General features: G+C 66.9%; 44 protein-coding genes and 2 pseudogenes. 26 read left to right on the top strand and 20 right to left on the bottom strand.

Annotated features, from left to right (window positions below; genetic code table 11):
• Positions 1 to 7 precede the first annotated feature (7 nt).
• Both ACFXKA_RS38115 and ACFXKA_RS38110 read left to right on the top strand, forming a co-directional pair.
• Positions 8 to 127 (top strand): SPW repeat protein, encoded by a 120-nt coding sequence (locus ACFXKA_RS38115; RefSeq protein ID WP_379431129.1) that lies wholly within the window; start codon positions 8 to 10, stop codon positions 125 to 127.
• A 374-nt stretch (positions 128 to 501) separates the two neighbouring features.
• The gene (locus tag ACFXKA_RS38110; protein ID WP_379431125.1) at positions 502 to 1,974 is read left to right on the top strand and encodes a lipase maturation factor family protein; all 1,473 of its coding nucleotides are present in this window, start codon (positions 502 to 504) and stop codon (positions 1,972 to 1,974) included.
• A 302-nt stretch (positions 1,975 to 2,276) separates the two neighbouring features.
• Here the strand turns inward: ACFXKA_RS38110 and ACFXKA_RS38105 are convergent, their stop codons facing one another.
• The 3 genes from ACFXKA_RS38105 to ACFXKA_RS38095 all read right to left on the bottom strand — a co-directional run bounded on the left by ACFXKA_RS38105 (position 2,277) and on the right by ACFXKA_RS38095 (position 4,960).
• Positions 2,277 to 2,591, bottom strand: coding sequence for a hypothetical protein (locus tag ACFXKA_RS38105; protein WP_379431124.1), 315 nt, complete (start codon positions 2,589 to 2,591; stop codon positions 2,277 to 2,279).
• Between the two features lie 256 nt (positions 2,592 to 2,847).
• The gene (locus ACFXKA_RS38100; protein WP_379431123.1) at positions 2,848 to 3,879 is read right to left on the bottom strand and encodes a DNA topoisomerase IB; all 1,032 of its coding nucleotides are present in this window, start codon (positions 3,877 to 3,879) and stop codon (positions 2,848 to 2,850) included.
• Complete coding sequence (locus tag ACFXKA_RS38095; RefSeq protein ID WP_379431122.1) at positions 3,860 to 4,960, bottom strand: NAD-dependent epimerase/dehydratase family protein; 1,101 nt, start codon at positions 4,958 to 4,960, stop codon at positions 3,860 to 3,862. Before ACFXKA_RS38095 ends, ACFXKA_RS38100 begins: the two co-directional genes overlap by 20 nt.
• A gap of 312 nt (positions 4,961 to 5,272) precedes the next feature.
• Between ACFXKA_RS38095 and ACFXKA_RS38090 the strand changes: the two genes are divergently transcribed.
• The 3 genes from ACFXKA_RS38090 (at position 5,273) to ACFXKA_RS38080 (ending at position 7,342) form a co-directional block, all read left to right on the top strand.
• Positions 5,273 to 6,013 carry a hemerythrin domain-containing protein gene (locus ACFXKA_RS38090; RefSeq protein ID WP_379431121.1) on the top strand — a complete coding sequence of 247 codons (741 nt, stop codon included), beginning with the start codon at positions 5,273 to 5,275 and terminating at the stop codon, positions 6,011 to 6,013.
• Between the two features lie 161 nt (positions 6,014 to 6,174).
• On the top strand, positions 6,175 to 6,561 hold the full coding sequence (locus ACFXKA_RS38085; protein ID WP_379431120.1) for a hypothetical protein: 387 nt from the start codon (positions 6,175 to 6,177) through the stop codon (positions 6,559 to 6,561).
• 394 nt (positions 6,562 to 6,955) lie between these two features.
• Positions 6,956 to 7,342, top strand: a complete 387-nt coding sequence (locus ACFXKA_RS38080) for a hypothetical protein (protein ID WP_379431119.1) — start codon at positions 6,956 to 6,958, stop codon at positions 7,340 to 7,342.
• Between the two features lie 480 nt (positions 7,343 to 7,822).
• Here ACFXKA_RS38080 and ACFXKA_RS38075 read toward each other — a convergent pair whose 3' ends face one another.
• The 5 genes from ACFXKA_RS38075 to ACFXKA_RS38055 form a co-directional block, all read right to left on the bottom strand.
• Positions 7,823 to 8,482 carry a hypothetical protein gene (locus ACFXKA_RS38075; RefSeq protein WP_379431118.1) on the bottom strand — a complete coding sequence of 220 codons (660 nt, stop codon included), beginning with the start codon at positions 8,480 to 8,482 and terminating at the stop codon, positions 7,823 to 7,825.
• 129 nt (positions 8,483 to 8,611) lie between these two features.
• Positions 8,612 to 8,785: a hypothetical protein gene (locus ACFXKA_RS38070; RefSeq protein WP_379431117.1), complete on the bottom strand. Its 174-nt coding sequence runs from the start codon at positions 8,783 to 8,785 to the stop codon at positions 8,612 to 8,614.
• 89 nt (positions 8,786 to 8,874) lie between these two features.
• Entirely contained in the window at positions 8,875 to 9,819 is a 945-nt protein-coding gene (locus ACFXKA_RS38065) for an NADP-dependent oxidoreductase (RefSeq protein WP_379431116.1), read from the bottom strand.
• 277 nt (positions 9,820 to 10,096) lie between these two features.
• The gene (locus ACFXKA_RS38060) at positions 10,097 to 10,306 is read right to left on the bottom strand and encodes a hypothetical protein (protein WP_379431115.1); all 210 of its coding nucleotides are present in this window, start codon (positions 10,304 to 10,306) and stop codon (positions 10,097 to 10,099) included.
• 242 nt (positions 10,307 to 10,548) lie between these two features.
• On the bottom strand, positions 10,549 to 11,670 hold the full coding sequence (locus tag ACFXKA_RS38055) for a helix-turn-helix domain-containing protein (protein WP_379431128.1): 1,122 nt from the start codon (positions 11,668 to 11,670) through the stop codon (positions 10,549 to 10,551).
• A gap of 550 nt (positions 11,671 to 12,220) precedes the next feature.
• On the opposite strand from ACFXKA_RS38055, the gene ACFXKA_RS38050 reads away from it, so the two are divergent.
• The gene (locus ACFXKA_RS38050) at positions 12,221 to 12,598 is read left to right on the top strand and encodes a nuclear transport factor 2 family protein (RefSeq protein WP_379431114.1); all 378 of its coding nucleotides are present in this window, start codon (positions 12,221 to 12,223) and stop codon (positions 12,596 to 12,598) included.
• 581 nt (positions 12,599 to 13,179) lie between these two features.
• Here the strand turns inward: ACFXKA_RS38050 and ACFXKA_RS38045 are convergent.
• The 3 genes from ACFXKA_RS38045 to ACFXKA_RS38035 all read right to left on the bottom strand — a co-directional run bounded on the left by ACFXKA_RS38045 (position 13,180) and on the right by ACFXKA_RS38035 (position 17,773).
• Complete coding sequence (locus ACFXKA_RS38045; RefSeq protein ID WP_379431113.1) at positions 13,180 to 14,739, bottom strand: alpha/beta hydrolase; 1,560 nt, start codon at positions 14,737 to 14,739, stop codon at positions 13,180 to 13,182.
• Positions 14,740 to 15,738: 999 nt separating this feature from the next.
• Positions 15,739 to 16,395: a TetR/AcrR family transcriptional regulator gene (locus tag ACFXKA_RS38040; RefSeq protein WP_379431112.1), complete on the bottom strand. Its 657-nt coding sequence runs from the start codon at positions 16,393 to 16,395 to the stop codon at positions 15,739 to 15,741.
• A 19-nt stretch (positions 16,396 to 16,414) separates the two neighbouring features.
• The gene (locus ACFXKA_RS38035) at positions 16,415 to 17,773 is read right to left on the bottom strand and encodes a wax ester/triacylglycerol synthase family O-acyltransferase (protein ID WP_379431111.1); all 1,359 of its coding nucleotides are present in this window, start codon (positions 17,771 to 17,773) and stop codon (positions 16,415 to 16,417) included.
• Positions 17,774 to 18,180: 407 nt separating this feature from the next.
• On the opposite strand from ACFXKA_RS38035, the gene ACFXKA_RS38030 reads away from it, so the two are divergent.
• Both ACFXKA_RS38030 and ACFXKA_RS38025 read left to right on the top strand, forming a co-directional pair.
• Complete coding sequence (locus ACFXKA_RS38030) at positions 18,181 to 18,486, top strand: transposase (protein WP_379431110.1); 306 nt, start codon at positions 18,181 to 18,183, stop codon at positions 18,484 to 18,486.
• Positions 18,487 to 18,723: 237 nt separating this feature from the next.
• A complete protein-coding gene (locus tag ACFXKA_RS38025) occupies positions 18,724 to 19,053 on the top strand; it encodes a DDE-type integrase/transposase/recombinase (protein ID WP_379431109.1) in 330 nt (109 codons plus the stop codon).
• A 400-nt stretch (positions 19,054 to 19,453) separates the two neighbouring features.
• Here the strand turns inward: ACFXKA_RS38025 and ACFXKA_RS38020 are convergent, their stop codons facing one another.
• Both ACFXKA_RS38020 and ACFXKA_RS38015 read right to left on the bottom strand, forming a co-directional pair.
• Positions 19,454 to 20,209 (bottom strand): hypothetical protein, encoded by a 756-nt coding sequence (locus ACFXKA_RS38020; protein WP_379431108.1) that lies wholly within the window; start codon positions 20,207 to 20,209, stop codon positions 19,454 to 19,456.
• A gap of 27 nt (positions 20,210 to 20,236) precedes the next feature.
• Positions 20,237 to 21,010 carry a hypothetical protein gene (locus ACFXKA_RS38015; RefSeq protein WP_379431107.1) on the bottom strand — a complete coding sequence of 258 codons (774 nt, stop codon included), beginning with the start codon at positions 21,008 to 21,010 and terminating at the stop codon, positions 20,237 to 20,239.
• Between the two features lie 849 nt (positions 21,011 to 21,859).
• Here ACFXKA_RS38015 and ACFXKA_RS38010 point away from each other — a divergent pair.
• From ACFXKA_RS38010 to ACFXKA_RS37965, 10 genes and pseudogenes are all read left to right on the top strand, one after another.
• The gene (locus tag ACFXKA_RS38010; RefSeq protein ID WP_379431127.1) at positions 21,860 to 22,468 is read left to right on the top strand and encodes a TetR/AcrR family transcriptional regulator; all 609 of its coding nucleotides are present in this window, start codon (positions 21,860 to 21,862) and stop codon (positions 22,466 to 22,468) included.
• 959 nt (positions 22,469 to 23,427) lie between these two features.
• Positions 23,428 to 23,799, top strand: coding sequence for a YidH family protein (locus ACFXKA_RS38005; RefSeq protein ID WP_379431126.1), 372 nt, complete (start codon positions 23,428 to 23,430; stop codon positions 23,797 to 23,799).
• Complete coding sequence (locus ACFXKA_RS38000) at positions 23,796 to 24,113, top strand: DUF202 domain-containing protein (protein WP_379431106.1); 318 nt, start codon at positions 23,796 to 23,798, stop codon at positions 24,111 to 24,113. The genes ACFXKA_RS38005 and ACFXKA_RS38000 overlap by 4 nt, the downstream gene beginning before the upstream one ends.
• A gap of 29 nt (positions 24,114 to 24,142) precedes the next feature.
• Entirely contained in the window at positions 24,143 to 25,114 is a 972-nt protein-coding gene (locus ACFXKA_RS37995) for a formylglycine-generating enzyme family protein (protein ID WP_379431105.1), read from the top strand.
• Between the two features lie 63 nt (positions 25,115 to 25,177).
• The gene (locus ACFXKA_RS37990; protein ID WP_379431104.1) at positions 25,178 to 26,626 is read left to right on the top strand and encodes a sulfatase-like hydrolase/transferase; all 1,449 of its coding nucleotides are present in this window, start codon (positions 25,178 to 25,180) and stop codon (positions 26,624 to 26,626) included.
• 254 nt (positions 26,627 to 26,880) lie between these two features.
• Entirely contained in the window at positions 26,881 to 27,462 is a 582-nt protein-coding gene (locus ACFXKA_RS37985; RefSeq protein WP_379431103.1) for a DUF3159 domain-containing protein, read from the top strand.
• Positions 27,463 to 27,587: 125 nt separating this feature from the next.
• Positions 27,588 to 28,460, top strand: a pseudogene (locus tag ACFXKA_RS37980) (DUF3533 domain-containing protein); the annotation flags it as partial.
• A 125-nt stretch (positions 28,461 to 28,585) separates the two neighbouring features.
• A complete protein-coding gene (locus ACFXKA_RS37975) occupies positions 28,586 to 29,488 on the top strand; it encodes an alpha/beta fold hydrolase (RefSeq protein ID WP_379431102.1) in 903 nt (300 codons plus the stop codon).
• A gap of 89 nt (positions 29,489 to 29,577) precedes the next feature.
• Entirely contained in the window at positions 29,578 to 30,717 is a 1,140-nt protein-coding gene (locus ACFXKA_RS37970) for a lipase family protein (RefSeq protein WP_379431101.1), read from the top strand.
• Positions 30,718 to 30,994: 277 nt separating this feature from the next.
• Positions 30,995 to 31,510: pseudogene (locus ACFXKA_RS37965) on the top strand (LysR family transcriptional regulator); the annotation flags it as partial.
• Between the two features lie 298 nt (positions 31,511 to 31,808).
• On the opposite strand, the gene ACFXKA_RS37960 reads toward ACFXKA_RS37965, so the two are convergent.
• On the bottom strand, positions 31,809 to 33,671 hold the full coding sequence (locus ACFXKA_RS37960; RefSeq protein ID WP_379431100.1) for a glycoside hydrolase family 5 protein: 1,863 nt from the start codon (positions 33,669 to 33,671) through the stop codon (positions 31,809 to 31,811).
• A gap of 312 nt (positions 33,672 to 33,983) precedes the next feature.
• On the opposite strand from ACFXKA_RS37960, the gene ACFXKA_RS37955 reads away from it, so the two are divergent.
• The 3 genes from ACFXKA_RS37955 to ACFXKA_RS37945 are packed head-to-tail and all read left to right on the top strand — an operon-like array spanning position 33,984 to position 34,950.
• Positions 33,984 to 34,262 carry a hypothetical protein gene (locus ACFXKA_RS37955; protein WP_379431099.1) on the top strand — a complete coding sequence of 93 codons (279 nt, stop codon included), beginning with the start codon at positions 33,984 to 33,986 and terminating at the stop codon, positions 34,260 to 34,262.
• A 5-nt stretch (positions 34,263 to 34,267) separates the two neighbouring features.
• A complete protein-coding gene (locus tag ACFXKA_RS37950; RefSeq protein WP_379431098.1) occupies positions 34,268 to 34,720 on the top strand; it encodes a TetR/AcrR family transcriptional regulator in 453 nt (150 codons plus the stop codon).
• Positions 34,721 to 34,743: 23 nt separating this feature from the next.
• A complete protein-coding gene (locus ACFXKA_RS37945; protein ID WP_379431097.1) occupies positions 34,744 to 34,950 on the top strand; it encodes a hypothetical protein in 207 nt (68 codons plus the stop codon).
• Between the two features lie 250 nt (positions 34,951 to 35,200).
• On the opposite strand, the gene ACFXKA_RS37940 is transcribed toward ACFXKA_RS37945, so the two are convergent.
• Positions 35,201 to 35,704 carry a MarR family winged helix-turn-helix transcriptional regulator gene (locus tag ACFXKA_RS37940; RefSeq protein WP_379431096.1) on the bottom strand — a complete coding sequence of 168 codons (504 nt, stop codon included), beginning with the start codon at positions 35,702 to 35,704 and terminating at the stop codon, positions 35,201 to 35,203.
• Positions 35,701 to 37,056: a DUF3533 domain-containing protein gene (locus tag ACFXKA_RS37935; RefSeq protein WP_379431095.1), complete on the bottom strand. Its 1,356-nt coding sequence runs from the start codon at positions 37,054 to 37,056 to the stop codon at positions 35,701 to 35,703. The genes ACFXKA_RS37940 and ACFXKA_RS37935 overlap by 4 nt, the downstream gene beginning before the upstream one ends.
• A 266-nt stretch (positions 37,057 to 37,322) precedes the next feature.
• Between ACFXKA_RS37935 and ACFXKA_RS37930 the strand changes: the two genes are divergently transcribed.
• The 3 genes from ACFXKA_RS37930 (at position 37,323) to ACFXKA_RS37920 (ending at position 39,391) form a co-directional block, all read left to right on the top strand.
• Positions 37,323 to 37,985, top strand: coding sequence for a MerR family transcriptional regulator (locus ACFXKA_RS37930; RefSeq protein WP_379431094.1), 663 nt, complete (start codon positions 37,323 to 37,325; stop codon positions 37,983 to 37,985).
• 365 nt (positions 37,986 to 38,350) lie between these two features.
• Positions 38,351 to 38,686 carry a hypothetical protein gene (locus ACFXKA_RS37925; protein ID WP_379431093.1) on the top strand — a complete coding sequence of 112 codons (336 nt, stop codon included), beginning with the start codon at positions 38,351 to 38,353 and terminating at the stop codon, positions 38,684 to 38,686.
• 60 nt (positions 38,687 to 38,746) lie between these two features.
• Positions 38,747 to 39,391, top strand: a complete 645-nt coding sequence (locus tag ACFXKA_RS37920; protein WP_379431092.1) for a hypothetical protein — start codon at positions 38,747 to 38,749, stop codon at positions 39,389 to 39,391.
• Between the two features lie 220 nt (positions 39,392 to 39,611).
• Here the strand turns inward: ACFXKA_RS37920 and ACFXKA_RS37915 are convergent, their stop codons facing one another.
• Genes ACFXKA_RS37915 through ACFXKA_RS37905 form a run of 3 tightly spaced genes read right to left on the bottom strand, consistent with a single transcriptional unit; the run spans position 39,612 to position 40,925 of the window.
• Positions 39,612 to 40,055 (bottom strand): SRPBCC domain-containing protein, encoded by a 444-nt coding sequence (locus ACFXKA_RS37915; protein ID WP_379431091.1) that lies wholly within the window; start codon positions 40,053 to 40,055, stop codon positions 39,612 to 39,614.
• Positions 40,056 to 40,089: 34 nt separating this feature from the next.
• A complete protein-coding gene (locus ACFXKA_RS37910; RefSeq protein WP_379431090.1) occupies positions 40,090 to 40,593 on the bottom strand; it encodes a pyridoxamine 5'-phosphate oxidase family protein in 504 nt (167 codons plus the stop codon).
• Positions 40,590 to 40,925, bottom strand: a complete 336-nt coding sequence (locus ACFXKA_RS37905) for a metalloregulator ArsR/SmtB family transcription factor (protein ID WP_364611996.1) — start codon at positions 40,923 to 40,925, stop codon at positions 40,590 to 40,592. The genes ACFXKA_RS37910 and ACFXKA_RS37905 overlap by 4 nt, the downstream gene beginning before the upstream one ends.
• A gap of 1,163 nt (positions 40,926 to 42,088) precedes the next feature.
• On the opposite strand from ACFXKA_RS37905, the gene ACFXKA_RS37900 reads away from it, so the two are divergent.
• Positions 42,089 to 42,262 (top strand): hypothetical protein, encoded by a 174-nt coding sequence (locus ACFXKA_RS37900; RefSeq protein ID WP_379431089.1) that lies wholly within the window; start codon positions 42,089 to 42,091, stop codon positions 42,260 to 42,262.
• A gap of 129 nt (positions 42,263 to 42,391) precedes the next feature.
• Here the strand turns inward: ACFXKA_RS37900 and ACFXKA_RS37895 are convergent, their stop codons facing one another.
• Positions 42,392 to 42,769, bottom strand: coding sequence for a hypothetical protein (locus ACFXKA_RS37895; protein WP_379431088.1), 378 nt, complete (start codon positions 42,767 to 42,769; stop codon positions 42,392 to 42,394).
• Between the two features lie 311 nt (positions 42,770 to 43,080).
• On the opposite strand from ACFXKA_RS37895, the gene ACFXKA_RS37890 reads away from it, so the two are divergent.
• Entirely contained in the window at positions 43,081 to 43,971 is an 891-nt protein-coding gene (locus ACFXKA_RS37890; protein WP_379431087.1) for a tetratricopeptide repeat protein, read from the top strand.
• The last annotated feature ends 354 nt before the right edge of the window (positions 43,972 to 44,325 follow it).

Raw genomic sequence — 44,325 nt, 5'->3', positions numbered from 1 at the left:
TCCCTGGGTGATCAGCGGCGACGTCGCCCATACCGCGACCATCTGGAGCAACGTGGTGACCGGCACGATCGCCCTGGTACTCGGCCTGGCCTCGATGGCGCTGACGACGATGCCCCGGACCAGATAACCGGGACCGAATGACCGGAGGGTACGGCGCCCGCCGCAGCATCCCGCCGGTCTGAGAGGTGAGCGCACTTTCCTGTGGGAAGCGTGCGCCCACGATGATCACGTCGGTGTCCGTCCGGGAATGACCGCCTTCGTCGACATCTTCGGCGTGGGCCAGCGCCATTGGATGGCACGGGGCCGCGATCCAGTCATCCTGCGAGCGTTTCAATATCGGATCATCCGTGTGGTGAGGGTGGTGGTCGTCCCCAGGAGGGGATATCGACCATTGCTCGGCAATCCCGTGTTGCGGCGCCGTCACCGCAACACGGGATGGAATGCGGTCGAATCGAGCGTTCTTCCCATGAGGAGGAAGCCAGCTACCAACGGTGACCAGCGATGTTCGGGTTCTACGACTCCGGTTACCTACTCGCCCGGCTGATCTTCGAGCGGCTGCTGGGCCTGGTATACCTGATCGCGTTCTTGTCGACCTTCACCCAATTCCGTGCCCTGTGCGGTGAACGAGGTCTGTTGCCGACGCCGCGGTATCTTCGTTTCGCCGGTTTTCGGGCAGCACCCAGTGTCTTCTGCTTCCACTACAGTGACCGTTTCGCCCGCGGGCTGGCGGCGCTGGGCGCGGTGGGCTCAGCCGGAGTCGTCCTCGGTGTGGCCGATGTCGTGCCGCTGCCGGTGGCGATGATGGTGTGGATGGCGCTGTGGGCGCTGTACTTGTCGTTCGTCAACGCCGGGCAGGCCTTCTACGGCTTCGTCTGGGAGATGCTGTTGCTCGAGGCCGGCTTCCTGACGGCCTTCCTGGGGAATGCGGCAACGGCCCCACCGATCGCGGTGGTGTTGCTGATGCGTTGGCTGCTGGTCCGGCTCGAAGTGGGAGCGGGCCTGATCAAGCTCCGCAACGATCCGGCGTGGCGTGACTTCACCGCACTGTGCTACCACCACGAGACCCAGCCGCTGCCGAACCGGTTCAGCTGGTACTTCCATCATCTGCCTTCACCGATTCATCGCCTGGAGGCGCTGGGAAACCATGTCGCGCAGCTGATCGTGCCGTTCGGGCTGCTGTTCCCGCAGCCGATCGCCACGGTATCGGCCGCGATCATCATCGCGACGCAGTTGTGGCTGATGGTCAGCGGGAATTTCGCGTGGCTGAACCTGCTCACGATCGCACTGGCCACCCTCGCGCTGGACGGCCGCCTGCTCGCGGCGGCACTACCGGTCCGGCTGCCGCACCCCGTGCCCGGTCCGGGGTGGTTCACGATCATGGTGACGATCCTGACGCTGGTCATGGTGGTTCTGAGCTGGGCGCCGGTGCGCAATATGGCCTCCCGGCACCAGATGATGAACGCCGCGTTCAACCGGCTGTATCTGGGCAACACCTACGGGCTGTTCGGTCGCATCACTCGTCACCGGTTCGAACTGGTCATCGAGGGCACCGATGACGAACCGGGCCCGGAGGCGACATGGAGGGCCTATGAATTCAAGGCCAAACCCGGGACCGTGTCCCGCCGTCCACGGCAGGTCGCCCCCTATCACCTCCGGCTGGACTGGCTGATGTGGTTCGCGGCGATATCGCCGCGCCGCGCCCAAGCCTGGTTCGTGGCGCTTGTTGTCAAGCTGCTCCGCGGCGACGCGCCGACGCTGCGCCTGCTGGCGAGCAATCCGTTCCCGGGCCGTCCGCCGAAGTACGTGCGAGCCCTGCTCTACGTCTACCGCTTCACGACCAGGGACGAGCGCCGCGGCACCGGGGCCTGGTGGACCCGCCGCTACCTGGGCGAATACCTGCCTCCGGCCAGATTGTCCCCGACCACCGGAGCTCCCTCTGAACCCACCGACGGTGAGGATTCCTCAACCGCGTGACGCGGGCTACTGGCGACCGCGGGCCAGTGGCCGGTCATACGAGAGCCCGGGCGCTCAGACGGGACGCGGCGCCGGCAACGGCCGGTGTACTGACTTCCGTTGTTGCTCAACCCTTCCGAGGGCACCTCGTAGCGGCGCACAGCGGCAGTGAACGTCTCCATGGACGCATGCGAAACGTCAAGCGTCTCAAAGAACTGGCAAGGATGCCCAGAGACCTCGTAGCCGAACATTGATAGTTTCTGAAGTCCCACTTGTGGGAGGTGCATCAGCAGGTCGGATGACGGGATTTTGACCGCTGGGTCCTATTCGGTTCGCGGGTGCAGTCGCGCGCTTGCCGCGTTGTGCGGCGCCTGCCAGGCTGTGCAGATCTGGTCGAACTGGGCCCGCAGGGTTTCCGAGATCTGTCCGTCGGGTGTTTGCCTGATCAGTGTGGTGGCCAGGTGAACGAGTTCGCGTTCCAGCGGGGCTGGCAGCGCGCCCAGCAGATCGCGATCTTGTTGCGCGGCGGTCTGTTCGGCGGGTGCGGTGTCGCGGCCGCGGCCTTGCAGGACGTCGGCGCGGGCCCGGGCGACGGTGAGCTGGGTGGGGTCCAATGCTTGTTCGATTGGTCCGGTCATGAGCGCTTCCGACGCCGCGAGCAGAACGCGGTCCGATTGCCGTGAAAGATATTCACCGCGTACCCGAATCACTGATCTTGAACCGCGACCCAGGCTGGCCGGCTGCGAGGGCTGGAAGCCTGGTTGATCCACGGCGACTTCTGCTCGGCGGTGCGCGGCCGTTGCTTCGACGAATGATCTCCAACCCGCCGTATGTGCCGTGCGCGACGAATGGTCCGCCGCGGGTAGCCGGAAACGTCACGCCCGCACCGAACAACTAACCAGCGCTTCGAATGCCGCGCTCTGCTCGGTGTATCAGGCGAGCCACTGCGGCATCGATGATGGTCCGCTGCCCGGTAGCGGACTCGCTGCGCTGGGCTTTGCGCATCGCGGCGGCAACGGTTGCGCCGTGTTCGAAGGCGTGGACGACACGAGGGTCGACGTATGACTCACGTGCGACCGCGGCGGTGTTGCCGAGCACCTGCGAGACATCGGTCATCACTCGTCTGACGACAGCTCGCCGCGCACGAGCCGATTCGGGGCATTCGCAGGTGACGAAATCGACCGCTGCGAGGACGGTCGCCTGCCAAGTGCGCAGGTCCTTGACGCTGAATTCCGGACCTGTCAGTTCCCGGAATCGGACGTTGATGTCCTCGGCCCGGATCGGGCGGAAACCGCCGACCTCGCGGCACACGAGGAGACGAGCGGCCGGGGCGGAGCTACGCCGTAAGCCCTGAATGGCTTTGGCGAGCAACATATCTTCGATGGTTGCCTGCCGCTGGGCACCGCCTTTCGCGGGAAATGCGAAGCTGATCTGCTCGCCGGAGACCTGGACGTGATCGCGCAGCAGGGTCGCGACGCCATAGGTGCCGTTCGTGTCGGCGTATTCCTCGTTCCCGACGCGGAAGGCGCCGGAGTCGAGCAGCGCGATCGCCACCGCGAGTACACGATGCTCGGAGAATCCCCGCTGTGCGAGATCGGCACGGACGGCGTCGCGCATGCGCGGTAGGTGGCCGGCCAGGTCGAGGACCCGGTCGAACTTCTCTTCGTCGCGTTCTGTGCGCCACTGGTCGTGGTAGAGGTATTGGCGACGTCCGGCACTGTCGCGGCCTGTGGCCTGAATGTGTCCGTTGGGATGCGGACAGATCCAGACCTTCCGCCACGCCGGTGGAATGGCCAACGCCCGGATTCGTTCCAAGGTCGAGCCGTCGATGACGGGCTTTCCCTGGGCGGTGGTATAGGAGAATCCACGTCCGCAGCGTCGTCTGACGATTCCCGGTGCGTGAATATCACTGCGTCGCAACCGCATTGCTGATCCTCGGGGCGGGCGTGCGATCGACCGGGTCGGATGCGCCGATGCCGGAGGTGAATTCGTGAATCCGTAGTGGTCCGCCCGCGGTTCGCGACAGTGGCGGAGTGTCGATGTCGGCGGCGGTGCGTATTCCGTCGAGCACTTCGAGCAATGCTTCTACGGAGCTGTAGCGGGGGCTCCATCCCAGCACGTCGTGGGCACGAGTGGCGTCCATGACGGGTAGCCGCAGGAAGGCATCCACGAGTTGGGGCTGGACCGGTATGAGGCGCAGATGCCAGGCCATGGCCGCCGCGGTCCGCAAAAGCTGGGCCGGCATCCGGATCTTCCGGGCATCGAGCAGTTCCGCGAGGCCCTGGGAGTCGAGAACGGGGTCGGCGGCGAGGTTGAACGGGCCAGAGACGTCTCGGGAGACGGCGAGCCGATACGCCTCGGCCACGTCGGTGGCGTGCACGGCCTGCAGCAGGAGTTCCGGTGTGTCGGGAACGACCGGGATCAGTCCGGGACGCATCAACTTGTTCGGCAGCAGCGGACCCGCGAAGAGGCGTCGTTGCTCGCTGGCGGCGCCACGCTGGAAGATGAATGCCGGTCGCATGCGGACTACCCGGCAGCGTGGATTGGTGCTCACGAACTCGTCGAGCATCCGTTCGGCGTAGGCCTTCTCCCGGGTGTAGCCGGCCTCCGGCCAGCCGTCGGTCGGCCAGTCCTCGGATACCGGCCGCTCATCGCGCCGTGGCGAGTACGCGCCGACCGACGAGGCGTAGATCAGGGCCGGAACCTCGGCCGCTGCAACGGCATCGAGGATTCGCGACATTCCGGTGATATTGGAACGCCAGGTCTCGGCCGCCCGTCGCATCGGCTGGATCGACCACGCCAGATGAACGACCGCGTCCGCGCCACGGAACAGCGGCACCAGGTCGTGGAGACGGATATCGACTCCGGCCCAGTCCGTCTTCTCGATTCGAAGATGTGGTTGCCTGCGTGCCAATCCCAAGATGGAGGCCACGGCGGGGTCGGCCGAGAGGGCTTGGACCACCGAGATCCCGACATTGCCGGTTGCGCCGACCACGACGACGTGCATGGGGGACTCCTCTCCGTGGTGATCTTCGTTCCGTTCGTGCCATACCCGGTCTTTCCGCGATCACACGGCCATGCGGTGAAGACCTGATCATGCGGGATAGACGAGTGGATGTGTCGCCAGGTTTGCGAATTCGCGGTTCTCCGGGCCGATTCTGGCCGAGTTGACAGACATTGGGATGAGCCTGATGACGAGCTGGCAGAGATCTGGTTCGGTCGCGTGCTCGGGAACCGATTGCGGCAGGGCAACTCGGGTAGGCGAGGGATGTGGGCGGCGACAGGACCGCCCGCAATATGAGTCGAAGGAGGAATCGCGATGCCAGATCCCAATAATCCCGGTCAGTTCGGCAACCGCCCCGATACCGAGCAGCAAGCGAGCAAGGGTGGCAGAGCCAGCAGCGGCAGTTTCGGTGAAGCCAATGCCGCCGACCCCCATGAGGCCGGTCGAATGGGCGCGCAGGCCCGGTCAGCCGCGGAATCGGAGAAGGGCCACATGTCGACTGAGCAGGGCGATGTCATCACGCTGCTGGAGGGACAGCATACGCAGATCAAGGATCTGTTGCGGCGGGTGGAGACGGCCTCGGGGGAGGCCAAGCGGCAGCCTTTCGAGGATCTGGTGCGGTTGCTGGCCGTGCACGAGAGCGCTGAGGAACAGGTCGTGCATCCGGCGTCGCGGCGCGCCGAGGTCGCCGGGGAGGTCATCGATGATCGGCTCCATGAGGAGGATGAGGCCAAGCATGTGCTGGCCGAACTCTATGAGCTCGGTGTCACCCATGACCAGTTCGCGGGCAAGTTCCGCGACTTCGCCGGGTCGGTGATCGAGCACGCCGAGATGGAGGAGAAGGAGGAATTCGATCAGTTGCGCAGGAGTCTCTCCGAGCGCGACAGCGCGCGTCTGGCGACCGCGGTGCGGGTCGCCGAGGCCGTTGCGCCGACTCGTCCGCATCCGCAGGCGGGGGAGTCCGCGACAGCCAACGTGGTGTTCGGGCCGCCGTTGGCATTGTTCGATCGGATTCGTGATGCCGTGCGTGATTGGCGGACAAAATCCGAGGGATGACCGATATCGGCAGGGAATCGGACACCCAACCTCCGCTGATCGGTCGGGTTTGATCGATGTCCTGCGGACTTCGGGGAAGAACCACCCCGTGAAGATCATAAAGAGTTGTGCCACAACGTGCTCGGCGCCGGCTGCCCGTCCGCCAAGGCGACTTGATCGGCATGACCAGCCTCGGCGTCGTGGGCACCGCTCCGGACGGCATCAGCGGCGACGGCGCGAGCGGGTGGGAGGTGGCCACTTCCATCGCGGGTACGGCCCCGGACGGGCAAGTGGTCACCGATCCGGTGGAACCGGCCTCGAACGATCGTGGTGCTCCGCCGCCGGGAACGGTGGTACTCGCGACCGGTATCAACCCCCCGGGCTGCGGTGCCGACATGGTTGCCTACATCCATGACCCCGGCGGCGGGCTGGTTTTCTCGGCAAGCTCGGTCAGCTTCGGCGGTAGCCTGCTCAACGATGCAGCGCTGCAACAGATCCTGCGCAATGTCCTTGATGAAGGCATGGGAAGGGGGTTGAAGACGGCCACTGATAGGGAAGCTGGTCGTTAGATCACCACGTCCGGTGTTGCGTCGCAGCGGGCCGGACATCCACCCGAATCCGGGATACCTAGGCCCATGGAATTCGGGGCTCTCGGGTGCGCGGAATCCGGCAGATGTTTTGAAATGGAGATGATTGACTCTTCGGCAAGCGGGTCGAGAGATTCGGCCGCACGCTCGATCGAAGGGTTTTCCCGCATGCGCACTCTCATTGCGGCAGTTGGCATTGCCACGGCATTGACCGTCGGAGCCGGACAGGCGGTGGCCGCGCCGCTCCCCGTCCTCGACGCACCAGCGACCCCGGTCGCGCAGACCGGCTCCTCCACGGGGTCGGCCGGGATGGACTCGGCCCTGCAGTTCATCGGCAATCTCCTCGCGTGCATCCTCCCGCCTTCTCCTGGTTGCCATGCGGGAGGACATGAGTCCGAAATCTCGTAGCGCCGCTGCGCCGGGCCATCGTTTTCCGAACACCTCGGTTCGGCTCGCCGCGTCCGCACGTCGGGCTCGAGCCCCCGGAAGCGCTGCCAAAGAAACAGGGGGCGCTCAATCTCGTTTAAAGCAAATGCATTTCACCAATTACGTCGTCACCGTCGAACTCAGCCTGGCCGCCGGCGACCAGCACATCGTCGCCTCGCAGAAGAATGCCGATGGCACGACGAGCCAGCAGTCCACCGACTTCAGGTCCAACGGCACCACCGGAAGCTCCGTCATCCCGAACCCGATCGAAACGATCCTGAACGGTCTTCAGACCGGCAGCACCGGCGGCCGCGTGGTGTCGTTCGGAGTGCAGTAGCTAGGTGATGGCCTCGCGGCCGAATCGTCCGGATTCTGGCGCGCGGCCCGCCGGACCTGTGTCGCCGCGGCATCGTCCATGGCCGCTCGACGCTCGTACACGCCAGGTGGGCCGCGATATCGGTTGCCATCCAAAGGATTAGGTCATATCAGCGCGATCTCCGGCGAAAACTCCTGGTAGTCCGGGTAGTCGGCACGATCGGTCAGGACCACGCCCCATGCGTCACCATCCGGGCCCCGCCGGGGAGCCGAATACCTGGCAGCTCCATCACTTGTGGGGTCGATGCGCCTGCTCGCGCCCATCCTTCGGGCACCGCAATCCGGACATGCGTGCAGGCGCATCGCAACGTCGGCGTCGGTGCGGGAGTGGCGGGGTCGGCTCCAACCCCTGCGGGGTGATACCCCGACCAGCAGAGGGCCCCTGCTGTGGAGCAGGGGCCCTCTGGGTTCGACAGGGTGGGCGGTCGGGCCGCCCAGGCGGTCAGGGCAGTCGTTCGAGTAGCCAGTTGCCCTCTTCCTCGTTGACCAGCGAGGTTTTCGAGGCCGGGCCGGATGCGTAGAGGGCATCGTCGAACTGGGAACTGGCCGGATCGTCGCGGGGGCCGAGGCCTTCGAGGTCGCGGGTCCCCGCGCTGGTGATCTTCCCCAACCGCGGCAGCTGGGGCATGGCTCCGACAGTGTTGAGCGCGTCCTGCTCGGCCGCGGTCGGTGTCGTGCTGTCGAGGCTGAAGAAGGCACCCACCTCATGAGACATCCGCTTGTCCTCGAGACGGGCCAGGGCGTAGCGGGCCAGCAGCGCGGCCCGGCCGGCACCGACGACGGCCATGGGCTTGCTGCCGAAGCGCATCGCACACGTGCGAAGCGCAGCCTCTTCGATCACCTGCTCGGCGGTGTCCCAGTCGGATTTGTCGTCGTAGCCCACCAGGATCACGTCCTTGCCGCGTTGGGCCAGTTTCGTCCGCAGCGGGTAGTCCGGGCCGTCCACCCGGTCCGCGAACGCGTCGAGGTCGGTGGGTCCTGGGCCCGGTTCGGCGACCACGATCACCGGATCGACGACCCGCGCCACACCGTTGGCCGGATACACCCAGGCGGTGCCGCCTCGGAGTTTCCACTGATCTGAGGGAATGTTGTTGCCAGCCATGATCGAACTCCTCTCACGTCGGAAAACGAAGAAGGAATCTCCCATCACGCACCCGTGACAGCGTGCAACATCGCCCGGTCACAGGCTGCCGAACCGCCGGTCACCAGGTGATCTTGATTCTAGGAGAGGTCACACCACCGCGAGCTTCGGGCCCGCAGTGCGCGAGCTGGAACGGGTCGACCCTGGCCTTCGGTCGTACCAGGGGGAGGCCTCTTCAAGGACCTCCAGCACGACGACGTTGTCTGCGAGGTGAGCAGCGTCCAGTACGGGTTCGTCGGTCTGCCGGATCTCGGTATCGACCACGGCTCCTGCCGGCCCGCGCATCGTTTTCGAACGCGGGGGCACCCGCGGACGCTTCTCCTCACAGAAGGCTGTAGGTAGTTATCGCTTCCTCACGGACGAACGCGGATGACCGTCTTCCCCTTGCGTCGCTGGGTCGGGTTGAAGACGGCGACGGCGTCGTCGAGGGTCGCGATTGTGCCGATGTTCGTCCGCACTCGTCCGTCGCGCACCCGCTGGGCGATCTCACCGAGTTGGGCGCGATCGGATACGACGACGAAGTCGATCGCCAGTCCGTGGGCGGGCCGAGCCTCGGGCGGCCCGGTGACGGTCACCAGCGTTCCTCCGGCTCGAACGAGATCCGCGGACCGCTTCTGGATGTCTCCGCCGATGACATCGAAGACCAGATCGACTCCGCCGATGTCTTCCAGAGAGTCGTTCTGAAGGTCGACGAACTCGTGCGCCCCGAAGTCGAGCGCGGTCTGCCGGCCGGCCGTGCGCCCGGTGCCGATGACATAGGCGCCGGCCTCACGTGCGAGCTGGGTTGCCATCGACCCGACTACTCCGGCCGCACCGTGCACGAGGACGCTCTGCCCCGCCTGAAGACGGCCGTGCTCGACCAGCCCCTGCCAGGCGGTCAAGCCCGCCATCGTGACGCCCGCGCCCACCGTGAAGTCGATGTCGCCCGGCAGCGGCGCGAGATTGCGTGCCTCGACGACTACGTACTCCGCCAGCGTTCCGTCGCGAGTCCAGTCGGTGAGCCCGAACACCCGCTGCCCCACCGACAGGCCGGTTGTGCCATAGCCGAGAGCCCTGACCACCCCGGCCAGCTCGTGCCCGGGGATCGACGGCGTCCGGTCCCGGCCGAGCCGATCGATCCAGGTCGAGGGCCACTCCAACTCATCCCCGGTGAATCCCGACGCATGAACCTCGACGATGACATCGCCGTAGCTCGCGCCCGAGAGGCTAGTGAACCTCGCCATATCCGGATCGGGCCGCTCCACCAACGTCATTCCGGCCGTTCCGGCGGCCTGGTCTGTCACCACGATCGCCTTCATGTGAATACCTCCCTGTATCCAGGCCGTGCGGCCACACTCTGCGGGGGCGGAGCCGACCATGGCGATCCCGACGCTGAGCCAGAACATTCGGCCCTGCAGCGAATCACGATGGGAGCCAGGACCCGGCTGTCGGTTCACGCCAGCCGACTCGGTCATCGTCTTGTTCGTCCAGGCACACACGAGGCTATAGCGCTGAACTGCGGATACCGGGGTATTTCATCGGGACACGCTGCACGCCATGAGCGGGTCGCTGCGGCCCGATTCCGGGTATCGGGTTTCAGAGGTATCTGTCGATGCCGGGGCTGGTGTCGATGCGGGTGACATCGATGTCACCCGCGGTTTCGATCGGGTCGATCGGGGTGATCCAGCGCAGGAATCGGTGGGCGGCGAACGCGACGACCAGTCCGCCGCACGGTGCTGGGAAGACCGCGTGGAACAAGCCGATTCGTCCGGCGAAGCGACCAATTGCCTTGTTGCGCTTCCTCACACACACGAGCACCGCTCGATTGTGCTCGACACTATGCCCCACCGCTCGCGATTCGTCGGCCCGCTTTCCCGGTTGATGAACAGGCTTCCGAACCCACTTCATGCGGAGGCACAGGCGGATCGAGGATCACCCGCGTACACCAACCATCGTTTTCCGAACGGGCCTCGGCCCTGGTTGAGGAGCCGATGACGGGGCACTGAACAAGGGCCCACGTTTTTCCCTACGGCCGCGTGGGGCCGGGATCATTCGGGGGTGGCGGGAGCCTGGAGCAGCCGTGTCTGCAGTGCCAAATACAGCACCGCCGCGTCTGCTGGCGCTGCGAAGGCTGAACCGGTGAGGTGTTCTATGCGCTTGAGACGGTGCAACACCGTATTGCGGTGCAGATGAAGCCGCTCTCCGATCGCCGAGGTCGAGCCGCGCAGTTCATACCAAGCCAGGGCTGTCTGTGCGAGAGCGTCGGCGTCGTCGGGGTGGAGCTGGTCGAACGCGGCGAGCGCATCGGAGAGGACGTCCGCGGCGAGTTCGGGGTGGGCCGCGATCAAGGCACGGGCCGGCGACGAGGCATAGGTGTGGACTCCGGTGTCGGCCGGGCTGAGACACCGGAACGCGAGCCGCGCCTGCTCGAGCGCGGCAGGAGCGGACACGAGGTCGGTGAAGGGTTTGCTGGCCCCGGCCCGCGCCGTTGCGGCGCGTAGTGCCTGCTCGAGTGCCCCCGGGGAGCCCGCTGCGGCGAGGGTCACCCGATCGTCGGCGAGAACGGTTCGGACCGTGGTCACTCCGGCCGCGGCGAGGCGGAGATCGCCGACCAGGACGACGAAAATGCCGGGGAGGGGCAAGCGCATCCTGCTGCACAAGTCCGCGCGCTGCGCCGGCGGGAGGTCGGGATCGAACAGTGCCCGCAACGACCGTTGACCGGGCTGTTCACCCCCGGCGAAGACTATGCGCCGGTACGTGTCGGCCGCCGCGACCGAATACGCGTCGATGGTGGACCACACCAGCGTGGACAGCTGGGGCAGCGCGGGTCGGTCGTCCTGTTCCGCGCGTTCGACGACGACCTCCCAGAACGCCAATCCCGCGACGCGGAATGCGTGCAGCAAACTCTCCAGCGGGATGCCCCGCTCGGCCTTGAGGCGTCCGGCTCTGCGCGCGGGCTCGAGCGAGTACGGAGTGCCGGAGATGGCCTCCAGCAATGCGGCGAGGCTGTCGGAGACCAGAGTGCTCAATTCGTGGTGACCGAGTGCGGCTTCGTCGTAGTCCGTCTCGTCCTGTTCGATCTTGGCGGTCACGGCCTCGGAGATCGCAGCCAGATCCGCCCGCAGTTCTCGCAGGAGGTGCGGGCGCCCGATGTAGGTGTCCTGGGTCACCGTCGCCAACTTAGCGTTCCTTGTGCGTGCGCACAACGGAGGTGTCCGAAGTGGCGGCGTGCGCCCGTCGCCACGGTGAATGCCCTTCCGCGACACTGAATTTCCCTGATCGATGCGGAGGGAGCACGCCGTGGCCACAGCCCCACACCACAACCACCCCGACGAGGTTCTGGGCGATGCCGAGCTCGCCGTGCTGGACCGCGCAGTCGAGCGGTTGCGGCGCGGTGCCCAACGTTGGGCGCGACTCGGGCTCTCCGACCGATCGCCAACGGAGAGTTCGCACTCTCGCCGAAACCATCCTGGTTCGTCACCGCCGAAAGCGCTGCACGAACCTCCCAGCGGCTGACTGACTATGCGGGCCAACCCAGTTGGCTGCGGCTGCCCGGCATCATCGCCTCCGCGTTCGGTGCTCGACGGCCCGGATGGCGGCCACACACCAGCGAAAGGAGACGACCAACGACGCGGTTATCTCACTCGAAGTGATTCTGGCAGAACACTTCCCAAGTCACATCGACGACAACCACTTGTACAACGATCGGAGTTTTCCATCATGACCACTGCCGCTGGCGAACTGTTCGAGCGCTACCACGCGTGCTGGGTGGACCGCGACCCAGGCCGAATCGTCGAGCTCCACACCGACGACTCGGTGTTCCACATGCACTCGGGCCAGGAACCCGCCCGAGGCCGGGCCGCCATCCGCGAGGTCGCCGCAGGGACGTTCGCCCTGGTTCCCGACCTGACATTCCACCTGATCTCGCTGCGCGCCGGAGAGGATTTCTGGGTGGCCCAAATGCAGATGACCGGGACCACGGCAACCGGCAATCGCATGTGCGTCGACCTCGCGGATTATGTCCTGGTCGAAGACGGCGCAGTCAAGGAGAAACACTCCTACGTCGACGGGGTCGCCATGCAGGCCGCCCTGGCCTGAACGCGCGCGGTCGCCGACACAGCAGCCGCCGTGAGCCATGCCGTCAAATGCTGAAGGAACCGAACCGGGTTCGGGGCGGCCGGTCGCCCTGTCCTGCGACGTCTGCCGGTGATCACGCCACAGACGGCCGGGCGGCCGGTTTGCGGGTGCATCGCAGTAGACCTGTGCCCCAGCGGGATTCGGCAGCGCTGTCGATCTCGGCGCGCGATCGAGAAGGTCATGAGCATGGAGCTGCGACAGTTGAGGTCGCGGCTAACCGTTGCTGAGCAGAGGTAATGCGCTCGTGCCCGCGCGTCTCCTGCAGCTTTCACCGGCGGCTGTCGCTACCCACTTGGCCAAGTGGCAAAAACCCCTTCCGACCCAGGTCGGAAGGGGTTTTCTTGGTTGGGCTGACAGGACTTGAACCTGCGACCACTTGACCCCCAGATTCGCATCCGGACGCACGCCGTGCGGCCACCCGGATGGCCACCCGGATGGCCACCCGGATGGCCACCCGGATGGCCACCCGGATGGCCACCGCCGCGATTGTGATCGGCGCCGTTGGTCGCCAGCCTGTCGGGGTGGATCGTCTGGAGGTGGTGTCAAGTGAATGGTGGGACGTCCTGCTGGCAGACCGTGCCGGGTGGGGGCAGCGCGCCACGGATGACGTAGTCGCTCTCGTAGGCTTTCGCGCAGCTGCTCGGGTTGAACAGCGTGGTGTGCCCGTATCCAGCGACGGTAAGCAGTCTGGCGTTGTGCAGTTGGGCGGTCATGGCCAGGGCGTTGTGGTACGGGGTGGCGGGATCGTAGATGGCGTTGACGGTGAGGATCGGTGTCGCGGAGCGGCCCCACGGGCCGGTGTAGCGATGGGCGGCCTTGGCGGGCCAGGTGGAGCACGCCTCGGTCACCCACGCCCAGAAGGGCCCGACCGTACCGGCTCGAACGGTACTGAACTTCGCCATGACGCCGTAGCTGTGCGGATCGCGCGGGTTGGGACTCTCGCCGCATATGATCGCCAAGGGCTGCTCGACGCCCGTGTACTTTTGCTGCTGGGCCGAACCTTCCCGGGAGGAGTCGCTCAGCGCTGTCGAGGACCAGTCCACCAGGCGATTCTCGCCCGGGTCGGGCATCTGCGGCGTTGCGCCCAGCCACAGCTGCTGCAGCAGCTCGGCCAGCGCCGTCCAGTTCGCTGGGGAACCGGCGGTGTCATGGACGGTATACAGATTGGCGCGCACGGCGTTGGCGGTGGCGGCGTAGGTGAACCCGTCCTGCGGGTGGATGAGCAGGCGGTGCAGCAGTGCCTCGTACTTCGCTCGGGTCGCCACCGCACTGCCGGCCGAGAACGGGCAGCGGATCGGGCCTGCTTGGCTGCACAGGTTCAAGAACTGTTCCAGCGTCTTGGCCGTTCCCAGGTCGGATGCCTGCCGGAGGAAGGTCGACAACGCCGGGTTCCAGTCGTACCACGCAGATGGATCGATATTGCCGTCCAGCACCATCGCCCGGACCCGGTCGGGGAAAAGGTTGGCGTAGGTGGCGCCCAGCAGCGTCCCGTAGGAGACCCCGAAGTAGGTCACCAGCTGTTCGCCGAGGACTCTGCGCAGCAGATCAATGTCGTAGGCCGAGTCGGTGGTGGAGACGAACCGCAACAGGGCCGGGTCGCGCCGCTCGCAACCCCGGCCGAGCTCGGCGTACAGGTCGATCCACCGCTGCTCCTGCTCGTGGCCGACCGGAAACCCCACAGGCAACTGCGCGAACCAGGCATCGTACTCCGCCTGATCGTCGAAGCATTGGACGGACGTCGATTCACCGACCCCGCGCGGATCCCAGCTGACGATGTCGAACCGTTCCTGGATCTGGAGTGGGAGGAGCGGATATGCGATTGGGAGGACTGTGGTGCCTGCTCCTGCCGGCCCGCCTGGGTTGAACAGCAGGCTGCCGATCCGATGCGCGGGGTCGGTTGCCCGGTGCCGGATGACCGCCAGCTCGATCGTGCGACTCCCGGGATGCTGGTAGTCCAATGGTGCCGGCACGGTGGTGCATTCGAAATCCGGGTGGTCGGGGCACGGGGTCCAGACCGCGGCAGGTGTTCCCCCGGTCGCCTCATCCGACGGCTGAGCCGTGGCGGGCGCGGCGCCGCAGGCGACAGCCGCGGCCACCATCATGGATGCCACTATGCATCGGGTGAAACGAGCGCGGTTCGTCACAGATCCTCGCTATCGTCACGGTGAAAATGCGTGGCTGTCTTACAAGGAACCCTCGACGCCGAACCGTAGCCGATCACGCGGCAAATGCCCGGTTAGGTCGATTCACCGGCGTGGTCCGATCGATAGCGCACACAAGCCGGTGACTAACCAAATGAGCCGTCTCAGGTCCGAGGCTTGCGGCGTGTACCCCGACATCGGGCTCGCCCGTCCTACGGCCGGACTCGGCAACTCTCTGGACGCCACGACCTGCGGCGAGAACCCCGACGCGCACCGTTGACCAGGCCGAACGCGGCTTCATGTACCGCTGCGGACGGAGCCTCTCGTCGAGGGGCCGATGATCGTAGAGACCGCGCCCGACCTGCGGTGGGTGTGGGATTTGAATCCACGGTGGCGTGAACCACGACGGTTTTCAAGGTCGCTGATCTCGACGTTTGCGTGCCAATCCTGATCGTTGTTCCAAGCGCTGCAACATCTTTCGATACCCTTGGGACACTGCCGATTGTGTGTGGTAGCCATCCGTCCAGCGAGTCGGCAGGTTTCTGGTTCGAGTTGCCGAACTTGCCTCTCGAGATCATCGCTCAGGTCCTGCAACTCGCCTTGGACCTCTTCCATTGCCCGTACCCCCGCAAGCCCGAGAAGCTCTTCAGAGCGGAGGTGGCCATAGCACTCGTTGCTCGCTCGAACTGATGGCCAGTCAGGCCACGCAGCGCCCTCAGCAAAGTCCCACAGAATTGCCTGCTCGATCTCCACAAGGTCCCAAACGTTCATTGTCGCGGTTAGAGCCTCCACCAGAGCATCGACGGCCTCCTTGCGATTACGGTCACGAAGGGCCGACCACTCTTCAGGTTGTGTCCAGGCGGTTATGGGGTGTGGCTTTACGGTCTCTGCGGCGCGCGAGTGCGCGCTCGCGCGGCGAGATCGCCATGCCCGTCGGCGTAGCGCTTTGCAGGCGCGGAGTCACTGGGTCGACTGCAGTGGTACGGACGACAGTCCGCCCCAGCACAGGGTGATCACCGCCGCGATGGCGTCGGCCTTCGGGACTGCGCGGCCGGTGTCGAGCCAGTGCTGCGCGGCGAATTGGCTGGCGCCGACCAGCCCGGCGGCGAGCATGCGAGATCGGTTCGGGCTCAATCCGGAATCGTGGGCGACGGCGGTGGAGACGGCTGTCACGCAGTCGTCTGTTGCGCGTCCGACTCGCCATCGTATCGAGGGCTCGCTCGGTACGTTGGCATCGAAGACCAGCCGAAACCCTTGTGTCTCATGGTCGACAAAGTCGAAGTAGGCCTGGATCGCGGCGCGGACCCGGTCCCGATTCGCGGTGGTCGAGTGCAGTGCCCGCCGCACCCCGTCGGTCAATGCGTCGATGTGGTGCTGCAACACCGCCAGATAAAGCTCGAGCTTTCCCGAGAATTCCTTGTACAGAATCGGTTTGCTCCAGCCCGCGCGATGCGCGATCTCATCCATCGTGGCCGCGTGAAAGCCGCGTGCGACGAAGACCTCGGTCGCTGCTGCCAGGGCGCGCCGTCGCCGCAGCGCACGCCTGGCACGCACGACGAATTTGGCGGACGGCCGCGACGGTATCGTCGGTTCGTATTCGATGGGTTCGGCGGTCATTCCTGCTCCGTTTGGTCGGTCAGGCCTGGAGTTCGGCCAGTGCGTCCTCGAGATTGCGGGCGATGTCCCAGACGTCGGGAACGGTGTCGGGGCAGGCGAGAATTCCGACGTCGAGGTGTCCGTCGTAGGACATGACGGTGATGTTCAGGCAGCCTGACAGCTCGGTGAGCACTGAGACTGGGTGGCTCGAGAGCACGCGAATTCCCGCGAGGTACAACGGTATCTGGGGCCCGGGCACGTTCGAGACGAGCAGGTTGACCAGAGGGAGAGTGGACGCGGCCGCTCGCATCGCAGCTCGGGTGGGCATGCCGTGCAGCAGTGGTGTCAGCAGTGTGGTGACCTCGTGCAGCAGGTTCGATGATTGGGTGCGGAATCGTTGTTTGGCGACAAGCAGATTGTCCCGCAGGAGTTTCACTCGATGGCGGGGGTCGGTTTCGGAGATCGGCAGCGTGGTGAGCATGAGTGAGAACTGGTTTCCCGCGGTACCGAACTGTTCGGGCGTGCGCACCGATACGGGTATGGCGGCCAGCAGCGGTCGGTCGGTGGCGAAGCCCCGGTCGTGCATCCAGGTCCGCAACGCGGTGGTGCACAAGGCCATCACGACATCGTTGACCGTCCCGCCGACGTTGTTCTTGATGGTTTTCACCGCGTCGAGGGGCAGCGATGTGTAGGCGACGCTGCGGGCGCTGGTGAGGGGACCGTTGAACGGTACGTCGGGGTGTTTGGTGCGTAGATCATCGGCGGAAGCCAGCAGCGTCGGCACGGCGCGCAGGGCGGCGCGGAATCGGGTTGCCGGTCGAGTGATCGCGTTGGGGAGGCTGCGCGCGAGCATTTCGACGGTCGACGGTGTCCGGCCGCGACGTACCTCCGGAGTCGACGATAGTGTGGCGGAGGGTGTTTGGCAGATATCCATTATGGCGGCCATGATCTCGGCGGCGGATACGCCGTCGATCACCGCGTGGTGCACTTTCGTGTAGACGGCCTGCCGCCCGCCCGAGAGTCCGGACAAGAGGTGGCATTCCCACAGCGGACGCGACCTGTCGAGCGGCTGACCGTGGCGGCGCGCGACGTAGTCGGCGAGTTCTCGATCATCGGCGCCGTCGGGCAGCCGGATATCGCGGACGTGGTATTTCAGGTCGATCTCGGCACAGTCCTCCCAGTAGGGCAGGTCCAATCCGAACGGGACCGTGCGCACCCGGCGGCGTAGCGGCGCGAGGAGGGGCAGCCGCTGTGCGAAAAGCCGTCGCAGTGCTTCGGAATCGAGCGGTCCATTCGGCGCTGACGCGGAGTCGAGCAGCGTGATCGCGCCGATGTGCAGTGGCGTAGTGGACGTTTCGGTATCGAGCAGGTGCAGATCGAGCGAATCAAGCTGTCTCACAGTGCCAATGGCGCGTGCGGTCGAGATGTCGTTAGGGGTGTGCTGCTGGCCCACGGATTCCTCCCGGGTCGTGTCGGTGCCGGACGCGGCCGCTGGCGGGTAGGGGGATGCCAACAGCTCGGGGCGTCGGTCCCGGACGTCTGGTGATTTCCGTGCATCGCGGCACGGAGCGCGACACCGTGTTGGCGCTGACAGGCTCGAACGGTGAAACCCTCGATCTGGAGGGGTGAAAGCGAGTGTAGTGTCAGCTGACACGTCATGGTCTTGATCGACCGTTACGTCTCGTTAATTGTGTGCGAACAATAAACACTGGTCGCACGTCCAAGTGGCTGGAGCCCTTTGAGCAGGTCCAGCGGTTGTGAGAGTTCTGATGCACCAGAATGGGTGCAGGAGGACGAGGTCACGACATGGCGCGACGACGACACACCCCCGAGCAGATCATCCGCAAGCTCCGCGAGGGCGAGAAGCTGCTCGGTGAGAAGTTCTCGATCGGGGAGGTGTGCAAACACCTCGAGATCTCCGAGGCCTCTTGGCATCGCTGGCAGTCCCAGTACGGCGGCATGAAGTCCGACGACGCCAAACGGCTCAAAGAGCTCGAGCGCGAGAATGCCCGACTGAAGAAGATGGTCGCCGAGCAGGCCCACGACATCGACATGCTCGAGGAGCTGAACCGGGGAAACTACTGGACCCGGATCGTCGCCGCAGGGCCGTAGTTGTTCTGCAGCAACGGTTTCGGGTGTCACAGCGGCGTGCATGCCGGGTGGCTGAACAGTCGCGGTCGGTGCAACGCCGCCCGCCGGCGGTCGCCGAGATCGAACGAACGCTGCGTGCTCGCCTGCGCGTGATCTCGCGCAAGCATCCGCGGTTGGCGCAAAGCACACGCGCTGTGGCGCGGCGAAGGGCTGGTCACCAACCATGAACGGACGCGACGACTCTGGCGCGAGGAGGGTTTGAAGAGGCCGAGCCGGGCGCGCAAGAAGCGGCGCGTCGGGACCGGCCGCAACCAGCGCATGAGGGCGTCGTTTCCGGATCAGATGTGGGCGTTGGACTTCCAAGTCGACGTCACCTTCGATGGCCGGCAGCTGCGGTTGCTCAATATCGTCGACGAGTTCACCCGAGAGGCCCTGGCTACCAGAGCATTTCGTTCGTGCACCGCCGACCGTCTGGTGGAGGTGCTCGACGAGGTTATCGCGGCTACCGGCCGGAGACCGGTGCACATTCGGATGGACAACGGCACCGAGATGACGGCGCACGCGATGACCGACTGGTCGGCGAAGTAGTCGAAATCCTTTGTTGCTTCGGACCAGAGCGCTCTCGCAGTCTCCGCATCGCTGTTGCTTCGCGCGTCGAGCATCCGAAAGGCCCATCCGCTGGGACAGGGTCATGGCCGCCGGCCAGATATCCAGGAGCGGAATAGGATTGGCGCCCTTCGGTGACGGAGACGTTTCGATCAGGCTGTCGAGCCACAACGGCAACGCGAGGGTAATTCCCCTCGCTGCCAACCGCATCGTCTTTGATGAGCGTGTGCTCCGATTCGGCAGGTTCTTCCGGATTCTCATCGATGGAGTAGGGGACAGGATGGGAGCCCTCGACCACGCTGCGATCGATGAGGAGAGAAGGTCACGCATCACGGCGGCCAGCCGATCGGCTGGCCCCGCGGGGATCGGTGTTTTGCCGGGTTCAGTGGTGGGAGGAGCCGCCGGAGGATCCGGATTTGAGGCCGGAGGCCGATCCGCTGGGTAGGCGCAGGTGGGCGTCGGGGATGCCGGTGCCGTTGGGGTCGTTGAGATCGCCATTGGCGTAGGGGCTTTGGCCGGGAGCGGCGTTGCGGGTGGTGATGTATTTCCACAGTCCGCTGGCCGCGGCGGTGCCGCCGCCCAAGATGGTGCCGGTGATGCCGCCGCCGGCGGCGAAGGCGGTGACGGCGGCGGGCACGGTTGCCAGGCAGCCGGGTCCGACGACGACGCAGGAGGCCAGGCCGATGGCGCCGCCGACGAGGGCTCCGGCGACGGTGCCGATGACCAGCCCGGCGAGGGTGTTGCGGGTCAGGCCGCTGGCGAGGTCATCGAGGGCGTGTTGTTCTTCCAGCGGGGACGCGATCTCGGTGGCGGTGGCCGGGCGCAGGCTGGCCAAATCGGGGGTGAGGGTCACGGTGCGCGCGTCAGTGGAGAGGGTGTAGCCGAGCTCGCCATGCTGGTCGTCGAGCAGGAATTCCAGGGGCAGGGCGGCCAGCGGGGTGCCGGAGCGGTCGCTGATCTGCAGGGTCCGGTCGTGGCCGAGGGTGATGGTGGCCTGGTCGACGGTGAAGATGACCGCGCCGTCGGCGATGGTGGCGTTGTAGGTCGGTTCGGTGGGCTGGGCGTGGGCGGTGGCGGTGCTGGTCAGCACGAGGGAGGCGACGGCGGTGCCGGCGAGGCCGAGAGGGCCGATCTTCACGAGGGTCTCCTGGGAAGGTGGTGCGATCTAGCGGGGTGCGTCAGCGGCGGGGATCTGTTGCTGACGGTTCTTGTAGTAGTCGCCGTACTGGGAGGTGCCCGGCGGGGCCTGCAGGGTTTGCACGTACTGGTAGAGGGAGTAGGCCGCGGTGGGGCCGCCGCCGATCGCGAGCCCGGCGATGCCGCCGATGCCGCCGACCAGGGCCACGATGGGCAGGACCGCGACGACGCAGCCCAGCGACAGCACCAGGCATGACGCCCCGGCCAGGGCGAAGCCGACACCGATACCGACGGTGGCGCCGATGACGGTGCCGACGAGGCTGCCGATGGAGGTGCCGATGCTGACGCTGTTGATCAGGTCGTTCATCGCGAGCTGGTTCTCCACTGGCGAGGCGACCGGCTTCAGCGCGAGCTGGTTCTCCACCGGTGGGGTGACCGGCTCGAGCGCGGTCGCGTCGATACCGCTGGTGTCCGGAGTCAGGCGCAGGGTGCGTCCGTCGGGCGAGATCTGGTGGCGGATCGCATGGGCGGCGTCGGCGAGGGTATAGGACAACGGGATGCTGTCGAGGGTCTGCGCGGCGGCGTCGCGCACCGTCACGACGTGCCCGTCACCGGAGTCGGTGAAGCTGCCCTGATCCAGCGTCGCGACGATGTCGGTGCCGTCCACGCCCGCGTGGTAGTGCACTGGCGCGGGCGCCGGCGCGGGTGCGGGTGTGGGGTCGGCGTGGACGACGGTGGCGGTGGCGAGTTCGATGCTCGCGGCGGCCATCAGCGCGGTCAGGGCGTATCGGCTGGTTCTCATCGGATTCCTCATTCACGGTGCTGGGGCGGGCCCGACGGCACTCGCGAGGGAAGCGACGAGGGCCGTCGGGGCCCGCAGGGGCGTCGGAGGAAGCGGCTCTGCGAGCTGCCCGAGCACAGCGCCCGCGTCCTCCTGCCCCACTGAATGTCCCGAGTCACAACCACCCGAGGGAGTGATGTGGATCTCAGAACGGACTCGAAACTACACGTTTCTCTACATTGTGTCCACTAGTAGATGTCAGGTCTTCTAACGCACACTTCGACTATCTATGGGTTCGGGCCTCGAACCCATGACGATTTCCGGTGATCGCCGCCGGCCCTCGGTCACTGACGCCACCTGAGCGAGCTACGGCAACCCTGTTGATTCGAAAGCCGTACTGGCGGAGCGGCATCCGCGGGCGCCCGGGAGTCGGCGAGCGGGCGCCCGGGAGTCGGCGAGCGGGCGGCCCGGAGGACCGCTGGGTCCCCGGCGCGACCCCCGGCTGGGGACGGCGGTGACCGCGCTAGCAGGAGACCATGACCGCGGGCATTCGGGAGAAGTGGACGGCCGTGGCGCAGTTCGGGATCGGCGACAATGCTCGACGGTCGATGTGGGAGCTGCTGCGCAGCGCCTCCGGCATAGTGCACGAGGCCGAATCCGCCGCCGGGTGTATCGGAGTTGGTGCCCGGCGGACAGGACCCGCGGTTCGAGGGCTTGTGCGCGGATTCCGGTGCGCGCCAAGGCAGTCCGCCCCGGCCCGTCCATTGTGGCTGCCGCCGGGACCGTTATTGGACACGCCGTCTGCCTTCATCCTCGGTGTCCATTTCCGATACGATGTCAATCATTGTTGGGCAGCCGGAAGGGGTCCTGGTGGTATCTGAAGATCGCCGCAGCCGTCGCAGCCGCCGCCTGTTGCGGGAGGCGTTCGTGGCGCTGGTGCTAGAGCACGGCTTCGCGTCGGTGACCGTGGAGGACATCACCGAACGCGCCGATTTGAGCCGGGCCACCTTCTATGGCCACTACACCGACAAGGACGCCCTGCTCGACGCGGTTGTCACCGAGCTGATCGAGGAGATGCAGCGACGGCTGCAGCCGCTGGTCGCGAACTCGGTGAAGGGGTTTACCGGCAAACCGGTCCTGGAGCTGTTCCGCCATGCCGCCGAAGAACGCGACGCCTACCGGGTCGTGCTGCGCGGGGAAGGCGACGGGCGCGCGCTGCGACGCTTCGTCGAGGACCGCGCCGCCGCCACTGCGGGCATATTCGCCGACCGCGCCGCCGCCGCGGGTGTGCAGCTACGGATCCCCGCCGACATGCTCGCCCGTGCCTGGGTCGGGGAAATGGTGCAGGTGATGGCATGGTGGCTCGAACAGGGCATGCCCCAGTCCGCCGAAGAGATCACCGAAGAACTGCTCACCCTGTCCCTGCGCGGCCGCTACTGGGCGTCGGGCTTCGACGACGTGCCCCCCGCGCGCCCGTGACCTGATCCGCGGGCGGGGAGCGCAGAGCGCCGGCTCACTGCAGACGGGGGTTTATCCCCTTGGCCAGCTCGGCGGCCGGACTCGGACCGCGAGTCGCCGCCAGACTGCTCCGTGCAGGGTCGCAATGTCCCTGAACCCCCGGCCTGCAGCGGGAGAAGGCTCCGCGGAGGTGCGGGAGGCGGACGCGCGCGGCGGCTGGTCGCTCCGCGATCATCGACTCGCCCTGATGCCCGAGCCCGGACACTGCATTCGCGCAATGTCAGCTGTCTGCGTCCGAGTCGGATGCGGGTAGATGTGGCGTCGGGTCGGCGCAGCGCATGACTCGGGTGTGTGCGCATCGATCCGCAGTTGTCCACCCGTGCCCGGGGTGGGCCAGGTGGTGACGATCCTGTCGTGGTGGCTGGAATCGGGCTGTGTGATCAGCGCCGAGGACGTCGTCGAATAGCTGGTGGCGCTGTCGCTGTATCCGGTGTCGGCGTCGGCGAGCAGCGGGAGGTCGCCGAGGACGCGCACCAGCATCCGGGCGCGCGCTCGACCATTTCGGTCTGGGTCACCAGCCCGATGTCGGGGAGTCCGAAACGCGGCCGCCAATTGGGCCTCGGGCCGGGACTCGCCTTCGCCTCGATGATGTTCCTGCACCCCGTTGAGTCCTGGCTGCCCACGACGCGCGCAGCTGATGCGCGGTATGAGACTCCGCCGCCCCTTTCACGCCCGCCCGAGGCGACCGGGCACCGCGTCGGCTGCGCCGGCATGGGTTCATCGCCGAAATGCCGCCTGCGATGGCCGCCACTTGCGGTTTCTGCTCGTCCGCAGCACCCGCCGATTCTGTGAACATCCACATGTTTCTAGACACGCTGTCGATTTGTAGGCATGATGTCAATCAGGGGGTTGAGTGTTGGATCGCGACCGAGCGAGGAACGAACGACGTGCACAGCCCCACCGGCGAGCAGGCCACCGAGATCCCAGGCCCCCACCCGGCCGCCGAGAGCGGCGGGGGCGAGGTCGCCGGGCCGATCGATTACCGGTTCAGCCTGGCCAATGAGCGCACCTTCCTAGCGTGGATCCGCACGGCGCTGGGGTTGCTGGCCGGTGGGGTGGCGGTCCAGACCCTGGCCGAGCAGTTTTCGACCTCGGGGTTCCGGCGCGCGGTCGCCGCGGCGTGCGCCGGGCTGGCGGTGGCGATCGCGGCGTGCGCGCACCGGCAGTGGAAACGCGTCGAGGCCGCCATGACCCGCGGCGAGCATCTGCCGGGATCGGTGCTGGTGCCGGTGCTCGCGGTCGGGGTCAGCGTGGTCACGCTGGCCGCGGGCGTCGCGGTGCTGGCGTCGTGAGCGCGGCAGGGTCGTGGCCGGCGGACGCCGGGCTGGCGGTCGAACGGACCGCGCTGGCGTGGCGGCGCACCGCGCTGTCGTCGGTGCCGGCGGCCGCGGTGCTGGCCCACGCCTCGGTCAACGCCGCCACGCTCGCACTCACCGTGACGACCGCGGCGGCGGTAGCCGCGCTCGCTGTCACCGCGATCTGCTGCTACCGCCGCAACCTCGCGTTGCGGGCGCGGCGCCCGCGCCGGATCGGACCAGTGATCGCGACCGTCGCGGCCTCTCTCACCCTCGCCGCGACCACCGCCACCCTCGGCCTCGGCCTGTGAACACCAGCTCTCGGGAAGGAGAACCCGCCATGCACTCACCCACACGCCACCACAACCCCGACCGCGAGCCGACCGGCGGATCCTGCTGCGCGCCGTCGCGCTCCGACACCGCCCAGCCCGCTCCCGCGCCGCTCACCGCGTCCCCGGTTGCCGGTATGACATCGGCGCTGGTTCGGCTGCCGGGTGGGCAGTTCTGGATGGGCAGCGAGGACCGCGATTGCTATCCGGCCGATGGGGAGGGCCCCGTGCGGCCGGTGCGGGTGTCTCGGTTCGCGATCGCCGCTCACACCGTCACCAACGCCGAATTCTCCCAATTCGCTTCCGCCACAGGATATCTCACCGATGCCGAACGCTACGGCTGGTCGTATGTGTTCGCCGGATTCCTGCCCGCGGCGTTGCGCCGCAACGCTCACCGCCCCGACCCGACACCGTGGTGGTGCGCAGTGCCGGGGGCGACCTGGTGGGCGCCGGAAGGCCCCGGCAGCGACATCGACGCCCGCGCCGATCACCCGGTCGTGCACGTCTCCTGGCGTGACGCGCAGGCCTACTGCGCGTGGGCGGGTGTGCGGCTGCCGAGTGAGGCCGAATGGGAGTACGCCGCCCGCGGCGGTGTCGAACACGCCCGCTACCCCTGGGGTGACGAACCCGAGGACGAAGGCTGCTACCGCGCCAACATCTTCCGCGGCCGCTTCCCCACCCACAACACCGCCGCCGACGGCTACTCCGGCACCGCGCCGGTCGAGGCGTTCGCCCCCAACGCTTTCGGGCTGTATCAGATGGTCGGCAACGTGTGGGAATGGTGCGCCGACCACTGGTCCGCCGACCATCCCCTGGGCCTGGCCGTGGATCCGCGCGGCCCCGCCGACGGCGAGACCCGGGTGCTGCGCGGCGGGTCGTATCTGTGCCACGACAGCTACTGCAACCGCTACCGCGTCGCCGCGCGCATCCACAACTCACCCGACTCCTCCAGCGGCAACACCGGTTTCCGCGTCGCCGCCTGACCCACCGATCCATCCGGCCGAGCGTGACGCGCGCGGCCCCCGCTTCACCGAAAGGGACACACCATGTCCGAACAGCCGATGAACGTGCTGGTCGTCATGTCCGACCAGCACAACCCGAAAATCCTCGGCGCCGCCGGCAATCCGCTCATCCACACCCCGAACATGGACGCGCTCGCCGCGCGTGGAACCCGCTTTGCCAACGCCTATTGCCCCAGCCCGATATGCGTGCCGTCGCGGGCGTCGTTCGCGACCGGGCTGTATCCGCATCAGACCGGGTACTGGGACAACGCGATGGGCTACGACGGCGCTGTCGAGGGCTGGGGCCACCAGCTCCAACGCGCAGGCCGCCGCGTCGAATCGATCGGGAAACTGCACTACCGCAACGCTTCCGATCCCACCGGGTTCGACGTCCAGCATCTGCCGATGCACTTGAAGGACGGGATCGGGCAGGTGTGGGGGTCGGTGCGCGATCCGCTGCCGCGCCGCGACAACGCCCCACTGATGGTGTCGATCTCCGGTGGCGCGGAATCGGATTACACCCGCTACGACGCCGCGGTCACCGACCGCACCTGCGACTGGCTCACCCGCAACGCAGACAGCAGCGAGCCGTGGGTGCTCTACACCGGGCTGCTCGCGCCGCACTTCCCCTACCTCGCGCCGCCGGAGTATTTCGAGATGTACGACCCCGCGGCGATGCCGGTCCCGACGATGCGGCCCGAGCACGGCCACACCCGCCACCCGTGGGTCGAGACGTTCGCCGGAGTCCTGCCGGGCCTCGATAACGCGAACACCGAGGAGGAACGCCGCCGCGCCGCGGCCGCCTACTACGGGCTGGTGTCCTACCTCGACCACAACCTGGGCCGCATCCTCGCCGCGCTCGACGCCTCCGGCCAGGCCGACAACACCCTGGTCGTGTACACCAGCGACCACGGCGACATGGTCGGCAGCCGCGGCCTGTGGGGCAAATCGCTGATGTACACCGAATCCTCCGGCATCCCGCTGATCGTGGCCGGACCCGGCGTGCCCGCCGGGCAGGTGTGTGACACCCCGGCCAGCCTGGTCGATCTGTATCCGACGATCCTCGACGCCGCCGGAGTCATCCCCACAGGGCCGGCTCGCCCGGGCCGGTCGCTGCGCGAACTCGCCACCTGCCCCACCGACGCGCGGCGGGTGGTGTTCAGCGAATACCACGCCATGGGCGCCCCCAGCGCGGCGTTCCTGCTCCGCAAGGGCGACTACGCACTGCACCACTATGTCGGCTACGACCCCGAGCTGTTCAACGTGGTCGACGACCCCGACCAGACCCGTGACCTGGCCGCCGACCCCGCCCACGCCAGTGTCCTCGCCGAGCTGACCGCGGAACTGATCACGCTGCTCGACCCCTACACCCCCGAGGGCGTCGACAAGCACGCCAAGGCCGATCAGGCCGCGCTGGTGGCCCGCTTCGGCGGACCCGAAGCCGCCGCCACCATGGGCACCCCCGGCGAAACCCCGCCCCCGATCGTCGACTGACCCCTCCCCGCCGCGCCGGGCAGCCCGCCCAGCGCGGCGCGCAGGGACCGTGTTCACCCGACGGGCCGCGCCGTCCGCGCCCTGCACGCCCCTCCGACCCCGCCCGCCCCGGCGCACCGAAGGCGTTGACTCACATGACAATTCCCCCCGCACCGAACACCCCACCCTCACCCCGGACTCCGCCCCCGGCCGGCCCCGGTATCACGCCCGCTCCGGTTCCGGGAGTTCGGGCGTTGTGGGCGAAGATCCGCGAGATGGGCGGTGCCCGCCACCTCATCGACGGCGCCGCCCCGATTCTGGGCTACGTGGTCGGCTTCTCGCTGGCCGGGATAGTCGTCGGTATCGTCGCCGCGGTCCTGACCGCGCTGGCAGTCGGAGTGGTGCGGCTGCGGCACGGCGACCGCCCCAAGGTCGTGGCCGTGTCCACCGCGATCGTGCTGGTGTTCTCCGCCATGGCCGCCACCACCGGCGAAGGCCGTGACTTCTTCCTGCCGCCGCTGATCCTCTACGCCGCCCTCGCGGTCGCGTTCGCGCTCAGCCTGGCCACCGCCACCCCGCTGACCCTGCCGATCTGCCGCAAGATCCGCTTCGAACCCGCCGAGGTCTCCGACCCGGCCGCGCGGGTGCGGCTGCATCGGCGGCTGACCGCCGCGTGGGCCGTGTTCTGCGCCGTGCACGTTCTGATCATGGCCCCGGTGTATCTAGCCAACAACGTCGTGCTGTTGGGGACTCTCGCGCTGATCCTCAACAAACCCGCACTGCTCGCCGCGTTCGCCGGCACCTGGGTGTGGGTCCGCGGTGGCGGCCGTGGCCGCGGCGGGCTGCCCGACAGCTAACCCTGCCCCACACCCGAGTCCTGCCCGACACCTGAGCAGGCCCACGCCCCTCCTCGATCCCTTCTACCAGGAACCCGGTGCCGTCATGACGAACCCACACCCAACCGGCCGTCACCGTCTACACCAACCCCCGCACCGGGTCGTTCGCCGCCGGTGTAGTCCAGTCCGTCGCCGGAACCGCACTCGCACAAGCCAATCAGCGCATCGGACAGCAACTCACCACCACCGTCAACGCCCAACTCCAACCCACCGCCGGCGCACCGGCACCGGAGGTGGCCGGGCTGACCCGGTTGATGCTCGCCGCACCGATCACCGTGGCCGTCACCGCCTATCACCCGTTGCCCGACGGCACCGGTGGCGGGCTGACCGCGTTCTTCTACACGATGATGGTGCTGCTGGCCGGGTTCACCGGCGCCATGGTCATCAACGCCATGGTCGACGTCTCTCTCGGGTTCGCGCCCACCGAATTCGGTCCCTGGTACGTGCACTACCCGCCCACACCCATCTCCCGGCTGCGCACCCTGCTGCTGAAATGGGGCATCATCGCGGGCACCGCCCCGATCGTCTCGGCGATCTTCATGGCCGTCGGGTACGCGCTGGGCATGCCCATCGACCGGCCGCTGGCGCTGTTCCTCTACAGCAGCTTCGCCATCCTCGCGGTCGGTGTCACCGCCCTGTCGATCGTGTCCGCCCTGGGCACCGCCGGGCTTTTGATCAACCTGGTCCTGTTCATCGTGTTGGGCCTGCCGTCCTCGGGCGGCACCATCCCGATCGAAGCACTCCCGAAAACCGTTGCGCGCCTGGCTGATTTCGAACCGATGCACCAGGTGTATCTCGGCATTCGCGCCATCCTCTATTTCGACGCCGACGGCGCCGCCGGACTGACCCGCGGAGTCTTGATGACCCTGTTCGGACTCGTCATCGGGCTGGTGCTCGGCGCCGCGGTCACCTCCTACTACGACCGCAAGGAACTGCACCGCAAGCCCGCGACCGAGTGACCGAAACCCTTGCCGCACCGGCGTTGGCGGACTGCGGGGGCGCTCGCTCAGGTCCTCGACTATCCCGGACATCGCACGAGCAACCGCTCCGACCCGATACCACTACGACCTCAGTAGGAAAAGCAATGTCGACCAATCTGTCTGCCGCCGCGAGGGGCTGGAGCGCGTGCGGCCGCCACCTCGATGCTTTCGGCATGGAGGTGTTCGTCACCGAACGCGGCCACCGCGGCGCACCGACGCTCCTGTTCATCCACGGGTTTCCCACCTCCAGCTTCGACTGGCGCGACACCATGGAGCTGCTCGCCGACGACTTCCACTGTGTCGCAGTCGATCTGCCAGGGTTCGGGCTCTCCGACAAACCCCTCGACTACAGCTACTCGCTGTTCCAGCAGGCCGATGTCGTCGAAGCCGTCACCGCCGCCCTCGACATCACCGCCGCCCACGTGATCTCCCACGACATGGGCACGAGCCTGCACACCGAACTCCTCGCGCGCAAACACGCCGGCAGCCTGCCGTTCACCCTGGCCGGTTCTACCCTCCTCAACGGCAGCATCCTCAAAACCCACGCCCAGCTCACCGACTTCCAGCGCATGCTCGAAACACCCTCACGCCTGCCCGAAGCCGCGCGCGTGTGCGCGGGCATGCTGCCCGGCTACGTGCCCGGTCTGCGCCGGTTGATGGCCCGCCCCCACCGCCTGTCCGACCAGGACGCGCGGGTCATGACCGAACTGCTCGCCTACCGTCACGGCCACCACCGGCTGCCGCACTTCTACGCCTACGTGCGCGAACGCTACCTGCACCAGCAACGCTGGCTCGATGCCCTGATCACCGAATCGGAGTCCGCGCCCGTGCAATTCGTGTGGGGCTCCGCCGACCCGATCGCCGTGATCGCCATGGGCATCGCCCTGTCCGAACTGGCCCCCCGCGCCCGGTTCACCGAAATCCCCGACATCGGCCACTTCCTGCCCATCGAAGACCCCGACAGCGTCGCCGCCGCCATCACCGCTTTCGCACCCACCAGCCACTGACCACCCGGAGCCAGCGCGCGCCACCTCTGAACACCTTGTCCCGCATCCGGATCCACGCCTGATCCCCGACACCTGGAGACCCGATCCTCATGTCCGCATCCTGGCCGCTCACCGCGACCGTGCTCGCCACCCTGGCCGCGCTGCCCGCCGTACCCGCCGTCGCCGCGCCCGTCCCGGTACCCGAAACCGGCGTCGTCGAATCCGTCGAGCCTCTCGCCCCGGCAGCAACGCTGCCCGGTTCGGTCGACTCCGCCCGAATCATCTACACGACCACCACCGCGGGCGGAGCCCCGGCCACCTCCAGCGGCGCGGTCTACTTCCCGCCCGGCCCGCCACCGCCCGGTGGCTGGCCGATCATCGCCTGGGCCCACGGCACCCTCGGCCTGGCCGACCAATGCGCCTACTCTCTCCGCGGACCCGCCGAAGTCGAGCGGGACTGGGCCTACCTCGACACCTGGCTCAATCAGGGCTACGCCGTCGTCGCCTCCGACTACGCCGGCCTCGGCACCCCCGGCGAGCAGCCCTACCTCAACGGCAAAGTCGAAGCCGCCAACATTGTCGACGGCGTCAAAGCCGCCACCCACCACTACCCCAATCTGTCGCGGAAATGGGTCGTCGTCGGTCAATCCCAAGGCGGCGAAGCCGCCATGTTCACCGCCCGCTACGCCACCGAATTCGGCGGCAGTGAACTGGACTACCGCGGCGCGGTCGGCACCGGAGTCCCCGCCTACAACGAAGAACTCATCGGCGCGGCCGGACCCGCGTTCCCGCCTGTGAAACTCAGCGGCTACAACACCCGCGCCACTCTCTACGTCCTCAACGGCCTGAAAACCAGCCACCCCGACCTCGACATCGACTCCTACCTCACCGACGCCGGCCGCTACTGGTTCACCCGTGCCCAGCAGATCTGCGGAGACGACATGTACACCGAACTCACCGACGCCGGAGTCTCGCTCAAAGACCTGCTGGCCCGCCCGCTGAGCGAACTACCGCCCGGGATGCTGCACAACGACCTCGCCCTGCCCGAAACAGGTTTCGACAAACCGGTATTCATCGGCCAAGGCCTGCGCGACACCAACATCATCATGCCCAACACCCTGCGCTACGCGGCCACCCTCACCGCCAACCACCAACCCCTGACCCTGCACACCTACTCCACCGACCACAACGGCACCGTCCTCGCCTCCCAGGCCGACTCGATCCCCTTCGTCACCAAAGCCTTCGCCTGACACCGACATCCCGCCGCGGGCCGGACCAACCACCGGCCTGCGTCCGTGATCGGTCAGGGGGTGTCCGGCCAGGCGGCAACCAGCCCCCACGCGCAAGCACCACTTCCAGCAATTCAGCAGGAACAACAATGTCGCAGGCGACGCCCACCGTAGCGGGCGATTCCGGCCCCGCTGTGCTGCTAGCGTCGGCGGCTTACTGGCGGACTGCTACAAATTGCTGATCGTTCACAGAAGAGCCTGGTAAACAACCCATTTCGGACTCCTGACCTGCATAGGCATGCCCCGCATGGAAGTTCATTCCCGACAGTTGCAGTACTTCATCGCGGTCGCGGAGGAATTGAGCTTCACCCGGGCCGCCCAGCGGCTGCACCTGTCACAGCAGGGCCTGAGCGCCCAGATCAAACTGCTCGAACACAAGATGGACGTCACGTTGTTCTCGCGGACCACCCGGCAGGTGGAGCTGACGGCGGCCGGAGCGGCATTTCTGCGACATGCACGAGACACGTTGGCCAGTTTGGCTTCCGGGCTCGAGGAGGCCCGGGCAATCCATCGCGGTGAACACGACCGGCTGGTACTGGGCTGCCTCGAGGGAGCGGCGCTGACCTTGACCGAGCCGATCCTGGCCATGTTCCGGGAACGCCATCCCGAGGTCAGCCTGGAGCTGAACCACTCCACTTACGAAACCCCATCGGCGGGCTTGGCGAACGGACAGGTAGATGTTGCGATCGTGCGCAGACCGTTCGAGGACGCCGGGCTGCGGTTCGAACGGCTGTTCCGGCAACCGCTGATGGTGATGCTGCCCGCGAACCATCGCCTGGCGGACCGCGAGCAGGTCGCGGCGTTGGCCGACTTTGAATCAGGCCTCGAAGTCCACGCCGTGAAGGATCTGACCGTGCCGTTCTGCAGCCGAGCGTGCGCGTTGTCTCACAACCACGCGTCCACCGCGTCCGTGGTCGGGTTCCCGGCCGTCTCGGGGAGTACGGGTGAGACGACCGGGAAACCGATCGGGCCGGCGGTGGGCCCGAATTCCAGGGCAGGGGAGTCAGGCCCACACCGTGGAACTTCGGGCCCGGCTGCTGTGCAGCCGTGGCTCAGGGGAGGGTGCGGCAGTAGAGCGCTTGCGGCCGGTTGCCGCGGTTGTTGTTGCCGGAGAAGGCGATTCCGGCGACGTACTCGTTGGCGTTGCACTGGCCCTTGTAGTAGCTGTTGGCCCAGTCGCCGCCCTCACCGGAGGCGGGACGGTTGTCGCCGCGGTCGAACCACAGGGTGCGGCCCGCACCCGCCAGGGGGACCCGGCCGGGTGCGCACAGGATTCCCGACATGGCGTCACCGCGCAGGCTGTAGCCGATCATGAACTGTCCTTCGGCACACTGATACTTGGTAAAACCGTTCGCCCAGTCGGTGCTGACCTTCTCGGAGCTGACTTTGACCGCGCCGGTGCCGGACTGCCACAAATCGCCCAAGGTGGCGTCACCGCAGAGCCCGCCCTGGCCGCGGTCGGTGACACCGAACAGTCGCTGGCCGTCGGGGCACACCATCTTGTGCGCGCCGTTGTCCCAGTCGGCGGCGGCGCGGATCGAGCGGTTGTCGTCCTCGTGGATGCCCTGGAGCATGGACCAGGTGCGGGTCGGGGTGACCTTGCCGGTGAAGCCGTTCGCGTCCATCAGACGAGTGAAATGCGCACCGCGCCAGTCGTCGGCGTCGATGATTTTGCGCAGCCCGCCCGTGGTGTCATAGCGCAGCAGACCCCAGGAGTTGCCCTTGTCGTTCTGCTGGAAGCCGATGATCGGCCAATAGGCGAAGTCGAGATCGCGGTCGATGAGGTAGTCGACCATGTTCTTGAACCACGCCTTGTCCAGGTCGTTGGCATCGGTTTTGCCGACACCGAATTCGCTGACCCAGACCGGGGCGGTGAAGTGCGTGTCGGCGGTCGTGGCGACATAACCGGCGCGTTCGTCCATCGATTTGAACAGATCGGCGCGCGACATATCGCGGAAGCGCGGGTCGTGCGTCTCACCGCCGCCGAGACCTGTGCCGCCGGTGTGGTTGGGCCCGATGTAGCCGTAGAAGTGGACCGCGTACACGACCTTGTGGGATTTCACCAAGGTGGTGGACAACCGCTTCATCGGCTCGAGCATCGGACGCTCGTGCCAGGTCAGGTCGGTGGGGATGCCCATCCAGTTGACGCCCTCGACCATGATGAGCAGATCCGGATTGCCCTTGGTGAGAATGGCGTCGCCGGCCTCCTGTGCGGCGTCGGCCCAGTCGTGGCTGTCGCCCTGCCCCCAGTTGGGGTTGTCCCAGGTGTCGCGGCGCACCTCGTTGCGCAGGTCCGCGCCGATGACGCCGGGATCGTTGCGATACCGGGCGGTCATGAACACCCAGTCGTCGATCCATTTCTCCCAAGACTGGCCCGAGTTCCAGCGCTCGTTGCCGTCCACGCCACAGCACCAGCGTGTGGTGGTGGTGTGATTGTTGAGGATGACGCCGAGTCCGGCCGAGGTGAGGGCGGCCACAGCTCGGTCGTACACCTCGATCGGGCGCAGTCCGTTGAGGTCCGGATTGGCCGTCAGTCCCTGCACCGCCCGGGCGTCGGTGATCATCTCATTCGAGAACGGCAGGCGAATGCTGTTGAGCCCCAGCGCCTTGAAGTCCGCGATCAGTTTGGCCATCGGCACCCGGTCCAGGCCCAGCGGGGCCCGGTGCCCGTTCTCCTCGGCGAAGTTGTTCGCGGCGACCTCGTCGTCGCCACTGCCGTTCCAGGTACCGCTCGAGCCGTGCCAGTTGCCGGACTTCAGCTTCACCCGATTGCCGTTGGCGTCGACGATGTAACGCCCGCTCGTACTCAGCGGGCCCTTCATGCCGCCGGGATCAGCTGTTGCGGGAGCGGTGCCATGCATGAACGGAACCACCAATGTTCCGAGCAAGAGCAGCACCGTGGCTAACTTTCTCATTCCGAATCCTCATCATCGCGAGACCAATCCGATTGATCGGCACCACTGATGACCAGCGACCCGGGCTACTCCCGGCGGGGCCGGTCGAGGAGCAACGGTAGGGTCGGAAACCCGATTTCTGAAACAGCAAATCTTCTGTGTTTGATCACCTTTTCTTGTTAATCACCCCCACCTGCAGATGACGATGGGACGTTCAAACACCCTGCGGCCCGGGGGCCACAGTCGCAGGTGCTTTGAACCTTCCTATGCCCGAATGCGGGGCGTCCATCCAGATGCGAGGGCGTGTGGTCGCGATGGTGTGCTCCTTCTCGGGTGGTCCGGGTTCGCCCGGTTATCGGTGTCGCCCTTGACCTCGGACTGCCCGAGAACAAATCGTTCCAGGCACTCGTCGTGGCCGTCGCCGTCTCCAACCGCCTGCACGAGTACCCGCGCCGAATCGTCCCCGGCCTCGACGGTCTGCACGCCAGCCTCGGACACCGCAACCTGGCCCGCCTCGCCGACCGCATGCGCACCCTGAACCACGGCGACCGCAGCTACAGCCGCCACGACCGGCTCGCCGACACCCGCGCCCGGCGAGTGCACGCGGTGTGACCACCATGCCGGCCGCCACCACGACATGGCAGTCTGGACGGGCCATGAACCAGCCTGCCCCGAGGATCGTGCGGCGGCCCTACGGCGGCACCCCCGCCGCCGACCGCCGCGCCCAACGCCGCGCCGCCCTGCTCGACGCTGCCCTCGATCTGCTTGCCGCCGAAGGGGTTACGGCTGTGACGGTGCGCAAGGTGTGCGCGGCCGCAAAGCTCAACGACCGCTACTTCCGGGAAAGCTTTGCCGACATCGACGATCTGATGGGCGCGGTCATGGAGCATCACATCGCGTTGGCGCTGACCACCCTGACCGAAGCGGCCGGCCAAGGTGACACTCCCGCCGAACAGACCCGGCTCGTGGTGAACAACGCACTCGACTTCCTCACCGAAGACCCCGGCCGCGCGCGGCTTTTCATCGAATCCCAAGCCACCGGACCCTGCGCACCGGCCGCCAGCAGCTGACCAAACTCGTCGCCGCGCTCGTCGTGAGCGAAGCCCGACGCCAGCACATCACCGGCCCCGCAACAGATTCCGACTTCGAACTGATCGCCCTGACCCTCGTCAGCGGCTGCTTGGAAGTCCTCGCCATGTGGCTACGCGGCGACCTCACCACCGAACGCACCGCCTTCACGAACTTCCTCGTCACGATGATCCTCACGGCCACCCACACCGAACCCGCAACGAAAATCTGAACGCCCTGTCTATGCCGCGTACCACGCTGACCGAACCGGCCAGCCCGCGGCGCCAACGGAAACGACTGAGCCCCCACCCGGACACCGGATGGGGGCTCAGCGGAGCCTCCCGGACGGGCATGGACTTCCTGGCCGTATTCCATCTCGCCGATAAACCGCCGGCCCCGTTGCGTGAGCTCACCGGAACCGCCCGTGATAGAGCGGAACTCCTGGCCCGGCAGACACTCGTCGCTTCGGCGCGGGCGCGTGACTATGTCTGGGTCGCATTCCTGTTCGACCGATGCGGCTCGGCCGGGCGGCCAATCGAGCGTTCCAGGCTGCTGACAAGTTTCGCGAGGACCAGGTGTTCGTCGGCGTCGAGCGTTGCCAGCAGCTGCTGTTCGGTTGCGTGATAGTGGGCGAGGAGGCGGTCGGTCAGGTCCAGGCCGTACTCGGTCAGCCTGAGGTGGATGATGCGGCGGTCCTGCTCGTCGCGTTCCCGGGTGATCAGCCCCTCCCTCTCCAGCTTGTCCGCGCGCACGGTCATCACGGAGCAGGTGACCCTGTCGAGGGCGGCCAGTTGGCTGGTGGTCAACCTATGGGAGGCGTCGGTCTGACGCAGCGTCACGAGTACGTGGAAGGTGGCGGCGTTGAGCCCGCGCTCCTTGAGAACCGGCGCCAGTTGGGCCTTCCAGAGGGCGGCGATGCGGTAGAGGCGGCCGAGTGGCCGCAGCGCCGGGTCCTCCGCCAAGGCCGGCGTAGGACCCGCGTTCATGCGCGCGTCGGCTCCGCGGGGCAAGCGGTGATCCCGGTTCGTGGGGGCGCGGTCCGGTGCAGGCCCTTGCGGTCGTAGAGGTGGGTGATGGCGACGCCGAGGATCAGGGCCACGGCGAAGCCGATGCCGACCATGGTCCAGGCGCGGCCGAGTCCGGCGGCGGCCTGCGCGTCGAAGTAGAGGATGGCGCGGACGCCGTCGACGACCTGCCGGAAGGGCTCGAAGTCCGCGAGGAACCGGTAGAAGCCCGGCAGGGCCTGCAGCGGGATGGTGGCACCGGCGGACGGGATGGCCAGGCCGATCAGCACGAGCATCGAGACAATGGGTCCCGGGGTGCCCAAGGCGGCGAGCAGAGCCAGGGCGGTGATGCCCATCGCGGCGGTGGCGCAGGTTCCGAAGATCCACAACATGGGCAGATGGGAGGCGTCGATGCCGATGATGCCGACGGCGGCAGCCATCGCCAGTGCGGAGGTCAGCATCGACAGGATGAGCATGAGGACCGAGCCCACCGCGAAGTGGCGCACCCGGCTGATGTGCTGCACGGGCTTGACGGTGCGGAACGGGCCCTTGTCGTTGGCGAGGTAGCCGAGGGCGGTGTCCACCTGGGCGTGGATCACGTTGGCGCCCAACATGCCACCGAGGACGAGGACGAGGGTGTAGAAGAACGCGCTCAGCCCGAGGCCGCTGTGGTGGCCGAGCGGGTAGCCCTCCTCGACGGTGGCCTTGACGGGGTCGGCGATCATCAGCTGCGCGGCGGCACCCGGTGCGGTGGGCTGCTCGGCGGAGCCGGTGGCGGCCTGGTGGGCGGCCTGCTGGCTCAGCACCTGCGCAAGCTGCACACCCACCTGGGCAGAGGTGCTCTGCACGACCTTGCGGTTGATCTCGGCGGCCATGGAGGAGCCGAAGCTTCCCGCGGCGGGGTTGGTCAGCACTGTCATGGTCGGCGGGTGTGCCTCGTGGTGGGCCGGCCCGGCGAGGGCGGCCACGGAGGCGGAGAAATCCTCCGGGATGACGAGCGCGCCGAACGCCTCATCCTTGGCGAGGAGGTCGTCGGCGGTGTGGCGGTCGACCAGCTTCCAGGCGACCTTGCCTTTCAGATCGGCGGCGCCGCTGATCTGCGGAGTGATCTGCGCGCCCAGGTTGATCTGTTTGCCGGCGACTTGGGTGCCTTGGTCGGCGTTGACCAGGGCGATCGGCAGGTCCTTCATCGAGCCGACCGGGTCGTTGTTGGCGCCCAGGTACAGCAGGGACAGGACCAACGACAGCAGTCCGAGGATCAGCGCCGACGGCAGCCACAGGCTCTTACTGCGCAGCAGCCCGCGGGCGCTGGCCCGAAGTGCGTGCTCAGACATGGCGGCTCCCGCAGCTGAGTGCGGCGGCAGGGGCCTGCTTGTGGCACCTGGTTCTGGTGAGGCGTGGCGCTGGCATGGTGCTCCAGTTTCGATGTGCGCCGAGAAGGCGTCGGAGTGCGGGAATGAGGGTTCCTGTCATCGCGGCTGGTCAACCGAGCCGATTGGAAACCTTAACTTTCTAGCTAGATAGTGACACTATTGAACGTGTGCGTCCATTTGGGTGTCTGAGAGACTGGCCACACCGAACCGTCCGAGCGAGTGAGCGTATGAGGATCTCTGACCTGAGCCGCCTGACCGGGACGCCGGTCGGAACCATCAAGTACTACCTGCGGGAAGGCCTGCTGCCGCCCGGCCAATCCCTCGGCGCCACCCTCACCCTGTACGGGGACGAACACGTCCAGCGCCTGCGCCTGATCCGCGCCCTGACCGCCCGTGGCGGCCTGTCCATCGCCGCCACCCGCGACGTCCTCACGGCGATCGACCAGCCTCTGGAACCACTGGACACGCTCCGCGTCGTCCACTACGCCCTGCCCACCCCGGTCGACGCCGCCGAGACCGGCGCGGTCGACGAACAGGCTCCGCGGGTCGACGCGTTGTTGCGGGCCATGGGCTGGGACATCTCCGACGCATCCCCGCACCGCAACGCACTCGCCGCAAGCCTGATGGACCTCAACCGCCTCGGCATGGAGTACAGCACCGAGGAACTCCTGCCCTACGCCGAACTCGCCGCCGCCGCAGCACGACTCGACCTCGACCGACTCGAACACATCAAGGACCGCCTGCGACTCGCCGAGCACGCCGCGATCGTCGTACTGCTGCTCGAACCGGTCCTGGCGGTCCTGCGGCGCCTAGCCCAGGAGGACGAATCCCGCCGCCGGACGGCTTGGGCCCCTGGGACCGACGGCCGCCACACGGAGGAACTCCACTGACCCGACACCTGGATCGACCGGGCGCCGCCGAAGTCAGGGTCTGCGCATCGACCGGTTCGGGGTCCCGCTGGACGCCAAGCAGGCCAAGCGGTTCGGGAAGACCACCAGCAACGTCGGATGGTTCGGCGTCACTGGCTACGCCGCCGCCGACGCGGTAGCGGTCACCGTAGCCGGCAGCCTCGACACCCATCGGGTCGACGTCGCCGACGACGGCCTCGTGCTGGCCGCTGTCCGTGCCCGTCTCGACGAGGACCCGGTCATCGTGATCCACCTCGCGGACGGCGAGAACATCGTCGCCCCCTAACGCTCCCCGCAGCCTCGAAGGCCGGGCACCACCACGGTGCCCGACCTTTCTGCTGTTCACCGTGACCCACGAAACCTGTTCGGTCGAGGCCGAATCGTTTGCCCCGAAACCGTATTCGCGCGGCGAGGTCGAAGCGATGGGCGTGCTCGCCGCGCAGGCCCGCGTCGATATTGCGGCCCGCCTTCGACATGCCCATCAGCGCGGCGGTCGACGTAGGTGCACACGGTCTCCGTTGGCCGATCGCTTCTCCGAGATCGGGTTTGGACGGGATCGGCAACCGCGCGTAGTCGATCGCCTTGTCCACCAACGACACCCGCTGCTGATGCGCCCGCGCGGCACCCGACGGCGGGCGCCACTGTCCACGCTGTTCGCCCTGGTGCGGGCTGCGTTCGGGTAGCCGGTCCCACATGTCCCGGACGCGGAGCCCGACGCGGTCGAGGACGTCTTTGTCGTCGCAGTGGGCGAAGTCCCGCAGCTCGATGACGCGCTGATCAAGTGCACCAACCTGTTCGAGAACCTCGAGGACACCAGCGGGCGGATGGTGTTCGACGGCGGCCGCGACATCAACGACCTCGACGTGCTGTTCATGACCGTCCCCGCGTTGGACAAGGACGCCGCCCGCGCCCAGGTCGCCACCACCTGGCAGCTGCTGCTGGAACGTGCCGGGCGCACTGCGAAAGACCTGCGGCGCAACGTGATCCTGTTCATCAACGAGCTCTCGGTTTCTGCACAAGTAGGAGTGTGGTGCTGGGGTGTACCCCAAAACGACACGCCGCCATTCGAATCACCGACGCGGCCTGAGCGCGATCCGCGCGACACGCCGCCACTAGGCCCCGGCATCCTCTCTACCCGCCCGCGGCCGGATTTGCAGATTGTGCACGGCGTCTGGGGCGGCGAGGGTCACCACGGCGCTTCAGCAGGACACCAAGGTCGAACATCGTGCCCGTGTGGCCGTGCCTCGGCGGCGCGGCGGTACCAGGTTTCGGCGGCGGCGTTGTCGCCACGGCCCTTCAGCAGCACGCCAAGGATGTACATGGCACCGCGTTGCCGTCATCGGCGGCGCGATGCCGGGAGCACGCCAGCGCAGACTCGAACTGTCTGACCACGGCGCGCGGCTGCGCGATGACGCTGGCGCGTTCACGTAGCCACTGGTGCCATTGTCCGGGCTCGAGGTCGGCAGGCATGAAGGACGAACAGTCGGTTACGCAGCTGTGGAGTCACATTGGCCAGATAGATGTCGGTGAGTGCGGTTCACAGGTTCGACCAGATTTCGTTCTGCCGATTGCGATATCGGGTCCCGTCCCCCCGGACCACAGCCGCTGTCACAGGGTATGTGCGAGGCGGTCCAAGCTTTGGCCCCAGCCGTAGGCCGCGCTGTCGTCCGGGGACAACGGGCCGGGAGCCAGCAGGTGGAAGTTCATAGCGGTCTTGCCTTCTCCGGCATCGGCGAAGGTGACCGTGATGACGGAATCTTGCTCGGGGCCGCCATCGCCAGTGGGGTCACCCCAGGTGAACACCAACCGTTCGGGTTCGACGATCTCGCGGAATCTTCCGACGTTGCGGTATTCGGTGCCGTCGGTGTCGGAGACCATGATCGATTCGTAGCGGCCGCCGGGAACTGGTTCGGCGACGATGCTGTCGCCGCGGGTGGTGAAGCCGTGGGGGCCGGCCCATTCGGCGATCTGGTCGGGTTCGATCCAGGCCCGGAAGACCAGGTCGCGGGGCGCGTCGAAGACACGGACAAGGGTGAATTCGCGGTTGCTCATGAGGCGTTGGTTCTCTCGGATTGTCGCGAGGGGTTCAGGCGGGCTGCTGCTGACCGGTCATCCAGTCGGGTGCGCCGCTGGGGAAGCGGGTACGGAAGTCCATCACCGCAGCCCAGGTGGGTCGCACGGCGATGCGCTCCATACGGGGCGCCATCCCGGCCACAAACTGCAGATACTCCTCCACCGCGGGATCGCCGCCCTTGCGCATGGCCGCCGCGTATTCAGGTAGAAGGCCGTCGGATTCGCTGATCTCAGCACGGCCACGCAGCAGCAGCACCTGTGGCGGAGCGTCGTTGGTGTCGATGGTGAGGGCGACATCGGGCCGAGCGCGCAACGCACGGTTCTTGTGCGAGGGCGCGAATCCGGTCATCACCACCTCCTCGCCGTTCCACCAGAAGTTGATCGGGACAACGCGTGGGGTGCCGTCGGCGGCAGTGAAGGCCAGCCGGGCAGGCAGATTCGCCACCAGCAGTTCGCGCGCGATAGTGGTATCCAGCAGCCGCAGGTCCCCCTGTGGCAGGTCCAGGTGTTCGGTCACGGTAGCTCCTTATGTTGAATGCGTTGCAGATGTTCGTCGAGGCGATCGAGGCGATCGCCCCAGAAGTTTCGGTAGCGCTCCAGCCAGTCGGTCGCCGCTGCTAGCGGGGCGGGCTCGAGTCGACAAGGACGCCACTGTGCGTCGCGGCTTCGGGTGATCAGCCCGGCGCGCTCGAGCACCTTCAGGTGTTTGGAGACAGCGGGCAAGCTCATCGCGAACGGTTCGGCCAGCTCGCCGACTGTCGCCTCCCCTTCCGCGAGCCGGGCGAGTATCGCCCGCCGGGTCGCATCGGACAGGGCGGCGAAGACGGAGTCGAGTTGATCCTCGGACATGACGTTTATTACACCATTCGGTTAATTAACCAAGTGGTTAAATGATGCGCTGCCTGAGGCAGGTTGTCAATACCTGCAATCAAGAGGCTGCGGCGCGGGCGCCGCTACCCGTGAACGCATGGAGGGATCGCTCGTTCGCAGCTTCCCGATCGTGCGGTCTCGCCCCACGTTCACTACCGCGACGCTGGGGCGAGACCCTCGTCCATCCGAACTCGTCCATCCGATGTGGCAGACCCCGGGAATCGGGTCGAACGTAGCCTGCCGTTGACCTTGAACGCCTACCCTCGCCTACGTCGGCCCCCTTTTGCGGTGGCGCAGACCCCTCGGCATTGCCCTTGGGTGTTCGTGGCGTTGCTCGCGTGCGGTCGACCTCGGCGTACACCGCCGCCGCGAGTTGAGAATCCAGCCCGCCCCGGTGAGACCGGGCGTCGAGCCAGGGATTCGGAGGCGCGCCATGACAGCAACCCCACACGAACCACGCAGTGACAGACCCGTCCGCCGACCGGGAAAACGGCCTACGATCACACCCGCCATCACCCCCGATTCCGACGACGATGTGCCGGTAGTGCACTGGCCGGAGCCGAGTCGGCTCGAATCGTGGTGGCACGCCGTCATGCACCCCGCCGCCGAGCCACCCACACCCACATGACCAGAACCGGCTCGACCGGCAGTCGCCGGTAGTTCCCGGCACGGCCGGTACGGCGAATTCCACCCGGGATACGGGACCCCGAAGCCTCACGATGATGCGACCGTTCGGTATTTTCTGCGGGTAGCGTTCTGCGTATGGTGCGCCATCCGGCGCCGATGCTCGCCACGCCCGGGCCCGCTCCCGCCGACGACGACACCCGGTACGCCTACGAATGGACCTACAACGGAATCCGCTGCCTGGCATGGATTTCCGACGGCGTGTGCCACATCATCAGCCGCAACGGCAACTCCCTCAACGCGGCCTTCCCCGAAATCCCCCGCCCTGGCATCGCTGGCGGCGGGGCGGGAGCTGACCCTCGACGGCGAACAGGGCTGAAGACTACGTCGATGCCCTCGAGTCCATCTGTGAGGCCATTGGTGGCGAGTTCCTCCTCGATGCGGACTTCCGCTTCAGCAATGAGGATTTCGACGAATACGAGCTTGTCAACGGATTGAACGACGGGAGCCTCCTGCCTGTGGCCGAGGGAGGCGGCTGGGGCTGTGGGTGCAAAGAGATGTGTGCCGAGGAGCTCGATGAACTGGATGATGACGACGAATACGACTACGAAGAAGACGAAGACCCCTATCTGGTGATCGAGTGCATGCTCGCATCTCGGGAGGCCAAGAAAGACCTGGTCTGCTTCTGGTGACACGCCCAACCAAGGAGCCGGAAAGCGGCTGGAGAACGCACTCTTCTGCCGCTTACGGGCGGCTCGGATCGGCCGAGCTGCGGGCCGGCCGAACGCACCCTCATGCCGATGAGCGGGCAGTGGATTCGTTCAGACGCCTGTCGGAAAGATCTCGATCGAGGTTGGGCGGAGGCATAGGTGCCGACCGGTACCAACCGCGGGTGCGAGATCTGATTCGATCAGGACCGTGCCCGGATTGAGGCTCAACGCGATCACACCATCGTCATATGCCGTCGAGACCTCTCCACACACCACAACTGCCCCGTCCAGGGTCTTCACTCCACTGAATTCACCGATTCCGACTGCGCCGATCCAGGATTCGACCTCATCGATGCCCAGCTCCACCAGACACGCCTCGCCCTCGCGTGCACGGCCGTGCCCTCGCCAGACGGCCGACCATTCACCGCTCGCCGAGCGAACAGCAACTGCCTGCCCCGGAGAAGCGTCATGAAGAAAGACCACTTCCACTACCGGTAATCCTCTCAGCGCGAACGACGAGGCCCGCATCCAGGCAAACGCACTGTACTGCCGCATACCGCGCTGACCGAACCGGCCAGCGCTGGGCGTCGGAAGATCAACTGGCCGTGTCGCTCCGGGGCAGGCGGAACGTCCACTACTGCCGAGTTCCGGATGAATGTCTGTATCACTTGCCGGAGATTCCCGGCCACGGGCGCGAAGTGCGGGGGTACCGGCGACCGGGCTGCACTGTGGGTCAAACATCGTCGACTCCAATATATTTCGGGTCTGGACGGTGGATCGCTATCGCATACTGTGGTCGGATGTCCATCGATGTCATCGTGGCCAATGTGTTGGCGCACTGCGGCGGTGATCGCGAACGGGCCGCCCGCCACCTGTCTCGTGCGATCGCCGCCACGCCGTCCGAAGCCGAGGTCTACGCGGCTGCGGTCGAGTTGCTACCCACGCTCGGTGAGTTGCCTGCCGACGATCCGACTGTCGCGCCGCTGTTGGCCTTCGCCTACTTCTCGAGCGGTCGGATGGACGATGCTGCGACTACTCTCGGGGCACTCAGCGGCATCAGTCCGCACATAGCGTGGGCTGACGCGCCGTGGTTCGCCGATGTGTCTTTCCTGTCCAAGGTAAGTATCGAAGCGGTGCGGGAGGCCGTGTATCTGCTCTTCGACCATGCGGCGGTGCCCGAGGACCCGGCCGCCGCGCCCTGGCTGCGGGCGATCCAGACACTTACGACTCGGTTGAACCTGAGCCCCGAAGACCTTGCCGGGCTGGCGATCTCCCTTCGCCTCTTGGGCAGAACCGACGAGTCGCTGGCGCTGTGCGACCGCGCCGACCGCGTCGGCCGAACCATGCTGACCGAGGTCGTCCGAGGCGGGACCTGGCGGCTTCTCGGAAACCTGGACGAAACGGCCGCCGCATTCCGCCGCGCACTCGCCCTGGAGCCCGACAACTGGTCTCTGTATCTCGATTTGTCCGACCTGCACGCGGAGCGCGGCGATCATCCCGCCGCCCTCGCCGCCGCCCAGGCGGGCCTGACCCATTCACCGAACGAACCCATGTTGCGCGCCGCCCGCGCCGCCCACCACGCGCGCCTGACCGGCACCGCAGACGCACTTCGTGAGTTCGAGCGGCTCGCGCCCGACATCGATCCGGCCTATTCCCGTTGGCTCCGGGACCAAGCCACCGGTGCTGATTGACTCCATCCGCTGACGCCGCAACTCACACGCCCGGATAAGTGACCATATCTCGCAAGGGTTCGCCGCCGATAGGCCGGTTTTCGCCAATCGCGTTGCGCGAATGCGATATTCAACCAAGCACGCGCATCGCCACTCCGCTCACGACGGCGCCCTGTCATGCCGCATACCGCGCGTTCTGCTCTGGCGGTTCGCCGGGACCGCGGCATCGTGAAGGATGGCTACCTCTCCCGACCTCGATGTCACCTTCGCCGGTGAGGACCTAGGGCCTGTCTCGAAGTTGATAGGGCGGGCGTGTGGCCCGCCCTCACTACTGCCCGAGCCATTGGTTGATGACAGCGACATGGATCGTGGCCT

Origin of the sequence: Nocardia sp. NPDC059228 (genome assembly GCF_042754245.1) — a bacterium.
Lineage (GTDB): Bacteria > Actinomycetota > Actinomycetes > Mycobacteriales > Mycobacteriaceae > Nocardia.
Note: the sequence above shows the minus strand (reverse complement) of the source record. Positions and strands in the feature narration are given on the sequence as shown.

Bases quoted from the DNA above. Each gene is read 5' to 3' on its own strand.
- ACFXKA_RS38105 (WP_379431124.1), bottom strand. From the start codon at position 2,591: ATGACCGGACCAATCGAACAAGCATTGGACCCCACCCAGCTCACCGTC.
- ACFXKA_RS37990 (WP_379431104.1), top strand. From the start codon at position 25,178: ATGTCCGAACAGCCGATGAACGTGCTGGTCGTCATGTCCGACCAGCAC.
- ACFXKA_RS38065 (WP_379431116.1), bottom strand. From the start codon at position 9,819: ATGAAGGCGATCGTGGTGACAGACCAGGCCGCCGGAACGGCCGGAATG.
- ACFXKA_RS38050 (WP_379431114.1), top strand. From the start codon at position 12,221: ATGACCACTGCCGCTGGCGAACTGTTCGAGCGCTACCACGCGTGCTGG.
- ACFXKA_RS38015 (WP_379431107.1), bottom strand. From the start codon at position 21,010: ATGAGAACCAGCCGATACGCCCTGACCGCGCTGATGGCCGCCGCGAGC.
- ACFXKA_RS38080 (WP_379431119.1), top strand. From the start codon at position 6,956: ATGCGGGAGGACATGAGTCCGAAATCTCGTAGCGCCGCTGCGCCGGGC.
- ACFXKA_RS38100 (WP_379431123.1), bottom strand. From the start codon at position 3,879: ATGCGGTTGCGACGCAGTGATATTCACGCACCGGGAATCGTCAGACGA.
- ACFXKA_RS37930 (WP_379431094.1), top strand. From the start codon at position 37,323: ATGAGGATCTCTGACCTGAGCCGCCTGACCGGGACGCCGGTCGGAACC.
- ACFXKA_RS38075 (WP_379431118.1), bottom strand. From the start codon at position 8,482: ATGGCTGGCAACAACATTCCCTCAGATCAGTGGAAACTCCGAGGCGGC.
- ACFXKA_RS38110 (WP_379431125.1), top strand. From the start codon at position 502: ATGTTCGGGTTCTACGACTCCGGTTACCTACTCGCCCGGCTGATCTTC.
- ACFXKA_RS37940 (WP_379431096.1), bottom strand. From the start codon at position 35,704: ATGAACGCGGGTCCTACGCCGGCCTTGGCGGAGGACCCGGCGCTGCGG.
- ACFXKA_RS37935 (WP_379431095.1), bottom strand. From the start codon at position 37,056: ATGTCTGAGCACGCACTTCGGGCCAGCGCCCGCGGGCTGCTGCGCAGT.
- ACFXKA_RS38090 (WP_379431121.1), top strand. From the start codon at position 5,273: ATGCCAGATCCCAATAATCCCGGTCAGTTCGGCAACCGCCCCGATACC.
- ACFXKA_RS37950 (WP_379431098.1), top strand. From the start codon at position 34,268: ATGCCGGCCGCCACCACGACATGGCAGTCTGGACGGGCCATGAACCAG.
- ACFXKA_RS37915 (WP_379431091.1), bottom strand. From the start codon at position 40,055: ATGAGCAACCGCGAATTCACCCTTGTCCGTGTCTTCGACGCGCCCCGC.
- ACFXKA_RS38085 (WP_379431120.1), top strand. From the start codon at position 6,175: ATGACCAGCCTCGGCGTCGTGGGCACCGCTCCGGACGGCATCAGCGGC.
- ACFXKA_RS38040 (WP_379431112.1), bottom strand. From the start codon at position 16,395: ATGACCGCCGAACCCATCGAATACGAACCGACGATACCGTCGCGGCCG.
- ACFXKA_RS37890 (WP_379431087.1), top strand. From the start codon at position 43,081: ATGTCCATCGATGTCATCGTGGCCAATGTGTTGGCGCACTGCGGCGGT.
- ACFXKA_RS37995 (WP_379431105.1), top strand. From the start codon at position 24,143: ATGCACTCACCCACACGCCACCACAACCCCGACCGCGAGCCGACCGGC.
- ACFXKA_RS38045 (WP_379431113.1), bottom strand. From the start codon at position 14,739: ATGATGGTGGCCGCGGCTGTCGCCTGCGGCGCCGCGCCCGCCACGGCT.
- ACFXKA_RS37970 (WP_379431101.1), top strand. From the start codon at position 29,578: ATGTCCGCATCCTGGCCGCTCACCGCGACCGTGCTCGCCACCCTGGCC.
- ACFXKA_RS38095 (WP_379431122.1), bottom strand. From the start codon at position 4,960: ATGCACGTCGTCGTGGTCGGCGCAACCGGCAATGTCGGGATCTCGGTG.
- ACFXKA_RS38030 (WP_379431110.1), top strand. From the start codon at position 18,181: ATGGCGCGACGACGACACACCCCCGAGCAGATCATCCGCAAGCTCCGC.
- ACFXKA_RS37975 (WP_379431102.1), top strand. From the start codon at position 28,586: ATGTCGACCAATCTGTCTGCCGCCGCGAGGGGCTGGAGCGCGTGCGGC.
- ACFXKA_RS37985 (WP_379431103.1), top strand. From the start codon at position 26,881: ATGGGCGGTGCCCGCCACCTCATCGACGGCGCCGCCCCGATTCTGGGC.
- ACFXKA_RS37960 (WP_379431100.1), bottom strand. From the start codon at position 33,671: ATGAGAAAGTTAGCCACGGTGCTGCTCTTGCTCGGAACATTGGTGGTT.
- ACFXKA_RS37905 (WP_364611996.1), bottom strand. From the start codon at position 40,925: ATGTCCGAGGATCAACTCGACTCCGTCTTCGCCGCCCTGTCCGATGCG.